Annotated in this window: 53 protein-coding genes and 1 pseudogene (2 of these 54 only partly in view); 24 read left to right on the forward strand and 30 right to left on the reverse strand. The window is 61.9% G+C overall.

Going from position 1 to position 57,208, the window contains the following annotated elements:
- From NKI73_RS11190 to NKI73_RS11280, 19 genes are all read right to left on the reverse strand, one after another.
- Window positions 1–85 carry the 5' end (the start) of an amino acid ABC transporter permease gene (locus NKI73_RS11190; RefSeq protein WP_352629459.1) on the reverse strand. It extends 998 nt beyond the left edge of the window, so only the first 85 of its 1,083 coding nucleotides appear in the window; its start codon is at window positions 83–85; its stop codon lies off the left edge, out of view.
- A complete protein-coding gene (locus tag NKI73_RS11195) occupies window positions 82–1,272 on the reverse strand; it encodes an amino acid ABC transporter permease (protein WP_502909557.1) in 1,191 nt (396 codons plus the stop codon). The genes NKI73_RS11190 and NKI73_RS11195 overlap by 4 nt, the downstream gene beginning before the upstream one ends.
- Before the next feature lie 13 nt (window positions 1,273–1,285).
- The gene (locus NKI73_RS11200; protein ID WP_502909559.1) at window positions 1,286–2,308 is read right to left on the reverse strand and encodes an amino acid ABC transporter substrate-binding protein; all 1,023 of its coding nucleotides are present in this window, start codon (window positions 2,306–2,308) and stop codon (window positions 1,286–1,288) included.
- Between the two features lie 446 nt (window positions 2,309–2,754).
- Window positions 2,755–3,774, reverse strand: a complete 1,020-nt coding sequence (locus NKI73_RS11205) for an isopenicillin N synthase family dioxygenase (RefSeq protein WP_352629465.1) — start codon at window positions 3,772–3,774, stop codon at window positions 2,755–2,757.
- Window positions 3,775–3,807: 33 nt separating this feature from the next.
- Window positions 3,808–5,133, reverse strand: a complete 1,326-nt coding sequence (locus NKI73_RS11210; RefSeq protein WP_352629467.1) for an O-acetylhomoserine aminocarboxypropyltransferase/cysteine synthase family protein — start codon at window positions 5,131–5,133, stop codon at window positions 3,808–3,810.
- A 15-nt stretch (window positions 5,134–5,148) separates the two neighbouring features.
- Window positions 5,149–6,198, reverse strand: a complete 1,050-nt coding sequence (locus tag NKI73_RS11215) for an isopenicillin N synthase family dioxygenase (protein WP_352629470.1) — start codon at window positions 6,196–6,198, stop codon at window positions 5,149–5,151.
- A 260-nt stretch (window positions 6,199–6,458) separates the two neighbouring features.
- Complete coding sequence (locus NKI73_RS11220; protein WP_352629473.1) at window positions 6,459–8,096, reverse strand: ABC transporter ATP-binding protein; 1,638 nt, start codon at window positions 8,094–8,096, stop codon at window positions 6,459–6,461.
- On the reverse strand, window positions 8,093–8,935 hold the full coding sequence (locus NKI73_RS11225; protein ID WP_352629475.1) for an ABC transporter permease: 843 nt from the start codon (window positions 8,933–8,935) through the stop codon (window positions 8,093–8,095). The genes NKI73_RS11220 and NKI73_RS11225 overlap by 4 nt, the downstream gene beginning before the upstream one ends.
- A gap of 4 nt (window positions 8,936–8,939) precedes the next feature.
- Window positions 8,940–9,917: an ABC transporter permease gene (locus tag NKI73_RS11230; protein WP_352629477.1), complete on the reverse strand. Its 978-nt coding sequence runs from the start codon at window positions 9,915–9,917 to the stop codon at window positions 8,940–8,942.
- Between the two features lie 17 nt (window positions 9,918–9,934).
- On the reverse strand, window positions 9,935–11,512 hold the full coding sequence (locus NKI73_RS11235) for an ABC transporter substrate-binding protein (RefSeq protein WP_352629479.1): 1,578 nt from the start codon (window positions 11,510–11,512) through the stop codon (window positions 9,935–9,937).
- Between the two features lie 241 nt (window positions 11,513–11,753).
- Window positions 11,754–12,746, reverse strand: a complete 993-nt coding sequence (locus NKI73_RS11240; protein WP_352629481.1) for an ABC transporter permease — start codon at window positions 12,744–12,746, stop codon at window positions 11,754–11,756.
- Between the two features lie 4 nt (window positions 12,747–12,750).
- A complete protein-coding gene (locus NKI73_RS11245) occupies window positions 12,751–13,716 on the reverse strand; it encodes an ABC transporter permease (RefSeq protein WP_352629482.1) in 966 nt (321 codons plus the stop codon).
- Window positions 13,709–15,343 carry a dipeptide ABC transporter ATP-binding protein gene (locus tag NKI73_RS11250; RefSeq protein WP_352629483.1) on the reverse strand — a complete coding sequence of 545 codons (1,635 nt, stop codon included), beginning with the start codon at window positions 15,341–15,343 and terminating at the stop codon, window positions 13,709–13,711. The genes NKI73_RS11245 and NKI73_RS11250 overlap by 8 nt, the downstream gene beginning before the upstream one ends.
- 29 nt (window positions 15,344–15,372) lie before the next feature.
- Window positions 15,373–17,130 carry an ABC transporter substrate-binding protein gene (locus NKI73_RS11255; RefSeq protein WP_352629485.1) on the reverse strand — a complete coding sequence of 586 codons (1,758 nt, stop codon included), beginning with the start codon at window positions 17,128–17,130 and terminating at the stop codon, window positions 15,373–15,375.
- A 124-nt stretch (window positions 17,131–17,254) separates the two neighbouring features.
- Window positions 17,255–18,472, reverse strand: coding sequence for a GNAT family N-acetyltransferase (locus NKI73_RS11260; protein ID WP_352629488.1), 1,218 nt, complete (start codon window positions 18,470–18,472; stop codon window positions 17,255–17,257).
- On the reverse strand, window positions 18,469–19,746 hold the full coding sequence (locus tag NKI73_RS11265) for an acyl-CoA dehydrogenase family protein (RefSeq protein WP_352629490.1): 1,278 nt from the start codon (window positions 19,744–19,746) through the stop codon (window positions 18,469–18,471). Before NKI73_RS11265 ends, NKI73_RS11260 begins: the two co-directional genes overlap by 4 nt.
- Window positions 19,747–19,852: 106 nt before the next feature.
- Window positions 19,853–21,277, reverse strand: coding sequence for an LLM class flavin-dependent oxidoreductase (locus NKI73_RS11270; RefSeq protein ID WP_352629492.1), 1,425 nt, complete (start codon window positions 21,275–21,277; stop codon window positions 19,853–19,855).
- A gap of 8 nt (window positions 21,278–21,285) precedes the next feature.
- Window positions 21,286–22,524: an acyl-CoA dehydrogenase family protein gene (locus NKI73_RS11275; protein WP_352629493.1), complete on the reverse strand. Its 1,239-nt coding sequence runs from the start codon at window positions 22,522–22,524 to the stop codon at window positions 21,286–21,288.
- Entirely contained in the window at window positions 22,521–23,930 is a 1,410-nt protein-coding gene (locus NKI73_RS11280) for an LLM class flavin-dependent oxidoreductase (protein WP_352629494.1), read from the reverse strand. Before NKI73_RS11280 ends, NKI73_RS11275 begins: the two co-directional genes overlap by 4 nt.
- Window positions 23,931–24,101: 171 nt before the next feature.
- Between NKI73_RS11280 and NKI73_RS11285 the strand changes: the two are divergent.
- The 6 genes and pseudogenes from NKI73_RS11285 to NKI73_RS11310 all read left to right on the forward strand — a co-directional run.
- Window positions 24,102–24,571: pseudogene (locus NKI73_RS11285) on the forward strand (SDR family NAD(P)-dependent oxidoreductase); the annotation flags it as partial.
- A 93-nt stretch (window positions 24,572–24,664) separates the two neighbouring features.
- Window positions 24,665–26,017 (forward strand): ABC transporter substrate-binding protein, encoded by a 1,353-nt coding sequence (locus NKI73_RS11290; RefSeq protein WP_352629497.1) that lies wholly within the window; start codon window positions 24,665–24,667, stop codon window positions 26,015–26,017.
- A gap of 96 nt (window positions 26,018–26,113) precedes the next feature.
- Window positions 26,114–27,052, forward strand: coding sequence for a sugar phosphate isomerase/epimerase family protein (locus NKI73_RS11295; protein ID WP_352629499.1), 939 nt, complete (start codon window positions 26,114–26,116; stop codon window positions 27,050–27,052).
- The gene (locus NKI73_RS11300; RefSeq protein ID WP_352629501.1) at window positions 27,049–27,984 is read left to right on the forward strand and encodes a carbohydrate ABC transporter permease; all 936 of its coding nucleotides are present in this window, start codon (window positions 27,049–27,051) and stop codon (window positions 27,982–27,984) included. The genes NKI73_RS11295 and NKI73_RS11300 overlap by 4 nt, the downstream gene beginning before the upstream one ends.
- Window positions 27,984–28,892, forward strand: coding sequence for a carbohydrate ABC transporter permease (locus NKI73_RS11305; protein ID WP_352629503.1), 909 nt, complete (start codon window positions 27,984–27,986; stop codon window positions 28,890–28,892). Before NKI73_RS11300 ends, NKI73_RS11305 begins: the two co-directional genes overlap by 1 nt.
- Before the next feature lies 1 nt (window position 28,893).
- Window positions 28,894–29,964 carry a Gfo/Idh/MocA family oxidoreductase gene (locus NKI73_RS11310; RefSeq protein ID WP_352629505.1) on the forward strand — a complete coding sequence of 357 codons (1,071 nt, stop codon included), beginning with the start codon at window positions 28,894–28,896 and terminating at the stop codon, window positions 29,962–29,964.
- Here NKI73_RS11310 and NKI73_RS11315 read toward each other — a convergent pair.
- Window positions 29,961–30,767: an SDR family NAD(P)-dependent oxidoreductase gene (locus NKI73_RS11315; RefSeq protein WP_352629507.1), complete on the reverse strand. Its 807-nt coding sequence runs from the start codon at window positions 30,765–30,767 to the stop codon at window positions 29,961–29,963. The two genes, NKI73_RS11310 and NKI73_RS11315, sit on opposite strands and share 4 nt — an antisense overlap.
- A complete protein-coding gene (locus tag NKI73_RS11320; RefSeq protein ID WP_352629509.1) occupies window positions 30,764–31,618 on the reverse strand; it encodes an NAD-dependent epimerase/dehydratase family protein in 855 nt (284 codons plus the stop codon). The genes NKI73_RS11315 and NKI73_RS11320 overlap by 4 nt, the downstream gene beginning before the upstream one ends.
- Window positions 31,619–31,850: 232 nt before the next feature.
- Here NKI73_RS11320 and NKI73_RS11325 point away from each other — a divergent pair, with 232 nt between their 5' ends.
- The 3 genes from NKI73_RS11325 to NKI73_RS11335 are packed head-to-tail and all read left to right on the forward strand — an operon-like array spanning window position 31,851 to window position 34,332.
- Window positions 31,851–32,495 (forward strand): cysteine hydrolase family protein, encoded by a 645-nt coding sequence (locus tag NKI73_RS11325; RefSeq protein ID WP_352629511.1) that lies wholly within the window; start codon window positions 31,851–31,853, stop codon window positions 32,493–32,495.
- Between the two features lie 48 nt (window positions 32,496–32,543).
- Complete coding sequence (locus NKI73_RS11330) at window positions 32,544–33,098, forward strand: MarR family winged helix-turn-helix transcriptional regulator (protein ID WP_352629513.1); 555 nt, start codon at window positions 32,544–32,546, stop codon at window positions 33,096–33,098.
- A 43-nt stretch (window positions 33,099–33,141) separates the two neighbouring features.
- Complete coding sequence (locus NKI73_RS11335) at window positions 33,142–34,332, forward strand: amidohydrolase family protein (RefSeq protein WP_352629515.1); 1,191 nt, start codon at window positions 33,142–33,144, stop codon at window positions 34,330–34,332.
- Window positions 34,333–34,432: 100 nt separating this feature from the next.
- On the opposite strand, the gene NKI73_RS11340 is transcribed toward NKI73_RS11335, so the two are convergent.
- Together NKI73_RS11340 and NKI73_RS11345 are read right to left on the reverse strand one after the other, a co-directional pair.
- On the reverse strand, window positions 34,433–35,017 hold the full coding sequence (locus NKI73_RS11340) for an amino acid synthesis family protein (RefSeq protein WP_352629517.1): 585 nt from the start codon (window positions 35,015–35,017) through the stop codon (window positions 34,433–34,435).
- The gene (locus NKI73_RS11345; protein ID WP_352629520.1) at window positions 35,014–35,598 is read right to left on the reverse strand and encodes an amino acid synthesis family protein; all 585 of its coding nucleotides are present in this window, start codon (window positions 35,596–35,598) and stop codon (window positions 35,014–35,016) included. Before NKI73_RS11345 ends, NKI73_RS11340 begins: the two co-directional genes overlap by 4 nt.
- Window positions 35,599–35,851: 253 nt before the next feature.
- Between NKI73_RS11345 and NKI73_RS11350 the strand changes: the two genes are divergently transcribed.
- From NKI73_RS11350 to NKI73_RS11375, 6 genes are all read left to right on the forward strand, one after another.
- A complete protein-coding gene (locus NKI73_RS11350; protein ID WP_352629522.1) occupies window positions 35,852–36,856 on the forward strand; it encodes a BMP family lipoprotein in 1,005 nt (334 codons plus the stop codon).
- Window positions 36,857–36,944: 88 nt separating this feature from the next.
- Complete coding sequence (locus NKI73_RS11355; protein ID WP_352629524.1) at window positions 36,945–38,519, forward strand: ABC transporter ATP-binding protein; 1,575 nt, start codon at window positions 36,945–36,947, stop codon at window positions 38,517–38,519.
- Window positions 38,516–39,559, forward strand: coding sequence for an ABC transporter permease (locus tag NKI73_RS11360; protein ID WP_352629526.1), 1,044 nt, complete (start codon window positions 38,516–38,518; stop codon window positions 39,557–39,559). Before NKI73_RS11355 ends, NKI73_RS11360 begins: the two co-directional genes overlap by 4 nt.
- On the forward strand, window positions 39,547–40,533 hold the full coding sequence (locus NKI73_RS11365; protein WP_352629528.1) for an ABC transporter permease: 987 nt from the start codon (window positions 39,547–39,549) through the stop codon (window positions 40,531–40,533). The genes NKI73_RS11360 and NKI73_RS11365 overlap by 13 nt, the downstream gene beginning before the upstream one ends.
- Before the next feature lie 11 nt (window positions 40,534–40,544).
- Complete coding sequence (locus tag NKI73_RS11370) at window positions 40,545–41,558, forward strand: nucleoside hydrolase (RefSeq protein WP_352629530.1); 1,014 nt, start codon at window positions 40,545–40,547, stop codon at window positions 41,556–41,558.
- Between the two features lie 8 nt (window positions 41,559–41,566).
- The gene (locus NKI73_RS11375; protein WP_502905626.1) at window positions 41,567–42,502 is read left to right on the forward strand and encodes a nucleoside hydrolase; all 936 of its coding nucleotides are present in this window, start codon (window positions 41,567–41,569) and stop codon (window positions 42,500–42,502) included.
- 27 nt (window positions 42,503–42,529) lie between these two features.
- On the opposite strand, the gene NKI73_RS11380 is transcribed toward NKI73_RS11375, so the two are convergent.
- From NKI73_RS11380 to NKI73_RS11410, 7 genes are all read right to left on the reverse strand, one after another.
- Window positions 42,530–43,795: a hypothetical protein gene (locus NKI73_RS11380; protein ID WP_352629534.1), complete on the reverse strand. Its 1,266-nt coding sequence runs from the start codon at window positions 43,793–43,795 to the stop codon at window positions 42,530–42,532.
- Window positions 43,796–43,963: 168 nt separating this feature from the next.
- Window positions 43,964–45,031 carry a phosphatase PAP2 family protein gene (locus NKI73_RS11385; RefSeq protein ID WP_352629536.1) on the reverse strand — a complete coding sequence of 356 codons (1,068 nt, stop codon included), beginning with the start codon at window positions 45,029–45,031 and terminating at the stop codon, window positions 43,964–43,966.
- 125 nt (window positions 45,032–45,156) lie between these two features.
- Complete coding sequence (locus NKI73_RS11390) at window positions 45,157–45,681, reverse strand: prepilin peptidase (RefSeq protein WP_352629537.1); 525 nt, start codon at window positions 45,679–45,681, stop codon at window positions 45,157–45,159.
- A gap of 1 nt (window position 45,682) precedes the next feature.
- Window positions 45,683–46,222, reverse strand: a complete 540-nt coding sequence (locus NKI73_RS11395; RefSeq protein WP_352629539.1) for a tetratricopeptide repeat protein — start codon at window positions 46,220–46,222, stop codon at window positions 45,683–45,685.
- Window positions 46,223–46,275: 53 nt separating this feature from the next.
- A complete protein-coding gene (locus tag NKI73_RS11400) occupies window positions 46,276–47,229 on the reverse strand; it encodes a type II secretion system F family protein (RefSeq protein WP_352629668.1) in 954 nt (317 codons plus the stop codon).
- A gap of 18 nt (window positions 47,230–47,247) precedes the next feature.
- The gene (locus NKI73_RS11405) at window positions 47,248–48,219 is read right to left on the reverse strand and encodes a type II secretion system F family protein (protein WP_352629540.1); all 972 of its coding nucleotides are present in this window, start codon (window positions 48,217–48,219) and stop codon (window positions 47,248–47,250) included.
- Window positions 48,219–49,601, reverse strand: a complete 1,383-nt coding sequence (locus NKI73_RS11410; RefSeq protein WP_352629541.1) for a TadA family conjugal transfer-associated ATPase — start codon at window positions 49,599–49,601, stop codon at window positions 48,219–48,221. Before NKI73_RS11410 ends, NKI73_RS11405 begins: the two co-directional genes overlap by 1 nt.
- A 529-nt stretch (window positions 49,602–50,130) precedes the next feature.
- Between NKI73_RS11410 and NKI73_RS11415 the strand changes: the two genes are divergently transcribed.
- From NKI73_RS11415 to NKI73_RS11455, 9 genes are all read left to right on the forward strand, one after another.
- Entirely contained in the window at window positions 50,131–50,316 is a 186-nt protein-coding gene (locus NKI73_RS11415; RefSeq protein WP_352629543.1) for a Flp family type IVb pilin, read from the forward strand.
- A gap of 71 nt (window positions 50,317–50,387) precedes the next feature.
- On the forward strand, window positions 50,388–51,428 hold the full coding sequence (gene cpaB / locus NKI73_RS11420) for a Flp pilus assembly protein CpaB (RefSeq protein WP_352629545.1): 1,041 nt from the start codon (window positions 50,388–50,390) through the stop codon (window positions 51,426–51,428).
- Window positions 51,429–51,482: 54 nt separating this feature from the next.
- The gene (locus NKI73_RS11425; protein WP_502909558.1) at window positions 51,483–52,925 is read left to right on the forward strand and encodes a type II and III secretion system protein family protein; all 1,443 of its coding nucleotides are present in this window, start codon (window positions 51,483–51,485) and stop codon (window positions 52,923–52,925) included.
- The gene (locus tag NKI73_RS11430; protein WP_352629549.1) at window positions 52,912–53,196 is read left to right on the forward strand and encodes a hypothetical protein; all 285 of its coding nucleotides are present in this window, start codon (window positions 52,912–52,914) and stop codon (window positions 53,194–53,196) included. The genes NKI73_RS11425 and NKI73_RS11430 overlap by 14 nt, the downstream gene beginning before the upstream one ends.
- 74 nt (window positions 53,197–53,270) lie before the next feature.
- Window positions 53,271–54,782 (forward strand): TadE/TadG family type IV pilus assembly protein, encoded by a 1,512-nt coding sequence (locus tag NKI73_RS11435; protein WP_352629551.1) that lies wholly within the window; start codon window positions 53,271–53,273, stop codon window positions 54,780–54,782.
- On the forward strand, window positions 54,763–55,290 hold the full coding sequence (locus tag NKI73_RS11440; RefSeq protein WP_352629553.1) for a TadE/TadG family type IV pilus assembly protein: 528 nt from the start codon (window positions 54,763–54,765) through the stop codon (window positions 55,288–55,290). Before NKI73_RS11435 ends, NKI73_RS11440 begins: the two co-directional genes overlap by 20 nt.
- Before the next feature lie 46 nt (window positions 55,291–55,336).
- Window positions 55,337–55,885 carry a TadE/TadG family type IV pilus assembly protein gene (locus tag NKI73_RS11445; protein ID WP_352629555.1) on the forward strand — a complete coding sequence of 183 codons (549 nt, stop codon included), beginning with the start codon at window positions 55,337–55,339 and terminating at the stop codon, window positions 55,883–55,885.
- Entirely contained in the window at window positions 55,882–57,045 is a 1,164-nt protein-coding gene (locus tag NKI73_RS11450) for a CpaE/TadZ family protein (RefSeq protein ID WP_352629556.1), read from the forward strand. Before NKI73_RS11445 ends, NKI73_RS11450 begins: the two co-directional genes overlap by 4 nt.
- On the forward strand, window positions 57,029–57,208 hold the beginning of the coding sequence (locus NKI73_RS11455; protein ID WP_352629557.1) for a L,D-transpeptidase. 426 nt of this gene lie beyond the right edge of the window; only the first 180 of its 606 coding nucleotides appear in the window; its start codon is at window positions 57,029–57,031; its stop codon lies beyond the right edge, outside the window. The genes NKI73_RS11450 and NKI73_RS11455 overlap by 17 nt, the downstream gene beginning before the upstream one ends.

The following is a 57,208-nucleotide window of genomic DNA, read 5'->3' on the forward strand; positions in this document are numbered from 1 at the left end:
GCGTGCCGAAAAGCCCGATTTTCAACGTCTGCAGCGTTGCCGAAGATCGCCATGCCCGCGCATCGAGAGCCTCGGAGATGCTCATACCCTTGCTCCCCTTAGAGCGACACGCTTGTTGTACAGGTTCATCGCCGCCGAGACGGACAGGTTGATTGCCAGATAGATGGCAATCAGCAGCGTCAGCGCTTCGAGCGACTGTCCCGTCGTGTTGGCCGTGGTGTTGATGATGCTGACAAGGTCAGGGTAGCCGATGGCGACAGCAAGGCTGGAATCCTTGGTCAGGTCCAGATAGCTGGACGTCGTCAGCGGCGTGATGACGCGCAATGCCTGCGGCAGCACGATGAGGCGCATGATCTGACCGTTGTGCAGACCGAGCGCCCTCGATGCCTCCCATTGACCGCGGTCGACCGACTGGATACCGGCTCGCACGATCTCGGCAATGGCGGCCGAGAATTTTACCACGAGGCCGGTCAGCAGGGCCGCGAATTCCGGAGTCAGATTGTAGCCGCCACGGATGTTGAAGCCGGCCAATGCCGGTATGTCCCAGGTCGCGCCGGCGCCGGTCAGTGGAAAGGCCAGCAGAATGCCCCCCAGCAGTCCTGCGGTTGCCAGGCCTAGCCGCCTGACGGGCAAACTGCCCTTGCGCCGCGACCATGCAAGGAAAGCCAGGTAGCTTGTGACGAGGCCGACAAGCAGCCAGAGCGTCGAAACCGACATCCCATGAAAGCCAAGCCCTGGAACAAACACGCCCCGGTTGGTGAGGAAGAAGCTGTCGAAGACCGAGAGTGCCTGCCGTGGCGACGGAAACGATTTTGCCAGCGAAATCCAGAAGAAGAGCTGAAGCAGAAGCGGCGTGTTGCGGATGATCTCCACATACCAGCGCACAAGCGCCGCCAGCAACAGATTGCCCGACAGGCCGGCAACACCGAGAACGACGCCGAGAATGGTGGCCAGCACACAACCAAGCGTGGCCGCTTTCAGCGTGTTGAGAAGGCCAGCCAGGATTGCGCGCGCATACGGATCGCCCGCCTTGAAGGCGATCGGCGCTTCGCCAATCTCGAAATTCGCCGGCCGGCTGAGGAATTCGAAGCCTGGCGTGATGCCGATGCGAGCCATCATCCCAGCCGTGTTGTGGCCAAGCAGCCAGAACAGGGCGATGACCGCCGCGATCACAGCGACCTGCGTCAGCGGCCAGTTGCCCCACCACAGGGACATCTTGCGCAAAATGCCGGGTCCGTCTGGACCCGGCACGGTTTCGTCAGTCAATGACATGGATCGAAGGGGCTTAGCGGAACGGCGGCGAATAGAGCAGACCGCCATTGGTCCACAGGCTGTTGTAGCCACGCTCCCAACCGAGCGGCTTCAAATTGCGGTCGTAGATTTCGCCATAATTGCCGACAGTCTTGATGATGTTGTAGGCCCATTTCGGATCGAGGCCGATTGCCTGGGCGAGCGACGGGTCGACGCCGAGAAAGCGCTGGATGGCCGGGTCTGGCGATTTGAGGAATTCGTCGACATTCTTGCTGGTGATGCCCCATTCCTCGGCCTGGATGGTGGCGTTGACCGTCCAGTTGACGATCTCGAGCCAGCGGTCGTCGCCGCCGGCGATCGCCGGTGCAAGTGGTTCCTTCGACAGTCGCTCGGGCAGGATGATATAGTCGTCGGGCTTCTTCAGCTGGGTGCGCTTGCCGACGAGATCGGACGAATCTTGCGTGATGGCATCGACGCGACCTGTCTCCAGCGCGTTGATGAACTCACCGGTGTCCTCGATCGTCACCGGCGTGAACTTCTTGCCGGTCTTGCGGAAGAAGTCGGCGATGTTCAATTCGCCCGTCGTGCCGCTCTGAACGCCGATGGTGGCGCCATCGAGGTCGGCTGCCTTGGTCACGCCGAGATCCTTGCGCACCAGGATGCCCTGGCCGTCATAGAAAACCGTCGGGCCGAAATGGAAGCCCAACTGGAAGGCACGCGTGATGGTCACCGTCACACCCGACAGCAACACGTCGAATTCACCCGCCTGGAGCGCCGGCAGACGCTGTTGCGGCGAGGAATTGGTGAACTCCACCTTTTCCGGATCGCCAAAGACGGTGATCGCCAGGGCACGGCCGTAGTCGGCGAAGAAACCTTGCCAGCGACCGTTGCTGTCCGGCGAGAAGAAGCCGGGTGTCGTGCCGACACCGACCTTGATGGAGCCGCGCTCCTTGATCTTGTCGAGCGTCGGGCCTGCATAGGTCGCGGTCGAAAACAGCCCTGCCGCCACCACCAGCGTCGTCGCCAGAGCCGTCCTCCAACCGGCGCCAGGCCGCATTGCAATCGTCATGTCAGTCAACTCCTGAGGTTCATTGTTGCCAGCCGACCGCGGAACGTCCCCCGCTCTGTTCGACTGCCTCGAAGTTAACTCTATAATTTTTGTAGACTAAGGAACGGCAATCCAATTTTCTGCCTGTCCGGAAAGCAGATTGCTTCGAAAATGCCCATTGGCGGCGAATGCGAACCTGCACCGTTTCCGAATGTGTTTCCCTCGCGAAAGACACGTTCCGGCACGGCTGAAGAAGGAGGTCCCGGGACAAAAAATGGCCGGGCTCGAATACGGCCCGGCCAAAAGAAGGTTAAAACCTTCAGAGGGGAACACCGTTCAGCGGAATGGGAGGAAACTGCCGAACGATTTTACCTGTTTGAGCCTATTTCGGTGACTTGGCGACGAATGAAATTCCAAAAATATACAAATGAGCAAAAATTCGTGCTCAGCAACCGTTACGAGCCCGCGGTTCCAGTCTGGAGGAGATCAGCGTAATGGCGGCGTGCCACGTCGGGATGTGAACGCAGTCGGCTTTTGAGCACATTGGTCCCGACATCGCGGAACAATGGGTTGTCGGGATCGCTTGCCGGTCCGCGCGCCTGCGCCGCCAGTTCCTCGGAAAGGCTGAGAAGCGGTATGGTCGCATCGAGCCGCGCGCTGAAAAAGAAGGGAACGGAAATCCGCTCGACGCCGGCAGGCGGCGTCACGACGCGGTGCACGGTGGCGCGCAGGTAGCCATTCGATGCCAGTTCGAGCAGTTCGCCGATGTTGACGACCAGCGTTCCGGGGATCGGGTCGACATTCACCCAGCTTCCATCATACTCGACCTGCAGCCCCTTGTTGTCGTCCTGCAGCAGCAGGGTCAGGAAGCCGCCATCCTTGTGCGCGCCGACGCCCTGGTCGCCTTCGGTCGCATCACGGCCGGGATAGCGCACGATCTTCATGCGATGGTTGGGCGAGTCGCGGTAGATCGCGTCGAAGGCGTCCTCGGGCTGATCGAGCGACAGCGCGAAGGCCTTCAGCAAGCGGGTCGCCACTGCCGTCGCCTTGATCTGCCACGCCAGCAGCGCCGGCTTGAGATCCGGCAATGCCTGGGGCCATTGGTTCGGCCCTTGCAGCCGCGTCCAGGGCGCAATTCCAGGTCCTTGCTGTATGGGCTGGCGCTCGACGCCGATGTCGAGTTGCTCGCGCCAGTCGGCCGCGCCCTTGGTCAGTTCGCCGCCGGCGCGGGTGTAGCCGCGAAACTGCTGGGATTTGACCATTTCGATCGCCAGCTTGTCGGCCTCGGGCAACGCGAAGAACCGGCGCGAGGCATCGAGCACGTCGTCGATCTCCGAGGCGGAAATCCCGTGGCCGCTGAGGTAGAAGAAGCCGACATCCCGGGCCGCCGTACGCAGGTCCAGGAGAAAGGTACGATATTCGGACGCACCTTGTTGGAGACGGCTCAGATCGAGCACCGGCACAATTCTGGGCATGGTCAGGTTCCTTCTTTTCTCTGCCTTGTGGATCTAAGCAGCTTTCAATTCTCTCTCGCCCTCCGCCTGATCGAGCGCCTGGTCGAGATCACGGATGATGTCGTCGGGATGCTCGATGCCGATCGACAAACGGACATAGCCGGGCGTCACGCCGGTCGCGAGTTGGTCTTCGGGTGAAAGCTGGGAATGCGTCGTGGTCGAAGGGTGGATTGCCAACGATCTTGCGTCGCCGATATTGGCAACGTGATACAGCAGCTTCAGCCCATTGATGAAGCTGCGCCCCGCCTCGCGGCCATCCTTCAGCTCGAAACCGACCAGGGCGCCAAAGCTGCCGTTTCGCAGATAGTAGTCGGCCCGCCGTTTCTCTTCACCCGACTGGTAGCGCGGGAAGATGACGCTCGAGACTTTCGGGTGGGCCTTCAGATATTCCGCCACCTTGATCGCATTCTCGCTATGCTGGCGAATGCGGAGCGGCAGCGTCTCCAGCCCCTGCAGCAGCTGGAACGCGCTGAAGGGGCTGATCGCGGCGCCGATATCGCGCAACAGCACGGTCCTGATGCGCACGATATAGGCGACGGGTCCGAGCGGCTTGACCGCCTCCACCCAGATCTTGCCATGATAGCTCGGATCCGGCTGGTTGAGCGTGGGAAAGCGCTCGGCATGCTCTTCCCAGGGAAAATTGCCGCCGTCGATGATGAGGCCGCCAATCGTCGTGCCGTGGCCGCCGATATATTTGGTGGCGGAGTAGACGACGACGGCAGCACCATGGTCGAACGGCCGCAGAATCAGCGGCGCCGCCGTGTTGTCGACGATGAGCGGCACGCCGAGCGACCGGCCAATGTCGGCGACTTCCTTGATAGGGAAGACATGCAGCTTGGGATTGGGCAGCGATTCCGCGTAGTAGGCGCGTGTTCGCGCGTCGGTGGCGCGGCGGAAATTCTCTGGATCGGACGGATCGACGAACCGCACCTCGACGCCGAAATGCTTCAGCGTTGCGGCAAACAGCGCCCAGGTCCCGCCATAGAGATCGGTCGATGAGACAATGTTGTCGCCGGCCCCGGCGAGGTTGAGAACCGAATAGGCGGAAGCAGCCTGTCCGGACGAAACGGCCAACGCCGCGGCACCGCCTTCGATCGCCGCAATGCGCTGCTCGAAGGCGTCTTGTGTCGGGTTGGATACGCGCGTGTAGATGTGTCCGTCCTCATCGAGCGAGAACAGCTTGTCGGCATGATCCGTGTCCCGGAACTGGTACGATGTCGTCTGGTAAATCGGCACCGCAACCGCCCCTGTCGCTGGGTCGGAACGGTATGTGCCGCCATGCAGGGCCAGCGTTTCGGGTGCAAGGTTCTCGAGCGTCATCGTCAATTCTCCGGTTCAAGCGATGGGAACGAGTTCGGCGTGGCCCTGGGCCGCGAGGAGGTCGGCATGATGGCGTTGGGCGACATCGGGATGTGAACGCAGCCGGCTCTTCAGGGCGTTCTGCCCGGAATTGCGGAACAGCGGATTTTGCGGATCGCGCGTGATGCCGCCGGCTTGCGCTTTCAGATGAGGAGCGAGTTCCAGCAAGGGCACCTCGGCATCGAACGGCGCGCCCAGGAAGAATGCCACCGAGAGCCGATCGGCACCGGCCGGCGGCGTGACGACGCGGTGAACCGTCGCCTTCAGATAGCCGTCCGTCGCCATTTCGAGGAGTTCGCCGATGTTGACGACGAACGTGCCCGGGCGCGGCTCTGCGTCGATCCAGCCGCTCTCGGTTTCAACTTCCAGTCCCTTTTGCTTCTCTTGCAGCAGCAAGGTCAGAAAACCGCTGTCCTTGTGCGCACCGACGCCTTGCTCGCTCTCGGTCGCATCACGGCCCGGATAGCGGATGATCTTGATGAGGTGATTGGGCGTGCCGCGATAGATCGAGGCAAAGACGTCCTTGTCCTGCTCGAGCGCGATGGCAAAGGCCTGCAGCAGCCTGGTCGACAGGTCGGTGAGTTCCGATTGCCAGTTGAGCAGCACTGGCTGCAGCTCGGGCAGAGCGTTCGGCCATTGGTTAGGACCCTCCAGCCGGGTCCAGACAGGCAGCTTGGGATCGAGAGGGAAGGCCGGCGCCTCGGAGCCTATATCGACCTGCTCGCGCCAGTCGCGCTGACCCTTGGTCCGTTCCTGGCCGACACGGTTATAGCCGCGAAAATGTGGCGAGTTGACCATTTCGATTTCGAGCTTGGCAGCCTCGGGAAGCCCAAAGAATTGCCTGGAAACGCGCAGCACATCATCGATCTGCGACTGGGCGATTCCATGCCCTGTCAGGTAGAAAAAACCGACGTCGCGGGCGATCGACCGCAGGTCCTCCAGAAAGGAATGCCGTGACGCGGACCCGCCGTCAAAGCGGGAGAAATCCAGAATGGGCAATTGGCGAGGAGAAGTAGAATCGGCCATTGGCAAGCACTCTGGATATGGATAACGCGTTTAAGGTGACACGCTGAGCGTCCCGATCAAAGCAACGGATGATCCAATCTGAGGGCGCATGAAAGAAAGTCAGCGCTGCATATTATCGCTTTCCGGAAAATAATATTTTTGGCGGCTATTCTCTGCACGATGCGTCTGCCGGATTTCCTTCGACTATCCCTTAGTCATGAGACAACGCTAACCACGGCGCGACACCTTCCTCGTTTCGCCGCACCGATCGCAAAGCACCTCTATTCCGCGGCCGCCCGGTTGATCTGCTCGCGGCTGCGCTCCCAAGACAGGCCTGGGACCGCCGCCAGCAACGCACGCGCATAGTCGGATTGGGGTCGCGTCAACACCTGCTCCGCCGGTCCATCCTCGACGATCTTGCCGTTCTGCATGACGACGATGCGGTCGGCGATCGCCGAGGCGACACGCAGGTCGTGCGTGATGAACAGCATCGACAGGCCGAGGTCGCGTTTGATTTCCGCCAGAAGGTCGAGGATCTGCGCCTGTATCGAGACATCCAGGGCCGAGACCGGCTCGTCGGCGACGAGCAGATCGGGCTCAAGCATGAGTGCTCGCGCCAGGCCGATGCGCTGCCTTTGGCCTCCCGAGAAAGCGTACGGAAATCGATCGGCCGCACTGGGATCAAGCCCGACGCGGACAAGAAGACGGGACATGCGCTCCTCGGCCCTCTCGCGCGAAAGGCCGTTGACTATGGCGGCTTCGGTCAGGATGCGGCGGACGCGATGGCGAGGATTGAGGGAGGCGAAGGGATCCTGAAACACCATCTGGATACGCGGACGCAAAGTCCGTTCGCGTGTCGTCCCGGCGAGATCACGCCCGTCAAAGCGCAGGCTGCCTTCATCCCAGTCGGCCAGCCCTACAACGCATTGGCCGAGCGTCGTCTTGCCCGAACCGGATTCACCGACCAAGGCGACCGTCTCGCCTGGCCCGATTGTCAGGCTGACGCCGTCGAGTGCCCTGGTGGCGGATATTTGCCGCCGCCATGGCGCGCGGCGATCGCGATAGGTCTTGGTCAGCCCGCGGACCACGAGAAACGGATCCCCTGCGTCCTGTCTGTCCGTTGCATTGGCATGCAGAACCGGAACGGCTTCGATCAGGCGGCGTGTGTAAGGCTGCGACGGCGCTTCGAGGACATCATGCGCTCGGCCGGCCTCAACCACCCGCCCCTCCTTCATCACCATGACACGGTCGGCAATGTCGGCGACCACGCCGAAATCATGCGTAATGAACAGGATCGCGAGGCCGAGCCTTTCGCGGATTTCAAGGATCAGCCGCAGGATTTCAGCCTGGGTCGTGACGTCGAGCGCGGTGGTCGGCTCATCGGCTATCAGCAGGTCCGGGTCGTTGGCGATCGCCATGGCGATCATCACCCGTTGCCGCTGCCCGCCCGAAAGCTGGTGCGGGTAGCGGTGGATGATCGTCTCCGGATCCGGAAGCCTGGTTGCCCGCGCCAGCTCCAGCACGCGAGCGGCGCGCGCCCTGCGGTCACCACCGTCATGCGCGGCGAGCGCTTCCTCGATCTGGCGACCGATGGTCAGCACCGGATTGAGCGCGCTCATCGGTTCCTGGAAGACAAAGCCTATGCGCTTGCCGCGCAGCAGCCGAAACGAGGCCTCGCTGATCCCGGCGACGTCGCGGCCGTCGAAACGGATCGCACCGGCGGCGACCTGAAGCTGCTTCGCCGGCAACAGACCGGCAATGGCCGCTGCCAGTATGGATTTGCCGGACCCGGATTCGCCAACCAGGCAGAGCACTTCGCCACGGTCGATGCGCAACGACACGCCCTCTACGGCCAATGCCCGATCGGCATCGACCGGCAACGCGATGGAGAGATCGTCGATCTCGACCAGAGCCGTCATGCGCGCCCGCCGCGATTGCTGTTTCGAGGGTTGAGCCAATGGTTCAGGCCGTCGCCGACGAGGTTCAGGGAAAGAACGGTGAGGAAGATCGCCAGGCCCGGAATGGTCGACAGCCACCAGTTGACGCGAAAGGCGGTCCTGCCGGTGCCGAGCAGATAACCCCAGGAGACGAACTCGCGATTGCCCAGACCAAGGAAGCTGATGCCGGACTCGATCAGGATGACGGTCGCCGTCATCAGCGAAGCGGCGACGATCACCGGCGACAGGACGTTAGGAAGGATGTGCCCGCAGATGATGCGGGCAGTCGACAGCCCGCCAACCCGTGCCGCCCGCACGAAGTCCTGGTTCACGAGGCTGAGCACCTCGGCCCGCACCAGCCGTGCGATCTGCGGCCAGCTGACGATTGCAATGGCCAGGATGATCGAGGTCAACGAAGGCGCGATGATCGCAACGATGACGACCGTCAGCAGGAAGCTCGGGATGGTCTGGAAGAACTCGGTGAACCGCATGGCGACGTCATCGACCCAGCCGCCGAAATAGCCGGCGACAGCACCTATCGCCGTGCCGAAGGCGACGGCGAGCAGCGTCACCGCCAAAGCGATCAGCAGCGTGACCTGTGCCCCGTGGGCGATGCCGGCCGCAAGATCGCGGCCTAGCATGTCGGTGCCGAACAGATGACCCGGACTGAAGGGCGGCAGGTTCGGACGGGCGACCATGCGCCAGGGATCGCCCGGAAAGAGAATGCCGGCGAAGACCGCCATCAGCAGGATCGCGATCAGGATCAGCGCGCCGGCAACGGCGCCCGGATGCCTGAGGAACGAGCTTCGCAGAAGGGCCATGGCCTCAAGCCCCCAGTTCGATGCGCGGATCGGCGGCAACGTAGAGAAAATCCGCGACCAGATTGATGACGACGACGATCGCCGAGGTGATGAAGAAGATCGCCAGCAGGAGGTTGTAGTCGCGCTGCATGAGGGCATCGAAGGCGAGACGCCCGACGCCTGGCCAGGCGAACACCGTCTCGATCAGGATCGACCCGCCGATCAGTTGTCCGGCTTGCAAGGAGGCGAAGGTGATGATCGGCAGCAGCGCGTTCCTCAGAACATGCTGGCGCCAGATCAGGCCCGGTTTCAGACCCTTGGCCCAGGCGGTGCGGACAAAATCGCGATCGAGCACGTCGAGCACCGAGGCGCGCGTCACGCGCATGTAGATGGCCATGTAGAACAGGCCGAGCGTCAGCGCCGGAAGAATGAGATGAAGGGCGACATCCCCGACAAGCGAGAGGTCCGACCCGCCCTCGCCTACTGTCTGCATGCCGTAGGATGGCAGCCAGTTCAGCCAGACCGAGAACAGCAGGATCGCCATCAGGCCGGTCCAGAACAGCGGCATGGCAAAGAACATCACCGAAATGCCGGTGAGCACGGTGTCGAGCAAACTACCGGCGTGCCGGGCGGCGATCGACCCGAGCGTAATGCCGGCCGTCAGCGCAAAACCAAATGCCGTCAAGGTCAGAAGCAGCGTCGCCGGCAGCCGTTCGGCGATGATGTCGATGACAGGACGCTGGTCCCGATAGGACTGGCCGAAGTCGAGACGCGCCAGCGACTTGGTGTAGATCCACAATTGCTCGGGAACAGAACGATCGAGCCCGAGGTCATGGCGCAGTTCCTCGACAAAGGCCGGGTCGGCCGCGCCCTGATCTCCGGCCAGTACCGATGCCGCATCTCCGGGTGCCAGCCGAAGCAGTACGAAGTTGAGGACGATAACGCCAAACAGAATGAGAACCGCGCGGGCAGCCCGTCCCGTCAGGAAGCCAAGACGACCCATCTCATCCGGCTCCGCGGCTATTTCGCCAGCCAGACATCGGCGAAATTCTCGTCGGTGCCGAGACCGGTGGTGATCAGGTTGCGGACCTTGGTTCGGTAGAGCGTCGGAAAGACGATGTCGTGCGTCCAGATGAGCGGCACGTCCGCGGAAATGATCTTCTGGGCTTGCGAATAGAGCGTCTTGCGCTTGTCGAAATCATTCTCATGCGCGGCATCGGCGAGAAGCTTGTCGACGGCCGGGTTGGAATAGCCATGCACGTTGCCGCCGGTCGTGCCCGCATTGTCGCCTTGCAGCGTGGTATAGGCGTAGCTGATGCCAATCGCCGGGTCGGGCGTGGTGTAGACAAAGTTCTCGGCAAGATCATAGTCGAAGGTGGTGAGCCGCTTGAACCATCCCGGCACATCGGTTGCCACGATGTTGACCTTGATGCCGACAGGCGCCAGCGCCTCCCGGATATATTCCGCCTCGCGCTGCCACAGCTCGCCATAGGGCAGAGGAACGAACTGCAGTTCGAAACGCACACCGTTACCGTCGGGTTTCAGGCCAACCTCGTCGAGGATGGCATTTGCCTTGGCTGGATCGAATTCATATTTCGTTTCGACCGATGAGTCCTTGAACCGCGACAGGCGCGACAGCGGACCGTTGGTCTCGTGGCCGAATCCGCCAAAGATCGTGTCGATGATGAACTGGCGATCGATCGCATGCGCGATCGCCTGGCGCACACGCGCATCATCGAGGGGCTTGTGGCGATTGTTGAGGTGGATGTAGCCGACCGGTTGAAGAAATTCCCAGCCTGCTTCGGTCAGTTGCACGCCATCGAGCCCGGCCAACCGCGTGATGTCGAAATTCTCGACGTCGCCTGCGCGCAGGACATCGACCTGGCCGGTTTCGAAGGCGACCGCGCGGCTGTTGGCGTCAGGGATGACATGGAAGAAGATGTCGTTCAGATGGGGTTTGCCGGCATCCCAATAGTCAGGGTTGCGGACAAGGTGGATGAATGACCCCTTCTTCCACTCCGCGAATTTGAACGGACCGGTGCCGATGAACTTGCTGTTTGCCTCGGCAGTGCGGAAGTCCGTCACCCCCTCATAGAGATGGGCCGGCAGCACGGCGGTGTTGTGCACATAGATGAAGGCCGGGTACGGCGCCTTGAGCGTGAACACCACGGTGTAGTCGTCCGGCGTGGCGATATCCTTCACCTCCGCCAGATTGAGCCGCGAGCGGGCCTGAAGTGCGGGCAGGAATTTCTGGAAGCTGAAGACCACGTCCTTGGCCGTGAAGGGCTGGCCGTCATGCCATTTGACGTCGTGGCGCAGGTTGAAGGTGTAGACCAGGCCGTCATCGGAAATCGACCAGCTCTGCGCCAGCCTCGGCAGCGGCTTCAGATCGGCCGAGTAGGTCAACAGGCTTTCGTAGATCTTGTTGCCGACATAGGTCGTCGGGCCGAGACGATTGACGCCGACATTGACCGTCGGCGGCTCGGGCTGAACGATCAGGTTGAGCGTCCCGCCTGCCTCCTGTGCCGCCAGTCCGGTCAGCGTCAGGAGCGTGACTGCTAGAGACAGCATGAGGGTGCGCAACAGGCGGGAGATCATTGTGAATTCACCTTGTCGAATGATTGATCGCGGGGCCTGAGATGTCGCCCCGCGGGATAGTGTGGTTCCGCAGGATGGCGCGCCTGACCTGCCTCTAGCGAACTGCGGCGCCAGTTTGTGTACTAAGATTATAGACAAAGGGGATTATGATAAGGGAACGCGCTTCACCGATATCGGGCAGAGCGAATATTTTTCCCAATATCCGTGCTGAAATGAGAGCGAATTGCCTGATGGCGGGCGGTCACGACAGGCCCACCGGGTCGCGCCATCTGGTTATGATATCGACGGCGAACGTGGAGAACACGAACGATACCGCGGCGAAGACCGTCGTGCCGATGACGACCGGAAAATCGCCTTCTAGTGCCGAGTTGATGGCCAGCCGGCCGACGCCATCCAGCCCGAAGATCGTCTCGGTGACGATCGCACCGCCCATGATGACGGCGAGTTCCAGACCGCCGAGCGTGATCACCGGATTGAGGGCGGCCTTCAACGCATGATCGTAGTAGACCCGCCATTCCGGAACACCCTTGGCGCGCGCGGTCCTTATGTAGTCCTCGCCAAGGATCTCGAGCATGCTGGCGCGAACCAGCTGCTGGAAAATGCCGATCTCGGCAAGCGCCAGTGTCAGCCACGGCAGCGCCAGATGACGGGCCCATTCGAATGGGTCTTCCGTCAGCGGAACGTAGCCGCTGCTTGGAAACCAGAAGATCCCATAGTTAGAGAGCTGGAAGAACAGGAAGTAGGAGATCAGGATGCCGGAGAGGAACGTCGGCACCGACAGGCTCGCATAGGCGAAGCCCGATATCAGCCTGTCCAGCCAGGAGCCTTGCCGGCGCGCGGCAATCACGCCAAGCAGGATCGAAAACGTCATCCAGATGACGACTGCACCAAGGGCGAGCGATAGCGTCACTGGCACCTTGGACAGGATGAGATCGGTCACCGGTGTCTGCTTGCGGAAGGAGTAGCCCAGCGCCGGCGGCCAGTGAGCAATCCCCATCGGCGCGCCCTGGATATCAGGACCGCGGTAGAGATAGTACCACAGCTGCAGATACCATGGCTCGTTGAGCCGCAGCGCGTGCGCTATGGCATCGATCGCCTGCTGGCTGGCGTTGCGCGGCGCCAGCATGGCGGCCGGATTGCGATAGGCTATGCGGGTGATGAAGAACGCGATCACCAGCACGATGAGGAGCGTCGAGAGCGCCCTGAAGATCAGCCCGCCTGTATACCGGATCATCGCGTCACCCGCTGCGGCGATGGGGATCGAGGACGTTGCGCAAGCCGGCGCTCAGCGTGTTGAATCCGGCTACGGTGAGAAACAACGCGATGCCGGGGCCGAGCAGGAACCAGGGCTGTAACTGGTAGAGGGAGGAGCGCTGCGCCTCGGCGATCATGTTGCCCCAACTCGGCTGCGGCGCCTGCACGCCGACGCCGAGGAAGGAGAGCGTCGCTTCGGCGATGATGTTGGTCGGCAGTTGCACCGCCCAGTAGACCAGGATCACCGGCGCGATGTTCGGCAGGATTTCCCTCACGATGATCCTGGTCTCCGAGGCGCCGATCGTCTGCGCGGCCTCCACCAACGGGCTGCGGCGCAAGACGAGCACAAGGCCACGCGTCAGCCGGGCGAAATACGTCCACGAGAACAGGGTTATGATCAGGACGACCACCAGCGAGGGCGCGACCAGCGGCTTGCCGTCGGCGCCCCGGTTCAGCGACAGAAGGCTGAGCGCGGTGACGATGAACGGGAAGGACAAAGCGACGTCCACGGCCTGCGAAATGATGCGGTCGACACGGCCGGCAAGAAATCCGCTGACGAGGCCGATGGCGGTGCCGATGATCATGGCAAGCGTGGTCGCCGGGATGGCGATGGCCAGCGACACGCGCGCGCCGTAGAGCGTCCTCACCAGCACATCGCGGCCATTGCCGTCGGCGCCAAGTGGAAATTCGAGCGTGGGGCCGGTCGGCAGCCCCATCTCGGTCAATGCGGTATCGCGGAACTGCTCGGTCATCCCGTGCCCCAACAGCCATGCGACCACGGGCGCCAGCAGCGCACCGGCGGTGACAAAGCCTATGATCAGCGCGCCAATGCGGAAGGAACGCTCGCGCAGCAGTGCATGGAGAAGCAGCGACCTGTATGATTTCACGACCTCGCCATGTCCTAGCAGGACATGATCCTGGACGGACGCCAGGGCACGGATCTCAGGCATGCGCGGCGATCCGCTCGGGAACCGGGTTGCGCTGCAAAGCCTTGCCGGGGATCGCGTCTATCAGCCGGATTGTGTAGGGGTGCCGGGGAGCGCCGAAGACACGGGCTGTCTCGCCGGCTTCCACGATGACGCCCTTCTCCAGCACGATGACGCGGTCGCACAGTTCCGACACGACACCCAGATCGTGCGAGATGAACAGCAGCGACAGGCCTCGCTGCCGGCGAATGGTCTGCAGCAATTTGATGATCTTTGCCTGTGTCGTGATGTCGAGTGCCGATACCGGCTCGTCGGCGACGATCAGCGACGGTTCGAGCGCAATGGCGCGCGCGATGGCGACGCGCTGCCGCTGGCCACCTGAAAGCTGGGCCGGGAAACGGTCGAGCACGTCGTCGGGAAGTTCGACATCGCGCACCAGATCTTGCACGCGCCTGCGTATCGCTGCTGCGTCCAGTCTGGTGCCGATGATGAAGGGTTCCGCCAGAATGGACCGGATGCGCCGCCGCGGGTTGAGGCTGGAATAGGGGTCTTGGAAGATGACTTGTATGTCCGATCGTAATTGCCGGTCGAAAGCGACGCCGCCGGCACCCGGACGGGAATAGCTACGCTCACGCAACGAGATGCTGCCTTCGTCCGGCTGGTCGAGGCCGGCGATCAGCCGGCCGATCGTCGACTTACCGGAACCGGATTCGCCGACGAGGCCGACAATCTCGTTCTCGCGGACGCTGAACGAGATATCCTTAAGTACTGGCCTGATCAGAGCGCCCGCAGCGGAGCGGCCTGCGAAGGAACGCGCGATTGCCGCGACGGAAAGCAGGTCGGGCGCCACAGGCAAGGGTGGCCGCGCCGCGCGTGCGACAAGGCCGCCAAGTCGCGCCGCACCGAGCAGCTCCCTGGTGTAGGCCTGGCGCGGTGCCTGGTAGATCAGCTCGGCCGGCGCCTGCTCCACCACCCGTCCCGCACGCATCACCAGGACATCGTCGGCAATGTCCGAAACGACGGCCAGATCGTGGCTGATGAAGATCATTGCCGTGCCATGGTCCTGCTGAATTCGCTTCAGCAGATCGAGGATCGACGCCTGCACGGTCACGTCGAGCGCCGTCGTCGGTTCGTCGGCAATGATGAGGCCGGGATTGAGCGCGATCGCCGCGGCGATCATCACACGCTGGCGCATGCCGCCGGAGAACTGCCTGGGATAGTCGTTCACACGGGCCGAAGGATCGGGGATACCGACATCGGCCAGAAGATCGAGAACGCGCTGACGCAATTCCCCGCGTCCCACCCTGTGGTGGGCGGTGATCGCTTCGGCGATCTGCTGGCCGATGGTCTTCAGTGGATGAAGGTTGCTGAGCGGATCCTGGAAGATGAAGCCGATGTCGGCGCCTCGCCGCCGGCGCAGGTCGCCGGCGCCGAGGCCCAGTATCTCATCACCCTTGTGCAGGACGCTGCCGCGTACGCTCGCCGCCGGCGGCAGAAGGCCGGTGGCGCCGAGCAGCGACACGCTCTTGCCCGAGCCCGATTCACCGACGATGGCGAGCGTCCTGCCCGGCTCGACGGAGAACGAGACGCCATGCACCACGTCCACGCCGCCGAATGCGACGCGCAGATAGGCGATGGAGAAGATGGGCACGCGCGCCTCCTTTTGCCGGTCCGGGCTTGCTACTGCTTGAGAGCGATGTTGGTGATGTCGGCATTGACTGCCAGCGACGACCATACCCAGTTGGCGAGACGATCGGAGGTGACCACGACCTTGCGCTTCTCGAACAGCGGGATCCAAGGCAAGTCGGCGGAGACGAGCTGGTCGGCCTTCGTCCAGATCGGTCCCGGATCGTCGGATGGATAAGCCTGCGCCGCGAGCTTGTTGAGCGCCGGATTGCTGTAGCAGATGGCGTGGACATTGCCGGTGCCACAAGGTGCCGCGTCCGAATTCAGCCAGCCGCCGAGCAGCATGCGCGTGCTCGGTCCCTGCCAATCGGGAGAGAAGGTGCCGCCCAGGGAAAGATCCCAACGGCTCTTCGGATCCTGGATGAAGGCGTACCACTGCGTCGGCGGGATCGGGATCAGGTTGAGCGTGATGCCCGCCGCCTCCAGATCCTCCTTCGCGGTCACGGCGATGGCTTCGAACTGTGCGTTGCCGCGATAGATGGCGTCAAATGCAATGCCGTTCGGATAGCCCGCCTCGGCAAGCAATTGCTTGGCCTTGGCCGGATCGCCCCTGTAGCTCTCGGTCGGGTACGGATCGAACTTCTCGAAACCAAGGATGGTGGAGGTGATGATCTGGGTGAGCGGCACAGCGCCGATCGAACCGGCCTGCGTCTGCGCCAGATGCTCACGGTTCACCGCATAGGTCAGCGCCTGCCGGACCTTCAGCTTGCGCAGCGCCTCGGCTCCGTCGCTCTTGACCTCCGGCCGCTGATTGAAGGTGATGAAGTTCGCCGATCCACTGTTCGTCACATGGATGTTGGGGCTCTTCTGCGACAGGAAGCGCTGGATCGTCGGGATGGGCGGGATATCGAGATAAAGCGACAGATCGGCCTCGCCGGCGATGATCTTCTGGACGACGCTGTCCTCGCTGTTGGCGGTGAAGTCGATGTCGATCTCATCGGCATAGGCCTTGCGCGCCTGGTCGGACTCCGGCTTGAAATTCTTTGCCTTCTTCAGGACCAGCTTCTGACCCTGCTCGTAGGTGTCGACATAGTAGGGGCCGCTGGACGGCAGGTTCTTGCGCGACTCCAGCGAGTCCGGGAAATATTTGGACGCGATCTCGGGCGCCACCGGCGACACGAAGTTCATCGAAAGGATGTTGAGGAAATCGTAGTTCTTGGTATCCGATTTGATGACCAGCGTGTGCTCATCGGGAGCCGAGACACCGGCAATCTCATGCGTGTCGGTGAAGGCCTTGGTTGCCGCCAGATCGCCCGTCGGCACTTTCGCGAATTCCTTGCAATAGTCGACGAAGCCGGAGATCACGAGGTTGAAATAGTTGATGGCGGCGACCTGCTTGTTGGGATCGCAGAAGCGCTTGACGCCATAGACGAAATCGCTGGCGACGATCTTGCGTTCGGTCGAACCCGAGAAGAAAACGTCGTCCTTCAGATGGAAGGTGTAGACCTTGCCGTCGTCGCTGATGTCCCAGGACTTGGCGAGATCCGGTACCAGAGTGGTGTCCTCCTTGAGGCCGGCGGGCGAGCCCGGATAGGTCACCAGCTGACGCGTCGTCGCGCGCAGGATTTCCCAGGAATCGATGCTGTAGCCGGTAAGCGGATCGAACGCATCGAGGTCGGACTGGATCGAAGCAATCCGCAGAACCCCACCAGGCTTCAGATCTTCCGCCTGCGTGGAGGCACCAAGTGCAGAAAATACCATCAGGCCGGCGGCAACACCTTTGGATAGATTGCGCGCAACTTTTGTTGCCATTACTTCTCTCCAGTTAGCAAGAAATTCTTCGTACTACCATTGCAGTAAGCGATTGTAATTTAGAGATAAAATTGTCTATTTTTCAGTGCAGCTTTCAAATTGCATTTTATATTAGCGTCGCCTGTCAAAACATTGTTCCGGAATGCGGCAAGGCTGGCGCCGTGAACAGCGCGTCGAGCGTTTCGACCGCGGCGCTGTCGAAGGCATTGAGGCGCCCCGTCTGCGCGAGTTGCCACCATTTCACGCCGCCGAGATAGGCCGCCGAAACCGTAGCCACATCGGTCACAACGGCGGCGGACAGATTGGTGCGCTCGGCCCCCTCTGGCGAGAGGCGCAACCGGGTCGTGTTCTCGGGCAGGATGGCGTCGGAGACTTCCAGCACGACGCTGTCCCGTCCGGCATAGGTTCTAGCGGTCAGGGCCTTTTCCACGTCCAGGAGCCGCAGCCATGTTTCGTCGCGCACCGCCGATACGCGAACGCTCCGAAAATCCTCGAACAGCCATGGCAGCAGATCGTCCGCGGGACGGCTCCAGAAGACGATGCGATGCGGCAGGTCGACCGCCAGCAGATGCGCGACCAGCGCGATATAGGCGGCCGGACTGTAGGCCACGATATCGTCGACCACGATGGTGCGTTCCGAGCTGGTGAACCAGCTGTCGAGGCCGACAGGGTGATAGCGCACGAACCCGGTTTCCGAGCCTTTCTCGCCGTGAATGGCGACATAGGCCGGCGCGCCGCTGTTGGCCTGCCGCAACGCCTGGAAATCCCACCAATAGGACGAGCGCGTGATGACGCCTGCGCGCGGAGCCGACTGGCCTGCATAGATGCGCGCCTGTACTGCCCAGGCATCGTCACTATCGATCAGCCGAACCTGGTCCCTGGACATCAGGCCTGCCCGCAGACGCGCGCGCTGCGTGTCGACCTCGAAGCTGACGGACGTGTTGGCGATCGCATAGCCGAAATTGCCGTAGATGCGCGCATCGGAGGCCCGCAAGGTGGCCGCCGCCTCACCCTGCTCGCGCGCCGCGCGAAGCTGCGCCTTGAACAGCGCCGTGGCCGCGCCACGCCGCGTATGGGTGGGCAGCACGCCGACATGGGTGACGGCGGCCTGCGGCAGCCAGGCGCCGCCGGGAACCGCCATCCGTCCCGAATAGGAGTCGGTGGTTCCGACGAGCGTCTCACCGTCAAAGGCGCCCCAGGTGCGATCCGGCTCGAACAGTCTGTCGATCAGCGTGTCGTCGATCGGGCCGAGCGGCGGCAGGCCGACCATGGCCGTGCGGAAGGTGCGCGCGGCCTGCGCGAGTTCGGCCTTCCCGGTCAGAAGGCGCACATCCGATATCATGACGCCTTCCGCCTGGGCACGGCTTCAGGCCTCTGCTCATCCGGCTTGTGCGCTTCCGGCTGGGGCGGCTGCGCGTAGGTGCGCGGCCTGGGCAGCGTTTCGGCCAGCAGATATGTGCCGACCTCGCGTGCCCGGTAGGAGACCGGGTCATGGACGGTGTGGGTGCGCGCGTTGCGCCAATAGATGTCGAGGCCATATTTGTTGGCCGTCGAGCGCGCACCCGTCGCCTCGAAGATGCGCGCCGTCACGTCGAGCACGACGTCGTTGGCGACGATCTTGCCCTGGTCGATAATCGTTGCGAGTTCGCCCCATTGTTGCCCGGTAATTGATGAGCCGGCATGCAGTGCCGCCTCGTAGAGCGCAGCGGCCTTGTCGGCTATCGCGATGCCCGCCGCTACGCCTGCGGAGAGCCGGCCGAACAGCACCAGATGGTAGGGATCGTCGATCGCTCGTTCCAGCCCGGACTCCGGCCAAGGCCGGCCAAAGCGGCGGACATGATCGGCGGCGGCGGCAAGGGCTCCCTCGGCGATGCCGAGATAGAAATTGATGAAGATGAGCTGGCTGAACAGGACGCGCAGGCCGTCGCGCAACTCGACATCGCCCTGATAGTCGTCGAGGGCGCTGAGCAACTCGTTCTCGAAGACCTCGACACGGTCGAAAGTGACGCTTCCGCTCGCCGTTAGCCTCTGGCCGAGATTGTCCCAGTCGGAACCGAAGCTGATGCCCTTGCGCGTCGGCGGGATCTGGTAGTGGGCGCGTTTGCCGTTGTCCCACAGGCTGACGGTGATGACCTGCGCCACCGACGCGCCGGTTGCGAAAGTGCGCTTGCCGTTCAGGAAGCGGCGGCCGCCAACATGCTCGATCTCATTCCACTGGTCGCGAGGATTGCTGACGCCGCCCTGGAACCAGCCTTGTGAACCGACGCCGCGGGCCGTCTTTTCCCACTGCTGGCGCGTGCCGAGAATGTAGGTCCAGACACCGTTGGAATAGTGATAGGCGATCAGCTGCCCGATCGAGCCATCGGCGGCGGCGATGATGCGGCTGATCTTGAGCGCCTGGACAAGGTTTGCGCCGGCGCCGCCGAATTCGCGCGGTGCCGCGAGACCAAGCAGGCCACTGTCGCGCAGCAGCGCCAGTTCTTCCACCGGGTCCTTGTTGGCCCTGTCGCGTTCGAGCGCCGTCGCCGCGAGTTGCCTCGCCACGTCGCGGGCCTTCTCGGCCCAGGTCTCGAATTCGGCGTCGCTGAGGCCGGGATAGATCTGGATGTCCGACATTGTCTTCTCGTCATGCTCCATTGTCGCGGCCACCAAAGACCAGACATGCTTCAGGCTGCGAGCAGCCCCTTCAAGGTTCGCCAGTGCGCCTTCGGCGAAATGCCGCTCACTCGGCCGCCTCGGCTGTTGCACCCCAGCTCGAGCGGTCGCGCGCGGCTGCTCCCGGATGGTCGTCGCGCAGCAGGCGCTGTCCCTCGCCCTGGAAGCGCTCGCGGATCGTTGTGCCGGGTGCGCCCCGTTCGCGGATGCGGCCCCGCCGCCGCAGTTCCGGCACCACGAATTCGATGAAATCCTCGAATGTGCCCGGGCTGACGACATAGGCGAGATTGAAGCCGTCGACACCGGATTCATCGGCGATGCGTTCAAGCTCGTCGGCGATCTTTTGCGGCGAGCCGACCAGCTTGGGATGGATGCCGCCGAGCCCGATATAATCGGCGATCCCGGCCACGGTCCAACGCCGGTCGGCATCGATCCGCGTCAGATTGGCAAGTGCTGAGCGGCCGGCATTGGTCTCGATATATTCGAGCGGATGGTCGAGCGGATATTGCGACCAGTCGACACCGGTCCATGCCGAAAACAGCGCCAGTGCTGCTTCGACACTGGTGTAGGACAGATAGTCCTTGTGCTTGGCCTCGGCTTCCTCGTCCGTGGCTCCGGTGATGACGGTAACCGCCGTGATGAACTTTATCGCGTCCGGTGCTCGTCCAAGTTCGACGGCGCGGGCGCGGATCGCCTCGATCGAGCGGCGGATGGATGCCGTGCTGGTGCCGCCGAGGAACACCACCTCGCCGTTGCGGGCGGCGAATTCGCGCCCGCGCGGCGAGGTTCCGGCCTGGAACAGAAGCGGCGTGCGCTGCGGACTGGGCTGCGCCAGATGCGCGCCGGGCACGGAGAAATATTTGCCGCGATGGCCGATCGGATGGACTTTTGTGGGATCGGTATAGAGTCCCTTCTCGCGATCGTGCACGACCGCCCCATCCTCCCACGAACCTTCCCAGAGCTTGTAGGTCACATCGAGGAATTCCTGCGCGAGATCGTAGCGCTCGTCATGATCGATCTGGCGTTCCAGGCCGAGATTCTTCGCCGCCGATTCGAGAACCGAGGTGACCACATTCCAGGCGATGCGGCCCTTGGTCAGATGATCGAGCGTGGTGAACTTGCGGGCGAGAAGATAGGGCTGTTCATAGGTCGTCGACACGGTGATGCCGAACCCAAGATGCCTGGTGGCGGCGGCCATTGCCGAGACCAGCAGCAGCGGGTCGTTCACCGGCGACTGGGCGGCGGTACGCAGCGACGCATCCGGCGTGCCCCGAAAGACGTCGAGGTGGCCGAGCGCGTCGGCGAGGAACAGCGCATCGAAGCCGCCATCGTCGAGCAACTTGGCCAGCGAGGTCCAGTATTCGAGGCTGGTATAATTGTGGGCGCGGTCGCTCGGATGACGCCAGAGGCCCGCCGACACATGGCCGACCACGGTCATGCCGAAGCCGTTGAGGATGAGAGGCTTGACCGCCTCGCTGGTGGAATTTGTCATGGCTCACCTCACGAATAGTAGGTTGACGGCGGCACACGGCCGTTGAGCGCGAAGTCACCGACTTCCAGCACCTTGTAGTGCACGGGATCATGCAGGCTGTGGGTGCGGACGTTGCGCCAGTAGCGGTCGAAGCCGAGCGAGCGGGCAGTGGAGCGGGCGCCGGTCAGCTCGAATATGCGCGACGTCACTTCCAGGGCGACCTCGGTCGAATGCACCTTCGACTGATAGGCGATTGCCGCGGTGCGGCCGCGTTCTTCCGCGGTGAGATCCCTGCCGCGCTCGAAGGCGCGCTGCACGGCTTCGCCAGCCGCATCCGCGAGTGCCTCGGCGGACGCCAGCGCGATCGAAAGCCGGCCGAAGCGCTCGACGACCAGCGTATCCTCGGAAGCTTTCTTCGCCGGTGAGGACAGCCATGGCCTGCCGCGCTGGGTGATGTAGTCCTTGGCGTCTTCCAGAGCGGCAAGCGCGGTGCCGAGATAGAGTTCGCCGAAGGCCGCATGGACGATCGGCACGTGCAGCGTGGCATGCGGCGGATGAACCGTATCTTCCGGCCAATGCCCGACCAGATCGTCAGCGGATGCGGCGACATTTTCGAGCGTCGCGCTGCCGCTGACCGTCAGCCTCTGGCCGATATTGTCCCAGTCATTGCCGAAGCTGAGGCCGGGCGTGGGATTTGCGACGATGAACTGGCCGATATGACGGCTGGCATCGATGCCGGAAATCCGCGTGCCCTTGGCAAAGCGTACCCAGACCTGCAGCGTATCGGCCACCTGCGCACCACTGGTGAAAGGCTTGGCGCCATCGAGCACGAAGCAGCCGTCCACCTGCCTTGCCTCGACAAGCGGCTCGTAGGCGGCCTGCGCGATGCCGGCATGGAACCAGCCCTTGGAGAAAAAGCCGTCCAGCCGTTTTTCGATCAAGGTCTTATTGTTGCCGTCCAGACCGATCGCCGTGCCGAACAGATGGTAGATGGCGATCTGGGCTATCGATGTATCGCCCTTTGCCAGGATGCGGACGATCCTGAGCACTTCGGCCGGCGTCGCGCCACCGCCGCCAAATCGCTTCGGGATATAGATCGTCAGCAGGCCGGCCAGGCGCAAAAGGTCTATCTCGGCATGCGGTGCGGCGCCGGCCAGATCGCGCGCGGCGGCGGTGCGCTTGAGTTCGCGGGCGACCTCCTCGGCCCGCTCGACCCAGCCCTGAAAATCACTGCGCTGCTCGCGCTGAACGGCGGCGTGGATCGTCATGATGCCAACGCCTCCGGCCGGCGGACCTGCGAGAACGCATGTTGCGCCGCGGGGTGATCGGCGGGCACACGGCTGTCGCGCCCGAAGAGCCTGGACCGCAGCGAGGGACCGACATCCTCGCGAATTCGTCCGCGCTTCCGCAGCTCGGGAACGACGTGGGCAGAGAAGTCGATGAAGCTGCCGGGGCTGACCACATGTGTCAGGTTGATGCCGTCGGTATCGGTCGCTTCCAGCCATTGTTCCAGCTCGTCGGCGACGGTCTTCGGGCCGCCGACAAAGGACTTGCTGCGCCCGAAACCACCCTCCGGCGAAAACGCCTGGCGCAGGGTCCACTGGCGGCCCGACGACGGGTCGTCAAACATGCGCAACAGGGAACGGTTGGAGTCGGTCTCGGTGTAACGGATGGGCTGGTCGAGATCGTGCCTGGAAAAGTCGATGCCCGTCGTCGCCGAATAATGCACCAGAGCGCCTTCGACATCGCAGTGCGATCTGTAGTCGGCGAGCTTGGCTGAAGCGGCGGCATCGGTCGCATCCGTGATCACGGAGACCGCGGATATGAACTTGATGCTGCCGGGAGCCCTGCCCTTTTCGCGGGCAAGCCGCTTCACCTCAGCAACATTGCGGCGGATGCCATCGACATCGGCACCGGCGACAAAGACCACCTCCGCATGACGGGCGGCAAAGTGCTGGCCGCGCGGCGAACCGCCTGCCTGGAACAGCACCGGCACCCGTTGCGGACTGGGCTCCGAAAGATGCGGGCCCGGCACGTTGAAATAGCGTCCGGAATGACCGATCGAATGGACTTTTGCCGGGTCGGTATAGAGACCGTCCGGTTTGGCCGCACTGCCGCGATCGCGCACCAGCGCTCCGTCTTCCCAGGAGCCCTGCCAGAGCTTGTAGGCGACATCCATGAATTCGTCGGCTATCTCGTAGCGCTCGTCATGCGCCACCTGCTTGTCCAGGCCGAGATTGCGCGCCGCGCTGTCGAGCTGCGAGGTGACGACGTTCCAAGCGATGCGCCCCTTGGTCAGGTGATCGAGCGTGGTGAATTTGCGTGCCAGCAGATACGGCTTTTCGTAGGTCGTCGAAACGGTGACGCCAAAACCCAACCGGTCTGTCGCGCCGGCAAGGGCTGAGACCAGCAACAGCGGATCGTTGACCGGAGACTGAACGCCTTTTGCCAGCGAGGCATCGTATCCACCGCCATAGACGTCGAGGAGACCCAGCGCATCGGCGATGAACAAGCAGTCGAAGCCGCCCTCCTCCAGCGCCCTGGCAAGCTCGATCCAGTAGTCGAGTTCGGCGTGGCGATACGCCTGGTCGGCCGGATGACGCCAAAGTCCGTAGGCGACATGGGAGACGGCGTTCATGGTGAAGCCATTGAGAATGATGGGAGATTTTGCCATATGACAACCCAGACAAACGCGCGCCATATGGCGACTAATCTTTGTCTATGGATTTAGTGTAATTCAGACGATCGCGCGTGGAGATTTTTCCTAAAGATCGCGGCGTTTGTGACAATCCATTACTCGATGGCCATTACTGGATGGCGTTGAAGCCGCCATGTCGAGACGACGGTGGCCTTGGTAGCGGGGACGACCGGGATTGGCCTCGCAACCGCCAGACGCCTCGCTGCAGGCGGTGTGACGATCATCGCCTATATCTACCAGCACCGATTTCGAAAAACCTGGAACAAAGCGATGTCGGCAATATCGGGTCGATCGATTTGACCGTGCATTTCGGCATTCTGGAAATGATCAAGCGTGGCGGCGGCGCCATCGTCAACGTGGCTTCGGTGCAGGGCTTTGCCTGCCAGCAGAACGTCGCCGCCTATGCCAAGGGCGCCATTCACACGCTGACGCGCGCGCTGGCCCTCGACCATGCGCGCGCCGGCATCTGCGTCAATTCCGTCAGCCCGGGCTCGATCCGCACCCCGATCCTGGAGAAGTCCGCGCGTGGTGAGAACGTCACGGATGCCGATGTCGAGGTACCTCAAGCCATTTTCAGGGCCAACGAGATCGATGAAATAATAGGCACTCCTGCCGATTGACAAAAACATCAACAGGCGACCAAGATCATATGACCATCAACGATCTTGGTCCCGAGGTTGCCCCTCGGCATTGGCGTAAAGGAGAGCCAGATGCCCCTTCAGCAGAGAGTGACCCATCGTCCGAAACAACGTCCCGCCGCCCCCATCCTTGCCACCGCACTTTTAAGCCTCGGCCTGATCACACTGCCCGGCATCGGCCACGCCGACGGGATCACGCTCAAGATTTTCGGCGGCTCGGCGCTCGACGAACTCGCGCCGCGTCAACCGCCGGACGAGCAGAAGAAAATCCAGCAGCAGGTTATCGACGGCTTCCTCAAGGCCAATCCCGATGTCGCCGCGGTCGAGTGGGATGCCCAGGGACCACAGACCGATTCCATTCAGCGCGTGATGACCGCCAAGCTGGCAAACCAGGAAATGGATCTGATCGCCTGCCCGGCCTTCTACACAAATGGCGCCTATGTCAGGCGCAAACTGGTGATGCCGATTACCGACAAGATCAAGCCGTTCCAGGACAGGATCGACGCCGCGGCGCTTGGCGCTTTCACGGTCAGCGGGCAGGTCTACGGCGTGCCGATCTCGACGCTTTCGACATCGACGATCTTCTACAATGTCGATCTCTTTCAGAAGCTCGGCATCCCCGTCCCGACGACCTATGACGACCTGAAGGCGGCCGTGCCGAAGTTCAAGGCCGCGGGCGTGATCCCTCTCCTGCATCAGGGCTCGAACACCGTCATGTGGCCGATGTGGTACTTCGAAACCTTTTCGCAGGCCTCGGGCGACCCGGTCGGCAAGACGCAGAAGAACCTTGAAGGCACGGCGAAATTCACCGATGCCCCTGATGTCGAAGGGTTCAAGCTGATCAAGCAATGGGTCGATGACGGCATCCTTTCCAAGGATTCGCTTTCCGTCGACCAGGACGGCATGCGTGCGGCCTTCGCCGCCGGCAAGAGCGCCATGTATTATGGCGGCACCTGGGAAATCCCGTCGCTCCAGTCGAGCGTCAAGGACTTCAAATGGGGCGTCTTCGCCTTTCCGAAGATGGACGGAACGCCGGGCGCGCCGGGCCATGGCGGCGGTGCCGACAACGGCATGTGCGTCGCCTCTTCGATCCCGCCCGAAAAGCTCGATGCCGCGGTCAAGTTCATCGAATATCTGACAAGGCCAGAGGTCGCGACGCTCTATCTCGCGCCGGAACAGCCGATCGCGGCCTCGATCAAGGGCGTGCCGCAGGTCGACGATGCCTATGCCGTCGAACTGCGCAAGCAAGCCTTCCCGAACACGATCAAGTTCCTCGACTGGATCTGGCCGTCGGAAGTCGCGACCGCCACGGCTTCGGCAATCGCCGGCATCGTCGGTGGCACGACCACGCCCGAAGACGCCGCCGCATCGATCCAGACCACCTTCGACGACCTCAAGGCCCAGGGCAGCTGGCCGCCCAAATGAGCCCCTGCAAGCGGGCGCGCATCCAGCGAAGCTGATGCGCCAGGCAAGAAAATGAAGCTGCCCGCTTCGGGCAGCCTCATCAATCGGAGAGAACACATGAGGACAAATCGCGCCGAACGGCAGCGCTTCTCGATCGGTTATCATCTGAACAGCTGGGACCTGACCGGCCTTCCGCTCAGGCCGGCCATCAAGTTCCTGGCCGACCAGGGCTTTGGCTGGTTCGAGATCCTCGCATTCACCAGCCTGTCGGACCAGTATGCGCGCAAATACATGCAGCTCGGCAATCAGGCGCCGATGGGTGTCACCACCGACACCGACATCTTGCGGCGTTACGCGCTGCTGTCGGAAGGCCAGAGCGAGTATGGCATCAAGCTCTCCTCCTTCTACGTCAATGCGATCTTCACCAACCCTGTCGCCTGGCCCTATGAGCGCGACGTGCTCGTCGCGCTGACCAGGCTGCTGAAAGGGTTCGGCTCACCGGTGCTGGTTCTCGGCGGCGGTCCCTCGGAGGCCGCTGCCGGGCCGCACACGGCCGATGACTACCGCGCCTTCTGCCGGGCGCTTGAGGATATCGGCAGGCGGACAAAGGACCTCGGCATCGAGACGGTCTATCACCCGCATCTCGACACCTTCATCCAGCGCCGCGACCAGCTCGACCGCATGATGGATGAGCTGGACACCAACCTGGCCGGCCTGTGCATCGATCCGGCGCATCTTGCCCACACCAATTCCGATCCGGTCGACGCGGTCAAGACCTACATTTCGGCCGTGCGCTACATGCATTTCAAGGACACCAGGGTCGATCCGGCGCTGAAGGGCTATGACCGCTACGGCGCCTTTTGCGAGCTCGGTGCCGGCGTCGTCGATCTTGCCGGCATCGTCGACGTCCTGCTGGAGGCAAACTACGATGGCCTCGCCATCATCGAGCTGGATGCGTCCAAGAAGACAGCGGAGCAAAGCACGCTTGAGAGCATCGCCTATGTCAGGGATACGCTCGGGCTGGTGCTGACCCCGCAAGGCGCAAAGGCCGCATGAGCACGCGACCGCAAGAGGCGGCTCCTGTTTCGGGCCGATCCGGCAGCTGGCGCTTCGACGCCGGGGACGGGGCTACGGCCTTCGTGATGATCCTGCCCGCCGCGATCCTCTTCGGTCTTTTCTATTTCTGGCCGTTCATCAACGGCTTCTGGCTCAGCCTGCACAATTGGGACGGATTTTCCGACCCGACCTGGGCAGGCTTCTCCAACTACTGGCGCCTCGCGCATGATCGCATCTTCCTCGGTGCGCTGCGCAACAATTTGATTTTCGTCGTCGCCGTCGTGATCCTGAAGAATGTGCTAGGGCTCGGGCTGGCGCTGCTTTTGAACCGGGCGCTGCTCGGCCGTACCTTCTTTCGCGCCGCCGCGTTCATCCCGGTGACGATGTCCTTCGTCGCCGTCGGCCTGCTCTGGTCCTGGATCTACAATCCGGTCTTCGGGCTGCTCAACAGCGGGCTCGATCTCGTCGGCCTCGGTGCGCTGAAACAGTCATGGCTTGGCGACGCCGACATCGCGCTCTACTCGATCATCGTCGTCGATGTCTGGAAATGGCTCGGCTTCCATGCCGTCATCTATCTGGCCGGGCTGCAGACGATCCCCTCGGAGCTCTATGAATCGGCGAAGATGGACGGCGCCGGCCCCCTGCAGCGTTTCCGGCACGTCACCGTTCCGATGATGATGCCGATCGTCTTCATCAACACGATCCTCGGCCTTTCCGGCGCCTTCGTGCGCAACTTCGACATCGTCTATGTCTTGACCAAGGGCGGCCCGAACCACGCCACCGAAGTGGTGCTTACCTACATGATGAGCAAGGCCTTCCAGGACGGCGCCATGAGCTATGCCGCCGCCATCGGCTATGTGCTGTTCCTGATCGTCGGGCTGGCCAGTGTCGGTCTTCTGGCCCTGATGCGGCGGCAAAGGCTTGATATCTGATGAGAGCCACCGCCAACCCCCCGATTTCCCTTGGCGATGGCGCGGCCGGCGATCGCCGTCGCGGGCTCATGCAGCGCCTCGGCATAAGCGGCATCCTCGAACTCGCCGGCATCTATGCCGCGCTCGTCCTCGTGCTCTTCGAGACGCTTTATCCCCTGCTTTGGGTGCTGTTCGGCTCGCTCAAGACCAAGCAGGAAATGCTGAGCAATGTCTGGGGTCCGCCGTCGAGCCTGATGTTGCAGAACTATGCCGACGCCTGGCGGATCGCCGGCATGGGATCGCGCATCGTCAACAGCGTCTTCGTCACCGGTTCGGCATTGATCATCCTGGTCGCGGTCGCGACGCCTTGCGCCTATGCGGTGGCGCGTCTTCGGTTCCCCGGGCGCGGTCTCGTGGTTGCAGTCGCGGTGGCGGCCATGCTGGTGCCGCCGCAAGTGATGGCCATTCCGCTGTTCATGGTGGCGCGCGATCTCGGCCTGATCAACAACCGGCTCGGTATTGCCTTCATCTATGCCGCGACATCGCTGCCGCTTTCGGTCTTCATCCTGCGCAGCTTCTTCGTCACGCTGCCGGCCGATCTCGAAGACGCCGCGCGTGTCGATGGCGCAAGCCGGCTGGAGATCCTGATTCATATCATGCTGCCTTTGGTCCGGCCGGGTGTCGCGCTGATCCTCATCTTCGGCTTCATCGAGATCTGGAACGATTTCTTCCTGGCTTTCCTGCTGCTGCGCGACCCGTCGGTGCAGACCATCCCGCTCGGGCTGGTCAGCTTCTTCCAGCAGTACGACTCGCTGTGGAGCCTCTACTTCGCCGCGTTGACGATCACGACACTGCCGGTGATCGTCGTCTTTGTCGCCATGCAACGGCAGTTCATCGCCGGCCTAACCGCCGGCGCCGTGAAGGGTTGACATGCAGGATCGCGTCATTGGCGTTGGCGTCATCGGTTGCGGCGAGATCGCCCAGCTGATGCACTTGCCCTATCTCATGGAATTGCCGGCGTTTCGCATCGCCGCTTTGTGCGACATCTCGCCCGGCACGGTCGGCAAGGTCGCGGAACATTATGGCGTTGCCGCAAGGTATACGGATCATCGTGCGCTGCTTGCCGATCCCAATGTCGATGCGGTGGTGATCTGCACCTACGACCATGGCGAGATGGTCGCCGACGCAATCCGCGCCGGCAAGCACCTGATCGTCGAGAAGCCGCTTGCCTTTACCCCTGAGGAGGCGCGGCCGCTGGTCGAGCAGGCCGAGCGGAGCGGCCTCGTCGCCCTTGTCGGCTATATGAAATTCTACGACCCCGGCTATGAGATCGGCCTTGAGCGCATTGCCGCCATCGGCCGACCGAAGTCGATCCATGTCCATGATTTCGCCGGCCGCTTCGACCGCTATGGCCAGCTCTATACGCAGACCCGCATCACCGACGTGCCGGCCGATATGCTCGCGGCGGGGCGCGATGCCGTCGCCCGGCGCGTCGAAGCGGCACTCGGTGCCGATCATGCCGGTTATCGCGACCTCTATCTCTTGCTGCTGGGCCTCAGCAGCCACGATCTTGCCGTCATGCGCGGCGCTTTCGGCACGCCGGACCGCGTCGTCCATGCACAACAGACCGGTCCGAACCAGTTGCTGGCCGTACTCGACTATGGCGGCGTCCCTTGCCTCTTCGACATGGCACTTGCCCAGTATGAATGGTGGGACGAGTGGATCCACGTGCATGGCGAGCACGACGAGGTGCGGATCGAATTCCAGAACCCCTACTACCGCAATGCCTCGGCGACGGTCCGGCTACGCGAAGCGGCAGGCGAAACCGCGTCCGAACGTGTGATACCTGGCGTTCCGGATACGTCGTTCCGCCGCGAGTGGCTGCATTTCGCCGATTGCATCCATGCCGGCGCGAAGCCGCGCACGCCTCTTTCGGGCGGTCTCGCCGACCTCGACCTTGCCGTCCGGATCATCCAGGCAATGCCGCCCAAGAGACTTTAGCGAAACTTCGGAAACGCGCCGCCGGCCGGCGCGTTAGCCCAGCTCTGCAAGGTCTGGCCGCCGTCGATCAGCCAATCCACGCCAGTGACATGCCTTGCCTCGTCGGAGGCCAGGAAGGCCACCGCGGCCGCGACATCGTCCGGCTGGCCGATGCGGCGCAACGGAATGCGATCGGCGAAATGCTGGACACTGCTCTTGAAATCGCCGCCGCCGGAAGCCGGCACGCCAAGCGTCGTCTCGATCACGCCGGGACAGATGGCATTCACGCGTATGCCATAAGGCGCCGCATCGAGTGCTGCGACCCGCGTCAGGCCGACCACGCCGTGTTTGGAAGCAACATAACCCGCACCGCCCGAAAGGACGTCCCAACCGGCCATGGACGAGCCCATGTTGACGATCGAGCCACCGGTCCCGGCCTTGATCATCGCCCGAAGCGATGCCTGCAGAACGAGGAAGATGCCGCGCAGATTGATGCGGATGATCGTATCCCAGTCCTCGACCGGCAGGTCGTGAACGGGAGCGATGGCGCCGGAAATACCGGCATTGTTGAACACGACGTCGAGGCCGCCGAACGTCTCGACGGTCGTTGCGACTGCGCGCTGCACATCCGCTTCGTCGGTGACGTCGGCCTCGATCGCCAGGACGTCCTCGCCGAGAGAGCGGGCCAGTTGCTGTGCCGACGCGCCATTGCGGTCGACAATGGCAACCCGTGCGCCTTCGTCGCGGAAACGCCGCACCGCGGCGCTGCCAATCGCGCCGGCGCCGCCGGTGACGAGAACATTCTGTTTGTCGAACCATTTCATTGTCCGGACTCCGGCTTCGGATAGGAACGCCACGAATGGCTTGCCTCGAAGCCGATCGTTTCGCGCGCATGGACCGTGTCGAGTACGGTGCCAAAGCCGGCGATCGGCCGCGACAGCGGGACATCAGGGTAGACCCGGCGCACGAGCGCTTCGGTTTCCTCTTCCATGAAGGTGTCGTCAGCGCTCAAGATGACGCGCAGATGGCCTTCGCCTTGCCATTCAAGCGCCCGCAGGAAACCCTGCCCGGCATCGCGCGAGTCGAGATAGCTCCACAGGTCGCGGGCACTGTCGGCGGTGGCGCGGCGCGGACCGACGCCAGCGAAAAAGGAACCCGGCGTCTGGATCCACGGCATGCGGATACTGACCGCCGAAAAGGCGCCGCGACGCACCGCCGCGTCGACGATTTCTTCGCCCAGCCATTTCGACAGGCCGTATGGGTCCTGCGCGCCGACCGGGTGGTTCAGGTCGACCGGCAGATAGGGCGGCCGCACCGGCTTCTCGAAAAAGGGATAGCCGAAAACGCTGAAGGACGAGGCATAGATGAAGCGCCTGGCACCAGCCATGACAGCGGCCTCGACGACATTGTAGGCTGTCGCGACATTGGTCTTGAACACCTCGCCGCCGGCCCGGCCGGTAGGTCGCGGAATGGCCGCGACATGCACCACGGCATCGCAATCACGCACCAGCTGCAGCGCCGATCCAAGATCGGTCAAATCGGCGGTTGCGTGGCGCCATGCGACTCCAGAAGGCACCACGGTATCAATGCCCAGCACATCGTGGCCGGCCGCAACCAGAGCCTCGGCCACATGGCGGCCAAGCAGGCCACTGGCTCCGGTGACGATCGTCTTCATATCTCGACCTCGGATCCGCAATTCAGCGGCTTGAATATCATTGATGGTCATACAAATCGAGCACATGATTGAAGAGCCTTGTCAAGGCCATTTCGCGCTGAACAAATAGCGCATACCCTTGTCGGAGCGCGGTGCGCAAGGCCGACGAGCACGCTTTGCGTCGAACGGGATTGACTTGGCATCCGCCAGGGTTTTTTGTATGAGCATCAACGATCGGTCAAAGGAGATCGCCATGCCCGTGGACAGTTTTTCCTCACATCGGCACGATGACGCGGTGCGGCTCGATCCACGCCGTGCGGCCGTTGTCGTCATCGATATGGTCAATGAATTCTGCAAGCCCGGCGGGGCCATGGTCCTGCCTGGATACGAGACACTGGTCGCACCGCAGCTGGCCGTCATCGAGGCGGCGCGCGCCGCCGGCGTGCCGGTGATCTGGGTTCACGACAGCCATCGGCCCGGCATGCGACGCGAGCGCGAATGGCTGAAGCGTACGCCGCATTGCCTGGAGGGAAGCTGGGGGCCGGAAATCATCGAGGACCTCGGCGCCCGCGATGATGAGATCCACGTGATCAAGCGGCGCTACTCGGCCTTCTTTCAAACCGACCTCGACTTGACGCTGAAAGATATGCAGGTCGATCAGTTGGTCATCTTCGGCGTGGTCACCAACATCTGTGTGCGCTCGACCGTCCATGACGCCTTTTTCGAGGGTTATGAGGTGGTGGTGCCCAGCGATTGCTGCGCGGCGACGGGGCCGCGCGAGCAGGAAAGTTCGCTCTACGACATAGCGACGCATTTCGGCGTGGTCAGCGATTCAGCTGATGTCGTCGCAGCCCTTCGCGACGGGACGTCGCTTCAACCGGCGAGTGTTGCGGCTTGAACCCTTTCAGGCCGGCGGCATCCGAGACAGCGGCGATAGGAGTCCGGCGTGACGACTGAAAAGAAACCGCAGCCCAAAAACGACGGGACGTCGAAAGGGCCAAGCGGCAATGCGGCGCCTCTGAGCCGTGAGCAAGTGCTGCAGCAATACGCTGAGACCGGCTACGAACTGGACCGCCACCCGGCGCACGTCATCCGCCGGGCGCATCAGCGCGCGACGCTGCGCTTCCAGCAGGTCATGGCCGGCGAAGACCTTTCGCCAACCCAGTTCGCGGCGCTCGCCACGATCCTAAAGCATGGCGAAGTCTCACAGAACCATCTCGGCCGGCTGACGGCGATGGACCCATCGACCATCAGCATCGTCATGCGCAAGCTGCTCAAACACGGGCTGATTACGCGCAGCGCTTCCGACACCGACCAACGTTTGACGATGATCGCGCTGACCGGCAAGGGAACCGACTACACGCTCGAGCGGCTCGAACGCAGCGTCGAAGTTGGAAGGCGGTTCCTGTCGCCGCTCTCACCGGCGGAGCAGGCGACGCTGCTTCGCCTGCTCCAGCGTATCAATGACGACGATCCATCGAATGGCGACGGCGGCAAATAAGCGGCGTCCAGACCTTTTTCCATAACAGCAGAAGTGAGAATCGATGTCGTCCGACCCCCAGTCGTCTGCCAACACGCTCGTTGTCCGCAACATCGGTCTGATGCTGAGCGGCAATCTCGCTCAACCGATCATCGACGCCGACACCATCGTCGTGGCCGATGGCCGCATCGCCGGCATTGGCAAGGCAGGCGATGTTGACGGCAGCGCAGCGACGATCATCGATGCGATGGGCTGCGCGGTCGCGCCGGGGCTTATCGACAACCATGCCCATCCGGTGGCCGGCGACTGGACACCGCGCCAGAACCAGATCGGCTGGATGGATTCGACCGTGCATGGCGGCGTCACCACCATCGTCTCGGCGGGCGAAGTCCACACGCCAGGCCGCCCGCGCGACCTGGTCGGGCTGAAGGCGCTGGCGATCGCTGCCCAGCGCACCTTCTCCAATTTCCGTCCGAACGGCATGAAGATCCTGGCCGGGGCACCGATCCTGGAACCCGGCCTTACCGAAGAGGATTTCCGCACTCTCGCCGAAGCCGGGGTGACGCTTGTCGGCGAGGTCGGGCTTGGCGGCGTCAAGGACGGGCCGACCGGCCGGCAGATGATCGCCTGGGCACGCAAATACGGCATGACCTCCATGACCCATACAGGGGGCCCGTCTCTGCCCGGCTCCGGCCGCATCGGCGCGGATGTCGTGCTGGAGGTCGACGCCGACATCGTCGCCCACGTCAATGGCGGGCCAACCGCCCTGCCCGACGCGGAAATACGGCAGATCTGCGAGAAGGGTTCGAGGGCGCTTGAAATCGTCCACAACGGCAATTTGCGCACCGGACTGTTCGTGCTCGACCTGGCAAGGCAGCGCGGCGAACTTGCGCGCGTCGTCCTCGGCACGGACAGCCCGGCCGGATCCGGCGTGCAGCCGCTCGGCATCCTGCGGACCCTGACCATGCTGGCTTCGCTGGGTGGTATCGCGCCGGAAGTGGCGTTCTGTTTTGCCAGCGGCAACACGGCGCGCGTGCGCGGGCTGGATGATCGCGGCATGATCGAGGTTGGTCGCGCCGCCGACCTGATCTTCATGGATCAGGCGATCGGCGGTGCCGGCGACGGGCTGCTCGACAGCGTGGCGCTGGGCAATCTTCCAGGCATCGGAATGGTGGTCATCGATGGCGTGGTGCGGACCGGCCGGAGCCGCAACACCCCGCCGGCGATGCGGGTGCCGGAGGTCAGAGCTGTGTAATGGCGACGACCTTCACGGACTTTGTTTTTACGCAATTTCCAAGGGAAAGCGGCATGCGCTTTTCCCGGGAAAACCGTCGTGCACTTTTCCTGGAATTGCTCTAGCTGACGCCATCCTCGCCGACGATCTTGTCCTTGGTCAGCCCGCCGACGCGCGGGTGCGGCCGGCCGGAATCGGTGACGGCGATGGCGACGACGATCTCGTCGGCACGCGGTGCGTCGGGAACGCGAACCTCCATGCCATCGAAATGGCTGCGCACCCGCGCCGCATCTTTGTGGCCGAGCGGAATGTCGAGCGACACGCCGAGGCCGCCGCGCTTCTTCGATGAGGGAATGAGTGCGGCACCCTTGCCGAGCACATCGCGGAACGGGGCACCGAGTTTTGGGTGAAGGATAGCTGCGGCATGTTCGAGTTCGCCGTCAGCACCGACGGCGGCCGCCTTGCCGAAGCTCTCGACCCGGTCACCGGCAGTGCCGAGAGCAGCGATAGCGCGCTTGGGCAAGATGTCTCCCAACGCTTCGCCGACAGCGCTCAGCGCCGACAGGTCCTCGACATAGGTGCCCGCATAAGGGTTGCGGATCACCGCAATGGCCGCGGCACGTCGCGTCGGCGGATCGACGGGACGACCGCCTTCGATCCGGGTTTCCTCGACGATGGTGATGATGCGGCGGATTTCCGGGTTCATCGCAATCCGTCCTCACCCTTGATGTCGGCGGCGGCAAGACCGCCGACCCGTGCATGAACACGCGCGCCGGTCGTCATCGCCAGGATGACCGCCATTTCGTCGCTGCGCGGCGCGTCGGCAATGCCGATCTCGATCGCATCGAAATGGCTGCGCACATAGGAGGCATTTATGTGCGTTATCGGGATGTCGATGCGCGTTCCGGGGCCGCCGACCTTCTTGGTCGAGGGCACGATGGCCTTGGCGTTGCCGAGCAGTTCGCGCATCGCGTAGCCGCCCGGATTGTGCCAGAGCGCGCCGTGTTCAAGCTCGCCGGCGGCGCCGACGATGGCACCCTTGCCATAGCCTTCGATGGCCTGGCCGCCGTCACCAATGGCGTCGATCAGGCGCCGGGCCATATCGAGACCGAGCGGCTTCAGGTCTTCCATGAAGCCGGTAATCTCTTCGACATAGCGTCCGGCAAAAGGGTTGGCGATGACGGCAACGACCGCGCCACGCTTCAGCGGGCGTGCCGCCTGGGGCCCGCCCTCATGGAAGATCTCTTCGACCTGAACCAGAAATTTCCTGACCAACACAGCCGGCATTGTTCGCTTCCTTCGTCACGTCGTTCATGAAAACTCGTTAGAGTATCAACAATTATGCATCGTCGATATTTGTCAAGCGCAGACGTTCAGCAAGTGAGCGAAGGGCCAAGAAAACTGCAGCGGATGGCGATTGACAGCCTGTTGAGCCGCTCCTAAACTCATATGACCATCAACGAACTCGCCGCTGTCCCGGCGACACGTGGGGTGGTCAAAGCGTGGCTTCAAAAGCTGAAAAAAGCTGAAGGGGAATGACATGAAAAGGGCGCTCAAGAGTTTATGTCTGGCCGGCACGATGCTTGCCATTTCGTTCGGGTCGGCCGCCGCACAGGCCAAGGTTTCCGTGGCCGCCATCTCAGGATATTTTGCTCAGGGCTTCGGCGTTTCGATCGTCAACGGCCTCAACAAGGCCAAGACCGATTTCGGCATCGACCTCAAGCTGGTCGATACCGGCAATCGCGCGCTCGACTACCAGCAGCAGTTCGAGAACCTTGCCAAGGGCAAACAGTATGACCTCATCTTCGTGATGGGCTGGGAACTGGTGGACTCGCTGCAGAAGGTCAGCGCGGAATATCCCGACCAGCGCTTCGTGTTCATCGATGGCGTCCTCGACAACCCCAAGATGATCTACGCCAACTTCGCCGAGGAACAGGGCTCCTTCGTCGCCGGCGCGCTCGCCGGCATGATCGAAGCCAAGGGCACCGCCTTCGACAAGATCGGCGACGGTAAGACCATCGGCTTCGTCGGCGGCCGCGATATCCCGGTGATCCGCAACTTCCTCGGTGGTTACGAGCAAGGCGCCAAATACGCCGCGCCCGATGTGAAGGTGAACTCCGTGTTCGCCGGAACCTTTGACGATCCCGCCAAGGGCAGCGAGCTTGCCCAGGCGCTTTACGGCCAAGGCTCCGACATCGTCTACAACGTTGCCGGCCCGACAGGTGAAGGCGTCATGCAGGCAAGTGCCGCGGTCGACAAATATTCGATCGGCGTCGACATCGACATGTGCGGCTCGGCCCCCGGCAATGTGCTGGCCAGCATGCTGAAGCGCGGCGACATCGCCGTCTATACGCTGATCAAGGACGAGGTCGAAGGCCGCAAGATCACCGCCGGCACACGCACGTTCGACCTCGCCTCGGGTGGTGTCGAAGTCAAGGTCTGCGATGACATCGCCTCCAAGATCCCGGCTGACGTGACAGCCAAACTGGATGAGATCAAGAAGGGCATCCTCGACGGCAAGATCGCGATCGCCAAGGCGAAGTAAACCAACAAAAGCGCCTCCCTCCCAAGAAAGCGCTACACTGATCCGCCGCGGCTTGCCGCGGCGGATCAGTGTCCAATCTGCGAGAGCCATGTTGTCCAACACGCCGGGGTCGCCGACCCTTCACAGCACTGCCGCAATGGCCGTCGAGTTGACTGGCATCACCAAGCGTTTTGGCGCATTCGTCGCCAATGACGGCATCGACCTTGCGGTCCGCCGCGGCGAGATCCACGCCATCATCGGCGAGAACGGCGCCGGCAAGACGACGCTGATGAACATCCTGTTCGGCCTCCTGCAGCCAGACGAAGGCTCGATCCGGTTGAACGGCGAGGAGATCGTGATCGCCGACCCGTCCATGGCGATAAAGGCCGGGCTCGGCATGGTTCACCAGCATTTTAAGCTGGTTCCCTCGCTCTCGGTCGCCGACAACGTCTTTCTCGGCATGGAAATCCGTCGCCACGGGCTGATCGACCACGCTGCACAGATTGCACGCACGCGCGAACTGTCGAAGCGCTTCGGCTTGCAGGTCGATCCGACCGAGCGCGTCGGGCTTCTTTCGGTCGGCATAGAGCAACGCATCGAAATCCTGAAGGTTCTGGTGCGCGGCGCGCGCACCATCATCCTCGACGAACCTACCGCGGTGCTAACGCCGCAAGAGAGCCGTGAACTGTTCCAGACGCTGCGCAGCTTCGTGGCGGAGGGCATGACGGTGATCTTCATTTCGCACCACCTGGAAGAGGTGATGGAAGTGTCCGACACGGTGACAGTGCTGCGCAATGGCAGGAAGGTGGCGACGCGACCGAAGGCCGAACTCAGCAAGGACGAGTTGGTGCACATGATGGTCGGCCGCGAGGTCAGCTTCGACCGACGGCCGCGCGCGTCGCTGAACGGCGACGTGGTCCTCGAAGTGAAGGATCTGTGGGCGCGCGACGATCGCCTGCTGCCGGCCCTTCGCGACGCCAGTTTCACGGTCCGCTCCGGCGAGGTGGTGGGGATCGCGGGTGTGGCCGGCAATGGTCAGACAGAGCTGGCGGAAGTGCTTTCGGGCCTGCGGCAGGCAAGCCATGGCGGGGCTTGGCTGAAGGGGCAGAACCTCACCGCCCTCTCGCCTGCCGCGATCCGCGAGGCAGGCCTTGCCCATGTTCCAGGCGACCGCATGGTCCGCGGGGTCGACCGCAACGCTTCGATATCGGCCAACATCCTGATGGGCCGCCAGCATCGCGCACCATGGAGCCGCGGCGGCGTGCTCAACTGGAACGCCATCGGCCAGAATGCCGAAACGCTGATCAAGGACTTCGATATTCGCGCACGCGGACCGGGCGATGCCGTCAAGCTGCTTTCCGGCGGAAACATCCAGAAGGTCGTTTTGGCACGTGAATTCACCAACGGCGCCGATTTCCTGCTGATCGATCAGCCGACGCGTGGCGTCGACATCGGCGCCCAGGAGGCCATTCATGACGAGATCATGCGCCAGCGCGCCGCCGGCCGCGCGATCCTGCTGATTTCCGTGCAGCTCGATGAACTGGCCGCCCTTGCCGACCGTATCCTGGTGATGTTCAACGGGCGGATCATGGGCGAGGTCGCCGGCGATGACGCCGACGAGGAGCGCATCGGCATGATGATGGCAGGCGTGGCCGCGCCAGACTTCGCGGCGGAGACCGCATGATGAAAGACCACTTGCGTGCCGTTTCCGGCCAGATCATCGCCATCGGTGTGGCGCTGCTGATGGGTGCGATCATCATCCTCATGGTTGGCGAAAGCCCAGTGCGTGTGTTCATGACCCTGTTGCGCGGCGCCTTCGGCGACCAGGAGAAGATTGCCGGGACCTTGCTGCAGACGACGCCGATCCTGATCTGCGGTGTCGCTGCCTGCATCGGCTTGCGCGGCGGCATGTTCAACGTCGGCATCGAGGGACAGCTGTTCCTCGGCGGCTTCGCTGCCGCCTGGGTCGGCTTTGCCATGCCCCTGCCCGCGGGCATTCACACGCTGGCGGCGCTGGCGCTCGCGATCGTGGCAGGCGCGGCCTGGGTCGCCATCCCCGCCTACTTCCGCGCCCGCTACAACACCAACGAGGTGGTCTCGACGATCCTGTCGAATTACGTGGCGGTGCTGCTTACCTCCTATTTCACCATTTTCCTTTTCAAACGGCCGGGCGGCTGGTCGGAGACGCCGCCGATCCTGCCCACATCCTATCTGCCGGAGATCTTCACCTTCTCGCGGTTGAACTGGGGCCTGGTCATTGGCCTGGTGCTGGCGGTCGGCGCAGCCCTTGTTTTCCGCTACACCCGGTGGGGCTACAGCGTCACGATGGTCGGTTCGGCGCCGAAATTCGCCGAATATGGCGGCGTCAACGTGAAACGGCAGGGTTTCCTGGTACTGCTCCTTTCGGGCGCTGTCGGCGGGCTGGCCGGTGGCGTCGAGACGCTCGGCGTCCATCACCGCTTCATGGAAGGGTTTGCTCCCGGTTTCGGCTTCGATGGGCTGATCGCCGCCCTGCTCGCCAATGGCTCGCCGGTCGCCACCATCTTCACCGCGCTGTTCTTCGGCGCCCTGCGCAACGGATCGCTGCTGCTCGAGGTCGATACAAGTGCGTCGCGCGAGATCATCACCGTGATCCAGGCGCTGATCATCCTCAGCGTGTCGGCCCAGGTGCTTGTGAGAAGGCGCGGCGACAGCCAGGCAGGGGAGCGGCGATGGAAATTCTAGACAGGCTGGTCAACATCGCGCTGATCGTAGCCACGCTTCGCACCACCGCGCCCATCCTTCTGGTCGCGCTTGGCGGCTCGTTCACCACCAAGGCCGGCATCTTCAACATCGGCCTCGAAGGGCAGATGCTGGTCGGCGCCTTCTTCGCCGTCCTCGGTTCGATCTGGACGGGTTCCGCACTGGCGGGCGTCGCCTGCGGCGTCGCGGCGGCGCTCGTCTTCGCCCTGGCTTTTGCTGTTCTGGTGGTGAGTTTCAAAGCCAATGAAGTGGTCGTCGGGCTGGCGCTCAACATCCTGGCCGGCGGCATGACGATCTCGCTGATGAAAGCGATCTTCGGCACGCGCGGATCGATCGTCGGGCACGGCATCGTCGGCCTGCCGAAAGTCCAATTGCCCGGTGCCCGCGACCTTCTCGGTTCATGGGCGCCGCTGATCTCCGGCTTCACGCCACTCGTCTATGTCGCCTTCATCGCCGTGGCGCTGCTGGTTCTGTGCTACAACCGGACGCGGCTCGGCCTCTATATCCGCGTCGTCGGCGAAAAGCCGGAAGCCGCCGAGGCGCTCGGCATCTCGATCACCCGCGTCCGCTACACCGCGTCCCTGCTGTGCGGATTGCTGGCGGGCCTCGCCGGCGCGCATCTGTCACTCGGCTACATCACCATGTTCACCGAAAACATGTCATCGGGCCGCGGTTTCATGGCGGTCGCGATCCTGATCTTTTCCAACGGCGATCCGCTGAAGGTTCTGGCTGGCTGCCTGCTGTTCGGCTTCGCGGATGCCTTTTCGTTGCGCCTGCAGACGTTCGGCTATCCGTCCTATCTGGTTCTCACCGTCCCCTACGTCGTGGCGCTGATCGCCCTGTTTGCGCTGTCTTACCGGGCGCGTCCAAGGGCCATCGCGGAAACACTGGAGTCGATGCGGAAACTGCTGTCGGTGGACAAGAACGCCGAGCCCGGCGGCAGAAATCCCCAGTGAAGGAACCCTCCATGGAACGCATAATCCTCGACGTGGATTCGGCCGGCGACGATATTCTCGCCGTGCTGTTTGCAGCGGTGAATCCGAAGCTGCGGCTCGAGGGCGTGACAACTGTGACGGGTGCGGCCGGCCCGATCGAGCAGGTCACCAACGTCGTCCTCAACACGCTGACGCTCGCCGGGCGTGACGACATCCCCGTTCACGCCGGCGCATGGCGGCCGATCGTCGGCAACGCCAAGGCCGACATGGAGGCGCCGGTCCATTTCGAAAAACGGCTTGTTGCCCGGTTCGGCGATCGCCTGGAGAAGTTCAACCCGCCGGCGCCGACGCCCGTGCGGCAAGCCACATCAGGACATGCGGTCGATTTCATCATCGGTACGGTCATGGCCAATCCGGGCGAGATCACGCTGGTGACCACCGGCCCGTTGACCAACGCGGCGATGGCCGTGTTGCAGGAGCCACGATTGACCGGCGCGCTGAAGCGGCTGATCGTGCTCGGCGGCAATTTCCAGACACCGGGCAACATCACGCCCTTGTCGGAATACAATATCTGGGCCGACCCGGAGGCCTCGCGCATCGTGCTGAACGCCGATGTCGAGAAGATTCTCGTCCCGCTCGACATCTGCGAGGACAATCGCGTCGCCGATTCGATGCTGACACGCGACGACATCGCCGACATGCAGGCCGTCGCGAGGGACAATCCCGTCCTGGAGATGATCGCCGACAGCTTTCCGATCTACATCGACATCTGGCGCGAATTCTTCGACCTTGTCGGCTTCCCGATGGACGACGTGATCACCGTGGCGCTGGCTTTCGATCCTGGCCTGGCGACGATGACCGAGCCGCTGTTTGCCGACGTCGTGCTCGACGGCAGGCTGGCGCGCGGCCAGACCGTCGCCTATCGCGGCCGGCAATTGTTGCCCGGCGGCGGACCCAGGACCACCCGCATCTGCACCGGCCTCGACGGCCGGCGTTTCCTCGATAGCTTCAAGAAAACCATAGCGCGCTACGAGCGGGCGGCGTGAAAGACGACATGATGATCAAGCCAACTCCCATCCTGTTCGACTGCGACCCTGGCCATGACGACGCCATTGCGCTGGTCATGGCGCATCGCTCTCCGGCCATCGAACTCGTTGGCGTCACCACGACCTGCGGCAATGCGGAGGTCGAGAAGACGACCGCCAACGCCCTGCGCATCCTGGAATATATCGGCGCTGGCGACGTGCCTGTCGCGCAGGGCTGTCACCGTCCGCTGGCGCGCCTGCTGGTGCTCGGCACCGCCGATGGTCCAAGCGGCCTCGAGGGCTCGCCCTACCTGCCGCAGGCGACGATCAAACCGGTCGATCGGCATGCGGTCGATTTCCTGGCCGACAAGCTGCGCGCCGCCCCCGAACCGATCCTGGTCGTTGCCACCGGCCCGCTCAGCAATATCGGCCTGATGATCCTCAAGCATCGCGATGTGCTGCCCAAGATCAAGGAACTGATCTGGATGGGCGGCGTGTTCTATCGCAAGAGCGAGATCATCACGCCGACCGAGTTCAATGCGTTCTGCGACCCCGAAGCGCTGAAGATCGTTCTGGACAGCGGCGTGCCGATCCTGATGGTCGGCCTCGACGTCACCATGCAGGTGCTGGTCGAGGCGCCGCAATATGCCGAACTCGCCACCATCGACACGCCACTCGGCCGGCTCGTCAACGACTGGCTGCTGTTCTACGAGAAGCTGCATCGCGACTCGATGGGCGTCGGCGGCGCCATGCATGATCCGCTGGCGCTGGCGCTCGCCATCGACCCGACATTGGTGCGCATGCGCCCTGCCCATATCGGCGTCGATCTGTCCGGCACCTACGCCTTCGGCGCGACCATCGCCGATTTCTGGAGCGAGCGCGGTGAAAAGGACAATGCCCGCATCGCATATGAGGTCGATGCGGACCGTTTCTTCAAGCTGATGTTCGATCTGCTGCGGGACTGAACATCTCGCGGGCGGAGGGTCACGTGGCTAGCGGAACAGATATTTCGACACTTCCGGGTTGCTGCGACGCCACATCACGTTGTCCAGGAAGTAGTGATGCACGTTGATGAATATCCACGCTATGAAGAGGAAAAGCGACGAGCCGAGCACCTGTTTGTCGTAGGGAACCAGGGCGGTCAGCGCCATCGGCACGAGCCAGAACCCAAGCGCGCCAAGAATTGTGCCGGCGACGATGAATATCAGCACCCGCAGCCTGTACAGCGGCCCGAGAATGGACAGGACCTTGAGTCCCGGATCCCTGGCGGCATCCGCGCGGTCGCGCTCGACGTTGGTCTGGTAACGCCAGACCACCGCCAGGTACTGCAGCGAATGGAGCGCCGGCACCACAAGCAGCCAGAGCGGATTTATCGTCACGAACAGGATCCAGGCATAGAGGGTGACGACATAGGCGACGACGCCGTTATACGGCAGCGCGCCGCCATGCTTGCGCCACCGATTGACGAACATCACGACGGTGGCCGCCGAGGAAGCAGCGGCGACCGCGAGCGCGATGTTGAGGAGCCATGGCGGGACAGCGAATGTGTAGTAATCCAGGCCCCAGAACTGCCTTTCGGTGATCACCGCGTTTGTCTGGAGCCAGGCGAACAGCCACACGGCATAGCCGTTGAACAGCAACACTTTCTTGTCTTGATCGCTGAAGAATTTGCGCTTCAACACGGCGTCCACCATCAGCATGCCGTAGCCTTGCTTGACGTAGTGCCAGCCCACGAAAAAGCCCATCGCATTGGTCGCATATCCCAGCAGGCGAGCGTTCCCGGTCACGGAGCCATAGGCAAAGAAAGCGCACATGATCAGCGGGACGAAAATGCCCGCGAAAATGTAACGAAGCTGGAGATTCCTGTCGTACCCATCACCGCGCACCTTGCGCGCGAAATTGCGATAGAAAATCTGGTACGAATGGGCAAAGTGCGGCTGGTTTATGAGATGCGACAGCAAGAACGCCGTCAACGCCACCAGACCTTCGTATTTGAGAGGCACAAAATACAGGACCGGCAGGATCAGGAACGCGCTCCCGCCAAGCATGAAAAAGTCGATGAACGGACCAAAGAGATATTTCTGCGGGGCGACTGAGACCGGCGCATCCGCCGAAAGGTGAAGTGCCATGCTGCCTTCTCCCTGTGATCGTTTATTTAGCCATCGACCTGATCGATCGGCAAGGTCCCCGGGTTCCGAACTCAGGTTGACGAAAAACCTGACGACAGCCAGTTCGGGGGTGTCGGCGGCGCCGTTCATGATAGGAATTTTTTCTTGACTCCGTGCCCTCAGCTATGGTACATATTCGTCCATGGTGCTGATTTGCGCCAGTGACCCGCCGCCAGGCGGGTTTTTCGTTTCCGTCAGTCTATGCGCCGGCGAAGACTGCGAGGGAACCCGTTAACCCGCGTTCGTAGTTCTGACCGGCTACCGACTCTGGGATGGGATTTCGATTCGCGTCGAGCGCGGCCAAGGTTTCGCTATGAGTCCGGCAACGATCCATATGATCGGCGTCGCCAGCATCGAAGCATATCCGTCAATCCCATAATGCCAAGCGAGAAGGACTGATCCCAGCTGAATTACGATCAAAAAGGCGACGCCAGCCCAACGCAGCGGGCCGCCAAAGCGCCAGAGATAGATGGCATTCAGAGTTGCTATAGCGACGTGAAGCGAGGGAAAAGCGGAAATCCCGCCGCCCAATCGGGGGCCGTCCAAGGTGACCTCAGCAAGCAGTGCCTGCTGGGTCTGGAGCGCCCAGATAGGATAGGAGACATCAGTCGCGTGAAGATAATCCATCAGAGGGGAAAATGTGGCATTGCCATAAAATGTCATGACGAAAGCTGGCCCAACGGATGCGAATAACGAAGCGGCCAGATTGCCCAAAAGCGCCCAGGTTAGGACAAATGCCACCAAATATTGCGCCCTGACACGTGGATTGCCGACGGAGAAGGTGACGCAAAACAATACGACACCCATCACCACGAACCATAGGTTGTAGAAGAAATTGGCGGCAAGCGTTACCGGGCCGTAGCCAAAAAAAGGATGCAACAACAACCAAGCGTCGGCGCCGCCATGTATCGCTCGGTCAATTGCTATGAGTGTGGAGTCGGCATAGAACGGCATCATCCTGCCAAGGTCGCCCTTCATACTGGTAAAAAGGGAAAAAAATACCGGCAAAATTAGCATGACCGGCAAGCCAGTGACGAGTCTTTTGGGCAAATCATTGGCGACCAGTCGGTCCCAAAGGGCGGGGAATAGTCGCTGCGGTCGCTCAAGCATGACCCGCGTTGCAACAACAACAAACAAAATCAAGGTTACACCGAAACCAAATAGCCAGAAGGGCTCGCTGTAGAGCCGGACGTTGATGGGTATAACCCAGTGCGAAGCGGCGGCACACGCCGCCAGCGTATAGACGATCACCGTGACAAAGAACGACGAATTGGCGCGCCATGTAGCCGTACTATTGCGCTGTACAATTCCGGTTGCGGAGATCATCAAGGTGTCGACCTAGCATTAGAGAGCCGTGGCTTCAGCAGCCATGGAATAAACCAATTGGAACCACGATACCTGCGGGGCATCAAACACCACGAAGGCATAGTTGTCCGTGCCTTGACTCGAGTTCAACCAGCCGACCCTGGACCCGGAATCAGAGCGATATAGGCTAAAAACGCTATCGCGCAGATCGAAGCGATCGAAATTGGTACGCCGAACGGCACGACGCCCTTGCGGTCCAGATGCTGTACATAAACACGGAAGGCACCTTGCGGCAGCAAGAATGGACTCTTCACAACGACCGCCGTGGCCAGTGCGAAAACCAACAACAGCACCGAAAACACGAGCAGCCCGCTTCCACCGATCAGAAGGGGCACCACGGCCAGCAGTTTGACATCGCCGGCGCCAATCTTGCGTAAGGCCCAGAACGGGAAGAGCGCGACGAACAGCAGAAGCCCGGCACCGGCACTCAGTCCGATGTCCCACCAGGAACCAGACCGGAGCGCCAACAGCAGCAGCGACCCCGCCCCCAGGCAGAGCAGCAGCAACACGTCGCGATTGGATATCTTCTGGGTGGTGAAGTCGAGCCAGGCAATCCTTGCCAGCAGAGGGATGGCGAGGACCTTCAGCAGCAGGGATTCGACGAGCAACATGCTAGCGCTCGATGTTCTGCACGCTCGATGACAGCAGCTTCAGATTGTTGGCGACGGTCGGATCGTTGGGCGCCAGTTCATAGGCCTTGAGGAAATTCGAGCGTGCGTCCTGCAGCTTGCCGCGCAGCAGGTAGGAATAGCCGACATTGTTGTAATATTCGGGCGTCGCGCCGACCAGCTTGAAGGCCCTGACATAGGCCCGGTCCGACAGGTCGAAGCGGTGGATCCGGTCGGTGCAGGCGGCCAGTCCCATCCAGGCATTACCATCATTGGGCGCCAGCTGCGTCGCCTTGAAAAACAGCGCACCGGCATTGCCGTAGTTTTCGGCGCGGAACTGGTTCTTGGCTTCGGCAACAGCCTGGTCGGAGGCGTAATATTCGACGTCGCCGACCGTCTTCAGCCCGTCGAAAGCATCGCCAAAGGACGTTACGTCGCCTTTCGACGGCTCGTTGGTGCGAACGACACCGTCGGTGGCGTCGGTCTGGCAGCCGGCAAGCACCATCATCAACAGACTGGCTGCGGCCGCGATAGCCCTCTTCATAAATGTGTCCCCTAGGGTCCCCGACTCACATTAGGATAAAATCATATACCTAACTAGAAGAAAACGCCTCGCATGCGAATGATCACCGGTAACATGATCACCATCATTACCACAGGAAAAATACAAAGCCCCAATGGGATCATCATTTTGACCGGCAGCGAATTGGCGCGCTCCTCGGCACTGAGAATTCTCTGGCTGCGCATTTCTTCGCTGTAAACGCGCAAAGCGTCGGTCAGGCTAGTGCCGAGTTCCTCCGATTGCCGGAACAGTACGGCCAAAGCCCGCGCCTCGTCGAGTCCGATACGGTCAGCGAGTTCGCGCAGTGCTTCTCGCAGCGGCTTGCCAGCACGCAGCTGCAGAGTCATGATCGAAAGTTGAATGCCGAGCCATTTGTGGGTGCCGGCCAGTTCGCCACTGACACGTTCGACGGCCGCCTCCAGGCTCATACCGGCGTCGGCACAAGTGATCATCATATCCATGAAATCCGGAAAGCCGCGACGATAGGTCTTTTTTTGCCCGTTCTCAAAGCGATCAAGCAGAATGCTTGGGATCACGATGCAGCCGAGGCCGAACAAAGCAGACCCGGCCAAAGTCACGAAACCGGGCAATTGCGGCGGCAATAACCTGGACAGAAGCGCGTAGGCAGCTAAAAACCCGATACCGACTGCACCAAGCCGCGACAAAGTATAAATCAACGGCGAACTTGCCTGGTAGAATCCGGCCCGAAAGAGTTTTGCTTCCAACGCGCTTGGCTCGTTCCGCTCCTTCTCCATCGATCGGAAATACGACTCGACTGGACGCTGCGCCGAAATCTTGGCAATCTGTTCCTGGCCAACGAGCGACCGGCGGTTGGCAATTCCCTCGGCCATCAGGCTTTGCGCTACTAGCTTTCGCGTCTGCAGCGCCGGCAAGAAGATAAGCGCACCGAACAAGAAAAGCGCCACCGCCGCCACGAAGACGGCAATGGAAACCAAGAGACTCAGGTCTTCTTGGATGTTCGAAAACAGATTTATGGCACGCTCCCTTCAGAAATCAAAATTGACCATGCGATACATGATAAAGTCGCCGAGAAGGGCCCACAGGCCAAAGGTCAAAAATACAGGCGTGATCATTGGGCTCTTCCATACCCCCCCATAGTAACTCGGAGATATAACGAGAAGGATTCCGAACATCACCAGTGGAAACAATGAGATGATCCACGCGGACACTCGGCCCTCGGCCGAAAGCGCCCTGATCTTCAACCTGAGTTTCTGCCTTTCGCGCAGCACCGACGAAAGATTGGACAATATCCCGGTCAAATTGCCGCCGGTCTTGGCCTGAATCGATAGCGACACCGACAGCAGATGAAGGCCCTCGAAGCCAACACGTTGGGATAGTTTTCGTACGGCCTGCTCCATGCTGAGGCCAAAGGTGATTTCGTCCGCGACGATGCCGAACTCGGTGCCGAGCGGATCCGGCATTTCACGGGCGACAAGACCAATCGCCACCGAAGCCGGATGTCCGGCGCGCAACGAACGAACGATCATGTCAAGTGCATCCGGCAATTGCCTCGCGAACTTCTGGATTCGCCTATTACGAGCGCGGCGGAGAACGAGAAGTGGCAGCACAAATCCGACCACCAGAAAAACGACAAGTGCCACCAAGGTCGAGAAGCCCAGTATCATCGACAGAAATGATGCCAGTACTAGCCCGGCGAGGAGGAAAATTGCGGCGAAAGCCAACGGGTTTCCAGTAATGCCGGATTGTGTGTAGAGCCGGTTCAGCCCGACCAGACCAAAGAGAAAGTCACCCGACTCTGACAGCCCGCGTTCGCGTAGCAATCCTTGCAAGGTCCGTTCGGCCGGAGCGTCATCAGCCAGCCGCCTCAGCCGATGATTGATCGTGCCCATCCGTGACCGGCGATTAGCAAAGGAAAGATACAGCGCCTCGCCGGCAAGAATGACCGATGCCGCCGCGAGCACATAGATAAAGTAGAGCAAGGCCTGACCAGTCAACATCAGAGCGCGACCTGCGGATTGAAAGCGTCCTTGGCAAAATGATGGCCGAGCGTCGCGGCCTCCGGAGCGAAGCGCGGACGGACACCTGTGGCGCGAAAATCTCCGATGACCTTGCCCTCGGCTGTGACCTCGCGGCGGACGAAATGATAAATTTCCTGAAGCTGGACGACGTTGCCTTCCATGCCGGTCAGTTCCGATATGGACACGACTCGCCTTCCGCCGTCCGAAAGACGCTGGGTCTGGACAATGATGTCGATGGCGGAGGCGATCTGCGCCCGGATCGAATCGTGCGTCATCGGCATGCCGGCCATGCCGACCATCTGTTCCAGCCGCGAGATCGCATCGCGCGGCGTGTTGGCGTGGATGGTGGTCATCGAGCCTTCATGGCCCGTGTTCATCGCTTGCAGCATGTCGAAGGCTTCCTCGCCGCGCACCTCGCCGACGATGATGCGGTCCGGCCGCATACGCAAGGCGTTTTTCAGCAATTCGCGCTGGCGGACCTCGCCCTTGCCCTCGACATTGGGCGGGCGCGTTTCCAGCCGCCCGACATGTGGCTGCTGCAATTGCAGCTCCGCCGCATCCTCGATGGTTATCAGACGCTCCCTGGCCGGAATATAGCTCGACAGAGCATTGAGCAAGGTCGTCTTGCCGCTGCCGGTGCCGCCCGAAACCAGGATCGATTTGCGCGCCTGCACCGCGATACGCAGCATGTCGATCATCGGCTGCCTGATCGAATTGAATGCCATCAAACGCTCGAGCGAATAGGGATTTTTCGAGAATTTGCGGATCGATACCAGCGGGCCGTCGACCGAGACCGGCCGCACCGCGATGTTGACGCGCGAACCGTCTTCCAACCGCGCATCGACCATCGGCGACGATTCATCGACACGCCTGCCAATAGCTGAAACGATCTTGTTGATGACACGCAGCAGATGCGCCTCGTCCCGAAACCGGATCGGCGTTTCTTCGACGATGCCACGCCGTTCTATGAAAACGCGCTTGTGGGTGTTGATCAGGATATCCGTAATGGAATCATCCTTGAGCAGTGGCTCGATCGGCCCCAGACCGAGCATCTCGTCAGCTGTGTCGCTGGTCAGTTGATCGAGTTCGCGTGCGTTCAACGGCACCGCACGAGCGCGAACGAACTCGCGAACGATCGGACGGATCTCGTTCAGGATCTCATCCTTGGAAGCGCTTTCAAGAGCGGTCAGGTTGAACCGATCGATAAGGTGGCGATGAAGTTCGACCTTGAGCGTCAGAAAATCGTCGCCATGCGATTCAATATCACCGGCTGGCGCCGGAGCAACAGGCAGCACCGCCAGCGGCTGGACCTTTGTCACTGCCTGCTGTTCGCTTGGCCCCTTGATGAACCGCCCCAGCATAATTGCTTATACCCTCTTTAGACTCACATTAGCGAAAACTAACTGTTAACCACCGGGGGCACAAGCGCCCAGACGCCCCACGCACAGCCAATACTTTCTACATAGTTAAGAGCAAACGCCGGGAATAGCGTGTTTATTTGATATGCCTGCCCGTTCGCGGTCAGAGCGTCGACGCCGTTTTCCGCGTCCGTTTGTTTTTCGGCGCCAAACCGCCCCGGAAAGGCTGCTAAACCCTTAGATATAAAGGAATATGCATAATAGCTAATGCTTCCCTAATTTCGCCACACCCACGGCGAAATTGTGAACGGATGGTTAAGGACGATCGAATAATGAAAAGAATCAATCCCTTGCCAAGATCCGAGTTTGCAATCTTCTTGCCGAATCACGTATAGGAAAGTTAAGGAACCCTTAATGTCGTTTGACTCTGCAATTTCTCGGGACCTAGGATCGAGATGACGGGGGATGCTTGGGTATGGATTTCATCCTTTGCTCTGTCTCGTCGGGTTCAACTCCAAAGGGAGAAATTGACATGAAGAAGCTCATGACGATGACCCGGCAGTTCCGCGACGACGAAAACGGCGCTGCTATGGTCGAATACTCGATTCTGATTGGCATCATCACAGCAGCGGTGATCACCTTGATCATTGCTGTCGGAGCATGGGTGACTGGTGCATGGACCGTCCTGGTCTCAAACCTGGGCTCCGTGCCGAGTTGATGTGACATTGGGCGCTCCAGGGCTCAAGCCGCCCTGGAGCATCTCCCTCCCCCGGCAAAGTGACAAAAGCTATGCGCGCAAACACCGTTATCATGATTGTTCTCGCCGGCGTGTTCGGCGTTCTGGCGGTGGTGCTCGCCAATATCTGGCTGGCCAGCCAGCGCAGTGCCATGGCGAAGGGGGATGGTGTCCAACGCGACACGGTCGTTGTGGCTGCCGTCGCGCTGAAATTCGGCGACACGCTGACATCCGACAAATTGCGTGAAATCGCCTGGCCGGCAGGCGCGGTTCCGGCCGGCGCCTTCAACACGACGAAGGAAGCTCTGGCTGGCGAAGGCACAAAGCAGGCGCTGCAGGCCATCGGCGCCAACGAGCCTATCCTCGCCACCAAGATAACCGGCCCCGGCCAGCGCGCCACGCTTTCGGCGGTGCTGGGCGAGGGCATGAAAGCAGTCTCCATTCGCGTCAACGACGTGCTTGGCGTCGCCGGTTTCGTCTTTCCGGGCGACCGGGTCGATGTGTTGCTGAAACGAACCGCGCGGGGCGATGGTGGCGCGGACAGAAGTTTCGTCGACGTGTTGCTGCAGAGCATTAAGGTGCTCGCCGTCGACCAGGTTGCCGATGAGAGCAAGGACAGCCCGACAGTCGTGAAATCGGTGACGCTCGAGGTCAGCACCAAGGATGCGCAGAAGCTGACCCTGGCAGCCGGCGCCGGCCAGTTGTCGCTGGCGCTGCGCCAGGCCGCAGCCAGCCAGGGCGAGACGACCGAACGGGTGACACTTTCCGACCTGACCGGCGACACGCCGGCCGATGTCGCCGCCAGGCAGGCCGAACTCGACAAGAAGGCTGCAGCGGAAGCCGCTGCCGCCGAGGAGCGCAAGCGCGCGGAAGACAAGATCGCCGGTTTGACCCAGGCCGTGGAACAAGTGGGAAGCCGTCTCGACCAGTTGAGCAAGGTGAAGCCGGCGCCAGCCGTGACATCTGCGCCGCAGGTGAGAGAAGTTGTCAAGGAAGTGGTCAAATATGTGCAGCCGGAACCACCGGCGCGGGCGACAGTCGGTGTCTTTCGAGGTATAAAGCTTGAAACATATGATGTGCCGCGACAAAAATAACACCGGCATATCAGATATGTGGAGTGCGAATCAGCCGGCGAGGGGGTAGCGTTAATGCGCGTGTTTCGGGGATCACTGACTGCCGTTCTGGCCTTTTTCTGTGCGTTGCTGTCATTGAGCTTCGCAGTTCACGCTGCAGACCGCTTCATTGACGTGTCGACCCCTGCCGTCCATCGTATTTTCCTGCCGATGTCGCAATCGGTGACGATCCAGGTGAGTGCCAATCTGGGTGACATCGTCGTTGGCGACGAGAAGATCGCCGATGCCCAGCCGATGACCGACCGCACGCTCTATGTCATCGGCAAGGGCACCGGCACCACCACCGTCAATCTGTTCTCCACGGACAAGCGCTCGCTCGGCGCCCTCCAGATCGAGGTCGGCGTCGATGTCAGCGACATGGCACAGGCGATCCGGCAGGTGGCGCCGAAGTCCCGCATCGAAATCGGCTCGGTCAACGGCAAGGTGAGACTTGCCGGGCATGTCAAGGACGGTGCCACGCTGGCCTCGATCCTGGAGGTGGCGCAGCAATACGGACCCGACGCCATCATCAACTCGGTCATCGTAGACGACAGCCAGCAGGTCAATCTGGAAGTGCGTGTGCTGGAAGCCAAGCGCAATGCGGGCCGCGATCTCGGCGTGTCGATCAAGAGCACGAACGGCGATGGCACGACTAAAACCGGAACCGGCATCGCCGCCGTCGACGAAGACAAAGTCGTGCTCGGACCGGGAGCTCTGCTCAGCAACCTCCTGTCCAAGTCCACTCCCTTCGGAGCGCTGCTGACGCGCGTCATCGACAGCAACATCAAAGTCGACCTGTACATCGAGGCGCTGGAGGCCAAAGGCGTGGTGCGCACGCTGGCGAACCCCAACCTCACCACGCTTTCCGGTGAGGAAGCCAGCTTCAACGCCGGCGGCGAAGTGCCTATCCGCACTCTCGACAAGGATGGCCAGATAAGCATCGTGTACAAGCAATTCGGCGTCAATCTGGTGTTCACGCCAGTCGTTCTCGACGACGGCAAAATCCACATGAGGCTGGCGCCGGAAGTCAGCGACCTAACCAGCTTCACCACCGCCGGCGACCCGATCTTCACCAACCGCAAGCTGGAAACCGTCGTCGAACTGCGCGACGGCCAGAGCTTCGCGGTCGGCGGACTTCTGTCCAGCAAGACCACCAAGCTCCAGAACCAGGTGCCCTGGCTCGGCCAGGTGCCGGTTATCGGCACTCTGTTCCGCAATTCGAGCAACCAGAAGGAAGAAACCGAGCTGGTGGTCATCGTCACGCCGCACGTCGTGCGGCCGGTGAAGCCCGGCGAGCAACTGGCGACGCCGTTCGACAAAACACGGCCCGCCAACGATCCGGAATTCTTCGTGCTCGGCCAGCTTGAAGTGACCAAGGATATGGTCCGCAAATATGAACTGGGCGAAGGCGTCACCGGCCCCTACGGCCACATGCTCGACTTCAAATCGAAGGACAAGATGCTCTATGTCAAGAAATAGCGCCTTGATCCTCGTTCTGTGCGCCGGTGCGCTGTCTGGCTGCGCCGCGGACTATTTGAACCACTACGATACGGTGACCCTGGCCGCCGGCGACACGCAGAAGTTCAATTCGATGCTGCAGACGGTCGACCCGCTCAATCCGGCTTCCAGGAACACACATATCGAAGGCGACGGCACGCGCGCCGCGCTTGTTGCGCGTAACTACAAATTTCCGCCACCGCCACCACCGCCGCCTGCGATCACGGTTAATGTCGGCACACCTACGAACTAAGGCATAGAAGGATGCGGTTTCGACGCGTCAGGTAAACGAGGGATCCTGGCGCAATGGGAACAGAGAGTACGGTCATGTTGAGGACCATCAGAGCGTTTTGGCACGACCAGAGGGGAATAGCGCTGATCCTCGTCAGCATCATGTTGCCGGCAATCATCGGTTTCTCCCTGCTAACAATCGACATGAGCCGGGCGAACAATCTGCACAACGATTTGCAGAAAGGGGCGGACGCGTTTGCCCTGGCCGGTGCGGCGGAACTGGACGGCAACCCGGATGCCATCATCCGCTCCGATCGGGCGATCGCCAATCTCATCGACAACACGTATAAGTTCTCCAACGTGGGGCCGATACAGACACTGACAAATGCCGGGATAACCCGCCGCTACCTGCGGTCGCTTCCACCCAACGACACTGACGCGATACGAGTGGAGGACGTGATCACCGATGAAGTCGGCGGCGCCGGAGAGGCAGAATTCGTCGAAGTCACCGTGAACCCGACTGGGTTTTCGGCGATCTTCCCTGCTTCCTTCCTGACCGGCAGCACCGCCGACAACAGCTTCAATGTCAGAGCCACTTCAGTCGCCGGTTTTGCCGGCGTAGTCGTCTGCGACATGACGCCATTGTTCATCTGCAATCCGTTCGAAGGCTCAGGCATTCCCCTTCATCAGGTCGTCAGCGATCAGAATTTTTACAGGAAGGGCATAAAGCTGGTTCAGGGCGGAGGCGCGGGAGCATGGGGACCGGGCAATTTCGGCTTCCTCAACCCGACCGGCGTTCCCGGCTACGGCGCCGGCGATTTGGCCGATGACATCGCGCAGGCTGACACACCCGAATGCATCAATTCGCGCGGGGTCAACATGCGTACCGGCGGGCCGCAGCCGGCCGTGCGCGACGCAATCAACGTGCGCTTCGACATTTATGGCGGGCAAATGCATAGCAACGATCCGCTGATTCCGCCGGCGCCCAACGTGCGCAAAGGCTACAAATACAAGAACTCGAAAAATCCGAACGCCTGCAACATGGATCCGGTGACGTCGTCGGATGCTGAGTGGCCCAATTACCGCCACATGACCCAGGACACCGCCTACGATAGCACCTATGACCGCATCGGCAACGGCATGTGGGACTATGAGGGCTACATGGCGGCCAACGGGTTCACGACAGCGGACATGGCCGATTTCGTGGACAGTGAAGGCAACGCCTATTCGAACGCAAACCCGCCGTCTCGCTACGATCTCTATAAATATGAGCTATCGACACGCGGAACAGGGAACGACTTGGTTGCAAGCCCCTCGCTGGGCGGCGAAACAGGCGCGGCGGCATGCCACGCCAATCCCTCGACCGACCCCGACCGGCGACTGATCTACGGTGCAATCATAAACTGCATCGAACACGAGGAAGATCTCAACGGCGCCAGCGGCGACCCGATCCCGGCCGTTGGCTTCGCCAGTTTCTTCCTGACGGAGCCGGTCGACAATGTGAGGACCAATGGCGACATCCTTGCGGAAATCGTCGACATCGACGGCATTGAAGGCAGAGGAACCATGGTCGGGTTCGCCAAAGACAATGTCCAACTTTACCGCTAAGCGCACCGGGATCCTTCGGCGACTCGCCCGGAAATTCGGCCGCGAGGAGCGCGGCGCGATCCTGGTCGAGATGACTCTGATCACACCATTGATGATCGCGCTGTCGGCGGGTGTATTCGAGTTCGGCACCATCATCCACCGGAAGCTGCTGATAGAAGTGGGCCTGCAGGACGCAGCACGGTACATGGCACGTTGCACCACCGGCTTCGCCACCGTGAATTGCACGACGACGGCTGAGAATATCGCCAAATATGGGACGCCGGCGGCCGGGACCTTGAGAGTGGCCGACTGGGACACCGACGAGCCGGTCGTCATATCAACCTATGACACCACCAATGCGGTCAATCCCGACACCGGGCTGCGGGACTATCGAGGGACCGGCGCGACTGTCCGCACGATCCGCGTGACCACCACCTACGCATATGGGGCTACGTCGATGCTCTCCTATATCGGTATCGGTCCCATCACCATCACCGCCTCACATGAAGAGCGATTTATCGGGTATTAGCATGCGACCATCGAGTGATTTCAGACAAGAGGAGTGCGGAGCAGCCATGGTCGAGGCTGCAATTGCCATGACACTGCTTCTTACACTGACGCTTGGCTTCGTCGATTTCGGGTATGCCCTCTACCAGTGGAATGCCGCGAACAAGGCGGTTCAAGTCGGCGCGAGGGCAGCCTCCATTTCCAATCCAGTTGTTGCCGCGCTTGCCAGCGCAGCGGGCACCGCGGATACGGCACTGGTAGGAACGGCGATGCCAGCCGATAGCTATTCATATTCTTGTACGGGCGCCGGCGTCTGTTGTACCGGGGCGGGCGTCTGTACTTCTACGCTCGATCAGCCGAGTTTCGACGCGATCTACAATCGCATGATCGTGTTCTTCCCCAGGCTCCAGCCGGCGAATGTCAGGATCACCTACTCGGCGACCGGCCTCGGCTATTGGGGCCGCCCAGGCGGGCCGGTCCCGACAGTCACGGTCAGCCTGGAGGGTCTTACCTTCCAGTTCTTCTTCCTGCAGGGACTGATGAGCTTCACCAACATCACGATGCCCTCCATGCTGAGCACGGTCACGGGCGAAGACATGAAGAGTACCTGGCCATGAATGCCATCAACACCAAGGTTACGCCGACCAAGCGGAAGCAGGTTGCGCTGTTTTCGTCGGATCCTAATTTCAAGCGCGATGTGGCGACGCGGCTCGATGCGCTGGCGATCTACGATGTCAGGGTTTCCGAGACTGATGATTTTCTCAAGGGGCCGCCGGCGGATACGCGCCCGGGCATCGTCATCCTCGATCTCGGCAATGGCGAGTTGCTCGGCAGGCCGGGCATTGTCGAGGCGCGCACGCTGTGGGCGACCGTGCCGCTGATCGCGGTTTCCGACGAGCTGACGTCGGAACGGACGCGCGTGCTGGTGCGCATGAACGCCTCGGACTGGCTGCACAAGCCGCTCGACGGCAAGGAGCTGCTCAACGCGGTGACCTTCCACGACACCGGCAACCAGGGAACGAAAAGCCGGATCATCACCTTCATCGGCGCCAGCGGTGGCGCGGGTGCCACGACGCTGGCGCTGTCGGCGGCCGAATTCCTGGCTTCGAAATCGGCGGAGCGCGCCACTTCCACCTGCCTGGTCGATCTCGATTTCCAGAGCGCCAATTGCGGCGCCTATCTCAATCTGTTCAACCAGTTCGACCTTGCCGGCATCATCGGCCAGCCGGAACGGCTCGATGTCGAGCTGATGGATGTGATCAAGCTGTCGCGCCCGTCCGGCCTCACGCTCTACGCTTTCGAGAGGCCGCAGCTGCCGTTCGAGCCGCATGGCAGCGATTTCGTCTTCCGGCTTCTGGACCTCGTCGCCTACCGCTTCGACGACATCGTCATCGACCTGCCCAATCTCGAAACGCCCTGGCACAATTCCGTGCTGTCGACGAGCGACGAGATCTTCATCGTCTTCGAACTCAATGTCGCTTCGCTGCGGCAAGGCAAGCGGCTCTACAAGAAGATCCGCGAGCTGCGCGGCAATGCCGTCAGCATCACGCTGGTCGCCAACAAGCACAAGCGCAAGTGGTTCGGGAACCACTTTTCGCGCAGCGAGCTCGAAAAGATATTCAAGGCGCCGCACATCAAGTCGGTGGCGCTGGACAACGCGCTTCTGACCGATGCACTGAACAGGGCCATCCCGCCATCGGAAGTGGATGGGAGGGCGCGCTTCAACAAGGATCTGAAGCGGATGTTCAAAGAGCGGCTCGATGACGCTGCCCGATAGATATCGGATCGCGAGATATCGGATCGCTGGGCGGCTCGCCGGCGCCTGCGTGCTCGGCGTGGCGCTGGCGCTGTCCGTCCACGATTTCGCCGACGCGCGATCGGGACTTGCCGAGCGGCCGCCGCTGCCGGCGATGGGCCCCAGCCTGCGCAAGGCCGTTGCC

Source organism: Mesorhizobium sp. M0496 (genome assembly GCF_040321205.1).
Classification (GTDB): Bacteria; Pseudomonadota; Alphaproteobacteria; order Rhizobiales; family Rhizobiaceae; genus Mesorhizobium.

Bases quoted from the DNA above. Each gene is read 5' to 3' on its own strand.
- NKI73_RS11235 (WP_352629479.1), bottom strand. From the start codon at position 11,512: ATGATCTCCCGCCTGTTGCGCACCCTCATGCTGTCTCTAGCAGTCACG.
- NKI73_RS11385 (WP_352629536.1), bottom strand. From the start codon at position 45,031: ATGATCTCCGCAACCGGAATTGTACAGCGCAATAGTACGGCTACATGG.
- NKI73_RS11390 (WP_352629537.1), bottom strand. From the start codon at position 45,681: ATGTTGCTCGTCGAATCCCTGCTGCTGAAGGTCCTCGCCATCCCTCTG.
- cpaB (WP_352629545.1), top strand. From the start codon at position 50,388: ATGCGCGCAAACACCGTTATCATGATTGTTCTCGCCGGCGTGTTCGGC.
- NKI73_RS11245 (WP_352629482.1), bottom strand. From the start codon at position 13,716: ATGCCTGAGATCCGTGCCCTGGCGTCCGTCCAGGATCATGTCCTGCTA.
- NKI73_RS11305 (WP_352629503.1), top strand. From the start codon at position 27,984: ATGAGAGCCACCGCCAACCCCCCGATTTCCCTTGGCGATGGCGCGGCC.
- NKI73_RS11335 (WP_352629515.1), top strand. From the start codon at position 33,142: ATGTCGTCCGACCCCCAGTCGTCTGCCAACACGCTCGTTGTCCGCAAC.
- NKI73_RS11205 (WP_352629465.1), bottom strand. From the start codon at position 3,774: ATGCCCAGAATTGTGCCGGTGCTCGATCTGAGCCGTCTCCAACAAGGT.
- NKI73_RS11265 (WP_352629490.1), bottom strand. From the start codon at position 19,746: ATGTCGGACATCCAGATCTATCCCGGCCTCAGCGACGCCGAATTCGAG.
- NKI73_RS11280 (WP_352629494.1), bottom strand. From the start codon at position 23,930: ATGGCAAAATCTCCCATCATTCTCAATGGCTTCACCATGAACGCCGTC.
- NKI73_RS11300 (WP_352629501.1), top strand. From the start codon at position 27,049: ATGAGCACGCGACCGCAAGAGGCGGCTCCTGTTTCGGGCCGATCCGGC.
- NKI73_RS11275 (WP_352629493.1), bottom strand. From the start codon at position 22,524: ATGACGATCCACGCCGCCGTTCAGCGCGAGCAGCGCAGTGATTTTCAG.
- NKI73_RS11430 (WP_352629549.1), top strand. From the start codon at position 52,912: ATGTCAAGAAATAGCGCCTTGATCCTCGTTCTGTGCGCCGGTGCGCTG.
- NKI73_RS11210 (WP_352629467.1), bottom strand. From the start codon at position 5,133: ATGACGCTCGAGAACCTTGCACCCGAAACGCTGGCCCTGCATGGCGGC.
- NKI73_RS11365 (WP_352629528.1), top strand. From the start codon at position 39,547: ATGGAAATTCTAGACAGGCTGGTCAACATCGCGCTGATCGTAGCCACG.
- NKI73_RS11260 (WP_352629488.1), bottom strand. From the start codon at position 18,472: ATGATATCGGATGTGCGCCTTCTGACCGGGAAGGCCGAACTCGCGCAG.
- NKI73_RS11295 (WP_352629499.1), top strand. From the start codon at position 26,114: ATGAGGACAAATCGCGCCGAACGGCAGCGCTTCTCGATCGGTTATCAT.
- NKI73_RS11445 (WP_352629555.1), top strand. From the start codon at position 55,337: ATGGTCGAGGCTGCAATTGCCATGACACTGCTTCTTACACTGACGCTT.
- NKI73_RS11425 (WP_502909558.1), top strand. From the start codon at position 51,483: ATGCGCGTGTTTCGGGGATCACTGACTGCCGTTCTGGCCTTTTTCTGT.
- NKI73_RS11350 (WP_352629522.1), top strand. From the start codon at position 35,852: ATGAAAAGGGCGCTCAAGAGTTTATGTCTGGCCGGCACGATGCTTGCC.
- NKI73_RS11310 (WP_352629505.1), top strand. From the start codon at position 28,894: ATGCAGGATCGCGTCATTGGCGTTGGCGTCATCGGTTGCGGCGAGATC.
- NKI73_RS11225 (WP_352629475.1), bottom strand. From the start codon at position 8,935: ATGGCCCTTCTGCGAAGCTCGTTCCTCAGGCATCCGGGCGCCGTTGCC.
- NKI73_RS11240 (WP_352629481.1), bottom strand. From the start codon at position 12,746: ATGATCCGGTATACAGGCGGGCTGATCTTCAGGGCGCTCTCGACGCTC.
- NKI73_RS11315 (WP_352629507.1), bottom strand. From the start codon at position 30,767: ATGAAATGGTTCGACAAACAGAATGTTCTCGTCACCGGCGGCGCCGGC.
- NKI73_RS11355 (WP_352629524.1), top strand. From the start codon at position 36,945: ATGTTGTCCAACACGCCGGGGTCGCCGACCCTTCACAGCACTGCCGCA.
- NKI73_RS11200 (WP_502909559.1), bottom strand. From the start codon at position 2,308: ATGCGGCCTGGCGCCGGTTGGAGGACGGCTCTGGCGACGACGCTGGTG.
- NKI73_RS11255 (WP_352629485.1), bottom strand. From the start codon at position 17,130: ATGGCAACAAAAGTTGCGCGCAATCTATCCAAAGGTGTTGCCGCCGGC.
- NKI73_RS11320 (WP_352629509.1), bottom strand. From the start codon at position 31,618: ATGAAGACGATCGTCACCGGAGCCAGTGGCCTGCTTGGCCGCCATGTG.
- NKI73_RS11345 (WP_352629520.1), bottom strand. From the start codon at position 35,598: ATGCCGGCTGTGTTGGTCAGGAAATTTCTGGTTCAGGTCGAAGAGATC.
- NKI73_RS11340 (WP_352629517.1), bottom strand. From the start codon at position 35,017: ATGAACCCGGAAATCCGCCGCATCATCACCATCGTCGAGGAAACCCGG.
- NKI73_RS11415 (WP_352629543.1), top strand. From the start codon at position 50,131: ATGAAGAAGCTCATGACGATGACCCGGCAGTTCCGCGACGACGAAAAC.
- NKI73_RS11395 (WP_352629539.1), bottom strand. From the start codon at position 46,222: ATGAAGAGGGCTATCGCGGCCGCAGCCAGTCTGTTGATGATGGTGCTT.
- NKI73_RS11195 (WP_502909557.1), bottom strand. From the start codon at position 1,272: ATGTCATTGACTGACGAAACCGTGCCGGGTCCAGACGGACCCGGCATT.
- NKI73_RS11270 (WP_352629492.1), bottom strand. From the start codon at position 21,277: ATGACAAATTCCACCAGCGAGGCGGTCAAGCCTCTCATCCTCAACGGC.
- NKI73_RS11370 (WP_352629530.1), top strand. From the start codon at position 40,545: ATGGAACGCATAATCCTCGACGTGGATTCGGCCGGCGACGATATTCTC.
- NKI73_RS11290 (WP_352629497.1), top strand. From the start codon at position 24,665: ATGCCCCTTCAGCAGAGAGTGACCCATCGTCCGAAACAACGTCCCGCC.
- NKI73_RS11410 (WP_352629541.1), bottom strand. From the start codon at position 49,601: ATGCTGGGGCGGTTCATCAAGGGGCCAAGCGAACAGCAGGCAGTGACA.
- NKI73_RS11375 (WP_502905626.1), top strand. From the start codon at position 41,567: ATGATGATCAAGCCAACTCCCATCCTGTTCGACTGCGACCCTGGCCAT.
- NKI73_RS11450 (WP_352629556.1), top strand. From the start codon at position 55,882: ATGAATGCCATCAACACCAAGGTTACGCCGACCAAGCGGAAGCAGGTT.
- NKI73_RS11435 (WP_352629551.1), top strand. From the start codon at position 53,271: ATGTTGAGGACCATCAGAGCGTTTTGGCACGACCAGAGGGGAATAGCG.
- NKI73_RS11230 (WP_352629477.1), bottom strand. From the start codon at position 9,917: ATGGGTCGTCTTGGCTTCCTGACGGGACGGGCTGCCCGCGCGGTTCTC.
- NKI73_RS11380 (WP_352629534.1), bottom strand. From the start codon at position 43,795: ATGAACGGCGCCGCCGACACCCCCGAACTGGCTGTCGTCAGGTTTTTC.
- NKI73_RS11215 (WP_352629470.1), bottom strand. From the start codon at position 6,198: ATGGCCGATTCTACTTCTCCTCGCCAATTGCCCATTCTGGATTTCTCC.
- NKI73_RS11325 (WP_352629511.1), top strand. From the start codon at position 31,851: ATGCCCGTGGACAGTTTTTCCTCACATCGGCACGATGACGCGGTGCGG.
- NKI73_RS11220 (WP_352629473.1), bottom strand. From the start codon at position 8,096: ATGACGGCTCTGGTCGAGATCGACGATCTCTCCATCGCGTTGCCGGTC.
- NKI73_RS11360 (WP_352629526.1), top strand. From the start codon at position 38,516: ATGATGAAAGACCACTTGCGTGCCGTTTCCGGCCAGATCATCGCCATC.
- NKI73_RS11440 (WP_352629553.1), top strand. From the start codon at position 54,763: ATGTCCAACTTTACCGCTAAGCGCACCGGGATCCTTCGGCGACTCGCC.
- NKI73_RS11405 (WP_352629540.1), bottom strand. From the start codon at position 48,219: ATGTTGACTGGTCAGGCCTTGCTCTACTTTATCTATGTGCTCGCGGCG.